The organism is Methylocaldum sp. (assembly GCF_035627495.1).
Classification (GTDB): domain Bacteria; phylum Pseudomonadota; class Gammaproteobacteria; order Methylococcales; family Methylococcaceae; genus Methylocaldum.
This window is the reverse complement of record NZ_DASPLO010000058.1, coordinates 1-54600: the sequence shown is the minus strand read 5'-3', so window position 1 is coordinate 54600 and position 54600 is coordinate 1. Positions and strand designations below refer to the sequence as shown.

Sequence of the window (54600 nt, the reverse complement as noted above, 5' to 3'; positions counted from 1 at the left end):
GATCGAATGCTTCTTTGGCAAAATCAAACACTTCCGAAGAATCTTTGCCCGCTTCGAAAAATTGCAGCGTAACTTCATGGGCTTTCTTCGCTTCGTCTCAGCACTCATCTGGTTGCGTTGAAATGTCAACAGAACCTAGTGTTATAATTAAATGCACTAATCTTGTGTGTCCCCATTGCTGGCGTAGCTCAGTCGGTAGAGCAGCTGATTTGTAATCAGCCGGTCGGGGGTTCGAATCCTCTCGCCAGCTCCACGCTTCCCGCCTTAAGCCCCTTTAACCGAGTGGGGCTCGTTTAACGACGTTGTCGTCGGATATCTAAGCGCCGTACGAATTCGGCGATGATAAGTTGATAGAGTCTGTCGCCTAGGACTTGATCTTCAATGCCTGCATCGATGTTCGGGTTGTCATTTATTTCGATAACGCATACGCCGTTCTCGGTTTGTTTCAGGTCGACCCCGTAAAGCCCGTCTCCAATCAACTTGGCAATAGCCAGGGCGGTATCGACGACAGCGTTTGGAGTCTCTTCAATAGCCAAAGTTCTAAAGTTTCCTTCCACCGCTTTTCCCGACGCCCGGTGTCTGACAACCTGCCAATGGGCGCGAGACATGTAGTACTGACAGGCGAACAATGGCTGTCGATTTAGGATGCCTATTCGCCAGTCAAATTCCGTATAAACGAACTCCTGGGCGAGGATCAGATCGGACTCCTTGAATAGTTTCTCCGTAAGCGTTTTGAATTCCTTCTCGTTGTCAGCTTTGAAAACACCACGAGAAAACGAGCCGTCCGGGATCTTTAGCACTACGGGGAAGCCGATGTTGCCATCTACGGATTCAACATGTCCCTTTTGCAGAATGCTGCTTTTCGGTGTTGGAATGCGGTTCGCGGCCATCAGTTCAGCTAAATATACCTTGTTGGCGCACTTCAGGATGGAGTCCGGATCGTCCATGACCACCATGCCTTCAATCTGTGCCTTTTTCGCGAATCGGTATGTGTAGTGATCGATGTTGGTAGTTTCGCGGATAAAAAGGGCATCGTATTCGGCTAGCCGCTCGTAATCCTTCCTCTCAATCAGTTCTACATCGACCCCGTGCTTTTTCCCGGCTTTGACGAATTTTTGTAGGGCGCCGGCATTGGATGGGGGCATGATTTCCGCTGCATTACGCAATACGGCCAAGTCGTAACGGGACGTGTTCCTGATGCGAGGCGCGCGCCATGGTTTGGCGAGATAGCCGTTCAAGGCGTCGATGAAGAGTTGCCGGTTCGGTTCGCTCAGCGATCCCGTGAGATGCATAGGCTTTACGGTATCGATATGCCACTTGCCCTGATAGCGGAACTCGACCTTGAGCAATGGACATTGAAATAAGTCGAAGATTTGCCGAGAAAGATCCTGCAGATTTGGATCTTCGCTGCGACCGAAGAAAATCGGCAACTCGAAAGTCTGGTCGATTTCGCGTTCGCGTTTCTTGAATCGTTTCTGGATAACGCCGCTAAGATCCTCGATATTAAGGCTATAAATAGCTTTGCTGCTGAGGCTGGTGAGGGTTCTTACGGTCGGAATGACCCGGTGGCTGCGGGGTTCCGCCAGCAGAGAGCAAAAATACCCGGTGCTAAGATAGCGATAGCTGCGACACAGGTTAATGACGCGGATGTCTTTGGTTTTCAGGTACTCCGCCTTTGACAAGTAGTCGCGTGCTGCGACGACCTGCACACGCGGATAATCCGCCTGCCAGTCCTTCAGGCTTTCTACAACGACAATGTGGACTGACATGTCAGTGACGCCGGCGCGATTTTGCCTTGCGAAGGATTAAAACCGATTTCTGGCCGGTTTTGCCGTAACGAGCCATCCGTTGAAAATCCTTTTTATGGATGGGCATATTGATGCAGTCGGTGGACGTTTTTCCTGCGGCGTAGTCGACATACGGATCGTGCACGTAGAAATAATGTTCATCGAAACCCGTTACCACGATCCAATGGGGAAACTTTTCCTGATAGAGCCGGTACGAGCTTATGAGTACCACCGGTATACCGCCTTGTTCCATTTTTTCTTGCAGTTCATTGTAATTGAGCGCGCCGTATACAATCTTTACCGGCAGCTTCTTTAACTCGTCCAGAAAATCTTCCTGTACGACTTGCATTACCTCCCGCTTTTCGGGGTCGCGTACCGAAGTAATGAAGAGTGCGCCCTCGTCGTTGACAAATACTTCGACATCGAAGCCTCGGTGATAGGCTGAAAGCGCCAATCCATAAGGGCCGCAGCCGCCGTGTCCAGACGTCATGAAAACGGTGGTTGATTCGCGCCAGATCCTCAATTCCAGCTTTCGGTGTAGTTCCAAATCGGTTTGCAAGGTCCTCATGGCCATCATCAGGGACGCCGGCCCGCAGGTGAAATCCAAGGTCTGCTGGTAGTAAGGCACCCGCGCCAGTTCCGGATTCAGGTGGGGCGCCAGCATTTTTTCGAAGCGCAAGGCCGAGGCGTGATCCTCGTAGTAGTCGGGTACGCTCTCCAAATAGCGGTAGCCGAGCCCCTCGAAAAGTTTGATCGAAGGCAGATTGTCGCGCCGCACTTCGAGCCGCAAGGTTACGCACTCCCGGTCCAACGCCAAGCCTTCCGATGCCTCCACCAGATTCCGCCCTATTCCCTGGCCGCGATAGGGCGTATCGACCGCGTAGGAATACAAGCGAGCCAACGACGTACCGGTATGGAACAGCACCATGGAATATCCGCGAATGATTCCCCTTTGAACATCCACGACGGTTGTCGCATTTGCCTTGGTGAGAAGATAGCGGAAGTTGCGTCGCGAAATGCGGTCGATATCGAAGCATCGGTCTTCGATCCGAACAAGGGCGTCCAGATCGTCCAAGTTGGCTGCGCGAATCATGAAGCGTTGTGGAGGCAAGACGTCGAAAAAGGTGTAAGGCGATTCAGCTCGGACATATTACCCGAAAAATAGTGACCGCTAAGACTGAAAGTAGTCCGGCGAACGAGCCGGCGGCCGTTCAACGATCAACGGAGCCGATTCTCTATGTCGATGCGTTCCCAAGGCAGGTCGGTGAACGAGGCGCCGACATGGCCGTGGGCGGGGAGCATCCGATAGAAGCCGGTTTTGTGGCGGGCCGGCAGATGGCGGAGGCCGAAATCCCGGATAATCGCCCCCAGGCGGAAATCGATGCACTCGCTCAGCCGGCTTTCGATGAGGCCTTCGGCGATAATGGCGGTGCCGTGGGTGCGCACCTGAAGGCTGACCGGCCGCGCCTGGCCAATGGTGTAGCTCAGCTGGACTTCGCATTCGTCCGCGAGCCCGGCGGCAACCACGTTCTTGGCGGCATAGCGGGCGACATAGGCGCCGACCCGGTCGATCCGACACGGGTCCTTGCCGGACAAGGCCGACCCCGAGTGCCGCGCATAGCCACCATAGGTGTCGCTCGCGCTCTTCCGCCCGGTCATGCCCGAGTGGGCCGCGGGACCGCTCTTCGGGAAAATGCCCCGCGGGTTGATGAAAATATCGGTCTCATCGTCCGGCCGGATGGCTTCGCTCTCGAAGACCGGGCCGACGACGTATTGGAGCAGGTCGGCGCGAAGCGCGGCGGCGTCGATCAGGTTTCCCCCTTGATAGCCGGCGATCAGGGTGATGCTTTGAATCCTTTTGGGTTTGCCGTTCTCGAATGCCACGCCAACTTGAGTGGTGCAGTCGGGAGACAAATAGGGAATGGTTTTGCCTTCACGTACCGCGGTCAGCTGCCGGGCCAGGCGATTGGCCATGGTAATGGGGAACGGCATCAGTTCGGCGGTCTGGTTGCAGGCGAACCCGAACTGGGTGATCTGGTTGCGGACGGTGATCCGATCCAGCTCCTTTTCGGTCAGCTCCCGCTCGTCCCATTCATAACGTTGATCGAGCGGCTGGGCCATCAGACTGGTGACCACCGTGCACTCGGCGGCGTTGAAGTCTTCCTTGCGATACCCGACCGCACCCACGACCTCTCGCGCCAGATCGGGAATGTCCACCGTCGCTTTCGACGCGAAACGGGCGGCGACGAACACGATCCCCTTCGACAAGGCGCACTCGGTCACGACATGCGAGTAAGGATCCTGCTGCAGGAAGCGATCGACGATAGCGTCGCTGATGGTGTCGCAGAGCCGGTCCGGGTGGCCTTCGGCCACCGACTCGGAGGTAAACAAAAAGCTCTTTTTCATGATCGTCCCTCTTCTCGGTGTGACCCGTGTTGCAACCGCTTGACCCCTTCATTGACCAGAAACGGCGTTGTTGCACCTGCGGCAATCGCCAGCCAGTCGAGGGGGGCGATCGGAGACAGTCGCAGCAGCTTGCGGAGGGGAGGTAAAAAGGCCGCCCCGACTTGCAGCGCGGCTGAACCGATCAACGCGGCATTCAAGAGCCGGTTAGGCGGCCGTTTGTGCTTGTCGAACACGCTGGTGTGCTCCGAGCGGCAGCTGATGGCGTGCAGCAACTGAGCGAGCGTGATGGTCATAAACGCATTGGTACTGGCAGCGGGGCCCAATCCATACCGGGTCAGGCTATAGCCGTAAACCGCCATAGAGCCGCCGGTGAGGACCAGTGATTCGCGCGCGAGCTTGAAGGCGTCGGTGCGGCGAATAATCGGCTCCGCCGGATCGCGGGGCGATTGTCGCAACACGTCCTGCTCGGGCGGTTCGAGCGCCAAGCCGAGACCGGGCAGGATATCCGTCAACAGGTTGATCCACAGCAGTTGCATGGGATTCAGCACTTCCCCCGCGCCGGCCGCGGTGCCCATCAACATGATTTCGATTTCGCTCAAATTGCTGGAGAGCAGGAAACGCAGGCTTTTTCGGATGTTCGCATAAATGGTTCGTCCCTGCTCCACGGCGGCGATCATGGTGTGCAGGTTGTCGTCTTCCAACACCACATCGGCGACCGACCGGGCCACCTCGGTGCCGCGCTCGCCGAGCGCCACGCCCACGTCGGCCGCTTTTAAGGCCGGACCGTCATTGATGCCGTCGCCGGTCATGGCCACCACGCGTCCGGCCTGTTGCAGCGCCTGGACGATCCGGAGCTTGTGCGCCGGGCTGACCCGCGCGAAGACCGTGGTATCGTTGACGATGCCCGCGAGCAGATCCGGGTCGAGCTTGTCCAGGCTGGTGGAATCAACGATTTCGAGCGGCCTATCGCCGTTCAGTCCCAAGCGTTTGCCGACGGAGAAGGCGGTGGTGCTCTGATCGCCCGTAATCATCACCGTGTTGATTCCGGCTTCATGGAATTTTGCCATCAATTTGTTCATCCCCTCCCGGAGGGTGTCTTCCATGCCGACCAGGCCCAGCCAGACCAGGTTTTGGGTGATGGCGGCGGTCGACGTTTCCGCCGAGTGGCCGAAGGCCACGCCCAGCACCCTAAGGGCTTGCCCTGCCATGGCTTCGTTTTGCGCCAGAATGGCGTTTCGCTGCGCCTCGTCCAGGTCAACCCGGACGCCGCGGTCCAAGCGATGCGTGCACAGGCCGAGCACGTCCGCGGGGCTGCCCTTGACGGCGATGAGATGTTCGCCGTCGCCATGGCCGTGGGCTGTGGCCATGTAAGGCCGGTCTTCGGCGCGGTGCACCGTTTTGAGGAGCGGATGGCGCTCGCGCACTGACTTAATGTCTTCGCCAGCCATGAGTGCGATGTCGACCAAAGCGGACTCGGTGGGCGAGCCGTCGAGTTGCAGGTTGCCCCCATGTTCAAGCAGCTTGACCTCGCTGCACAGGCAGACGATCTCAAGCAGGCGTTTGAGGTCTTCCTGCTCAGTCAAATCGAGGGGCTCATTGTTCAGGAGCAATGTGCCGTTGGCACGGGTCACGGAAGCGTCCGGCAGTTCGATGCTGACGGCGCGCATCCGGTTCTCGGTAAGCGTCCCGGTCTTGTCCAGGCACAGGGTTTGGATCGAGCCCAGCCCCTCCACCGCGGGCAATTGCCGCACCAGCACTTTGCGCCGCTGCATTTCCTGAATGCCGAGGGCCAAGGTGGTGGTCGCCACCGCCGGCAATCCTTCCGGCACCGCGGCTACCGCGAGGGAGATGGACGACTTCAACATTTGCAGCCCGCCGAAACCGCGCAGCAGACCAAGCCCGAACATGAAGGTGCAGACGCCGCCGGACAACAGGGCGAGCTGCGTCCCCATCCCGTTCAACTGGCGCTGGAGCGGTGTCTCCGGCGGTTTGATCTCGCCCACTAAGGACTGAATCACGCCGATTTCGGTGTGCGTGCCGGTGCAGACGGCAACGGCGAGGCCGCTGCCGCCGGTGACGACGGTGCCGCGGTGCACCATGTTCTTCCGGTCCGCCAGAGGCGTATCCGCAGCCGCCAAAAAGCTATGATGCTTGCTGATCGGCAGGCTTTCCCCGGTGAGCGCCGATTCGTCTACCGTGAGGCGGTTGCTCGAGACGAGCCGTCCATCCGCCGGGATGTAGAAGCCGGGTTCGAGCACCAGAATATCGCCGGGCACCACGGCTTCGAGCGCAATGTCCGTCCGATTGGCGTCCCGAACGACGAGTGCCCGGGCTGGTGTCAGCTGGCCCAGGCTGCCGATGATTCGCTCGGCCTTGCTCTCCGTGACATAGCCGATGGCGGCGTTGATCACCGTCACACTCAGGATCACCAGGGCGTCGGCGACGCCGCCCGTGGCGATCGAGACCGCCGCCGAGAGGCCGAGCAGCGCGACCGGCGGATTCATGAACTGGCCGGCAATCATAGCCAAGGCCGAGCGCGGCTTTTGTACGCTCAAGACGTTCGGCCCGTAGCGGAGCAGTCGGGATTCGGCATCGTCCGCACGAAGGCCCTGCTCGCGGCTGCTGAGTGCCTCTAGCACGGCACTGCTTTCGACAGAGTGGAAACTCTGACGGGGTGGACCTGCGGCGGCTTCAAAGATGGCCTTGGAGCGTCCGGTATCCTGTGTCTCTCGTTTGCTATGATCGCTCTTTAGCTTTTGACTCAGGTGGGCTAGAAGGCTTCGAGTCACGCCGCCCGGTTTTTCGAACCCAGCTGCCTTGGATTTTGCCTTAGACTGAGCGACGGCGATGGGCGTCCACTGCGAGCGGGCGCACCGTTCCAGTTCATTCACAATACGGTCGATAGGTCGATCGGGCTCGAACCGGATCAAGGCGCTGCCGGTAAGCGGATTGGCGCTTACGGAGTCGAACAATCGGCTCTTGCCCGGAAGTTCCTCGAGAGCCTGCTTCATGATTTCCGATCGATAAAGCCCGCGGACCTTAACCCGAATCCGGCCGGGGGCGCCATGATGGACGAGCGTAATCAGGATAAGCCCTGCGGGGCTTTGCTTGGAGAAATGAATTTGGCGGATGGCGCTTTGATCGAGCGTACCGTTCATCGGGAAACTCGTTCCGCAAGGGCGGACATCGGATAAGTGCCGGAATAAGGCGTCACTGTCCTTCTGCGGTTATCAGTTCTGGGCGGGCAACGAACAAGTCTATTTAGGGCAGGTTACCGAAATATGACATTTTCCAGGGGATCGGGTTTCCTGTACGGTGCCGCTATACGCCCATGAACATAGGTTGAATGTATGTGCCGCTCATCCGCCAATTGCAACAGGCAAAAGAGCTGTTCCATCAAGTTTTCGCATCGAGCCAACCGAGCGGAAAGGTATCGATCTTCCCCGTGCTTCAGCACAAAAAAATCGGCGCTCTTGCCCGGCTCGAAATTTCCGGCTTCATTCTCAAGTCTAAGTGCTTTTGCTCCGCCCAAGGTCGCGAGATAGAGTAGTCGCTCGGCGTTCAAGCAAAAGCCCTGTAATTGCTGAACTTTATAGGTTTCGGACAGTTCCCGCCACACGGAGAACTGCGTACCGGCGCCGATATCCGTACCCACGGCTACCCGAATGCCGTGTCGTAAGTGCTCTTGCAGCGGAAACAAACCGCTCCCGAGATAGGCGTTGCTGGTGGGGCAGTGACATACGGCACAGGATGCTTCAGCCATCCGGTCCATTTCCGTTTCTGTGGTGTAGAGGCTGTGTGCCAGCACTGTGCGTTCTGCGATGAGCCCGAAGCTATCGTAAACGTCCAGATAGTGGCGACTTCGGGGAAATGCGGCTCGTACCGCGGCAATTTCCGAACGGGTCTCGTTGATGTGGGTTTGGAGATAGCATTCGGGGTGACCTCTTAGCAGCGTGCTACACATTTCCAGCAACTCGGGCGAACAGGACAGTGCGAAGCGTGGTGTGATGGCGTAGTGGAGCAGGGGGGCACTCTGGCACACTCCGATGAGCTTTTCGATCTCATCGATAGACTGTTCGGCTGTTCGGAGCAGAGGGTGCGGTGCGTTCCGGTCCATCAACGTCATTCCGGCGATTAGTCGAATGCCGGATTGCCTGGCTGCATCGAACAGCGCGACGTTGGCTTCATAGAACTGCGAGCCGAATACCATGGCCGTGGTTGTTCCGCAGGCTAACAGACGCTCGACGAAGTGTTGTGCAGCCTCCCTGGCAAAAGATTCGCAGGCGAAGCTTGCCTCGGCCGGATAGATCGTGTTCTCAAGCCAATCCAGCAAGCCCTTCCCCAACCCAGCGGTCGCATAGAATTGCGGGAAATGCAGATGCGCATCGATGAGGCCGGGTATGATCCAAGCGCTGCCGTGGTCGATAATTTCGCTTTGCGGAAGTGCGGCGAGCACGGACTTGCGCTCCCCGAGCGAGGCAATCCGGCCCGAAAGGTTTATCGCCAGCGCACCGCGCTCGATGATTTCCAAGGCGCCTTCCCCTGCAAACGGATCACCGCGCAGATGGGCGATAGTGCCGGTGTGTATCGTTATGGGAGTCATGGCTGACGTCTCGATTGTTTCTGGCCTCTCCACCTCGTCACGTCAATTAGAGGTCCAACAGCGCCGGCAATTCGTTCACGGAATCAATGATTTTGTCGGGATGAATCGATGAGGCGTTCACATAGCTTGCTCGATATTTGCCGGTTTTGACCAGGATGCCCGTTAGCCCGGCCTTTTGGCCGCCGCCGATATCGGAATCGATATCGTCACCGACGACGGCAGCCTCCCGTGCCTTTAATCCCATATCCTGTAGCGCTATCCGGAAGAAATCCGGAGATGGCTTCCCCATTACCGTTGCCCGGACGCCGCTGCAATATTCCAGTGCCGCGACGAACCCGCCGATATCCATTTTTAAACCCGTTTCGGTTTGCCAGAATCGGTTTTTGTGGACGGCGATGAGCTTGGCACCCTGTATTAGCCGGTCAAACACTCGGTTGAGCAAATTGTAAGTCCAGGCTTCGCCGATATCGCCAACGACGATACATTCGGCTTCGTCAATATCCACCTCGTCGATATCGGCGAAGTCGCTCTTTACGTCCTCGGCCAACAGCAGGGTGCAGGGCGGGCTACCGCACCGTTTCAGATACCGCAAAACCGCCTGCGGAGCGCTGAGGATTTCAGCGCATTCGATGCCGAATCCGAGTTTCAGCAGTTTGCTATGCAGCGAAGCCAGCGACTGTGTGCTGGTGTTGGTTATGACACGAATCGGATAGCCCCTGGCACGAATGCGCCTGACAGTTTCCGGAGCACCTTCGATAGTGCGGGACCCAACGTAAAGTACACCGTCCAGGTCGAACAGGATGCCTTTGATGTTGCGCATCGGATTTGACGAGTGGAGTTCGGAGTTCATGCGATACCGGAAGGGTTGGCCATTCCGGTTTTATGGTCCGGTATTATGCGTTATTCCGCAATTGCGTTAATGGGACTGAGTCGACGAAGAAGCGCGCCGCAACAACGGACGCATTGGCAAACTATCAGTTCCGGGGGCTCGATCAGTGAATGACAGCGAAGCTCGGCTTGATGATCTCGAAAACTTCGAAGGCCTGAACCCAGGCATCCTGAATGATGCCGGGAATCGTTTCCAAGGACAGTCCGAGCAATTCCCAGGCGCCCTTATCGAATCCTGTCTTTTCGGTACTCATCACGTCGCTCGGATTGACGCTGGGTTCGATGCTGGCCGCCAAGGCACTCGCCACATGGATGAGCGCAGCGTTTTTTCGATGATTCGCCGGGGCTTCCTTGGGAGCCAAATAATGCGCCACAGCCATTTGAAGACGTTCCGACAGTTTCCAGTTCCTCAGCAGTTCGGCTCCGAGTTCCGCGTGAGCAAAGCCAAAAATCCGTTGCTCCGCTTGGTTGATGGCGTCTTCGCCGTGATTGCTGGCTTCCAGAACATGCCGGTATTGATCCGGGCGGCAGGAATAAAAAACCAGACGGCCTACCTTGTGCAACAGTCCGGCTAAGAATAGCAGTTCGTTTTCGAAAATCCGGCAGCGAAAGGCCAAGGAGCGCGTAATTACACCGCAGGAGATGCTGTTGAGCCAGAAACGCTCCATATCCACCAATTCCGGAGGAATCCCCCTAAACGTACTCGCTACGGACGTAGCCAGCACCAGATCTCTGATGGCCTCTCGGCCAAGTATTGGGATCGCTTGGGAAACGGTTTCCACCTTGTACGGCAAGCCGGTAAATGCACTATTCGCCAACTTCAGCAATCTCGCGGTTAAGGCCGGATCGTTGATGATGACTTCACCAATCGCACCATTGGTCGAGTTGGGAGACTCCAGCAGTTGCGTCAATCTTATAGTCACCTCGGGTAGAGAAACGAGCGTCTTCACTTCTTTAGCGAGCGATTGGGCTGTCATCGATTTAACCTGTCGGTGATGGTTTTGACGCTGGCGCATCATTATTTTTTTTCGCCGGGTAAGCCTAGCATTCGGCCCAAATTCCCGCGTACACAGGGCAATTCCTGAGGCATGGGACGTCTGATCTAGTCTGCGAGGCGGATGGGCGATGTAGAAAGTGTAGTCGCCTTGCGAAAAGCATCCGCGCTCTATTCCGAATATAGGGTGAACAGAGCGGTTACTTATTGGCTGGAGAGATTGATCGGCTTGCCACACGCTTCAGCCGCTGGTGAGATTAATTTATGGCCCGTACGGATCGGTACATCCGAACGGTTGCAAGACCGGCTGCCGGAGGCGCTCTCAACAATGCCTCAAATGCTTCGCTACCGAATCGCTTGGCGGCATAGCGTCTCGCTTGAGATGGTAACGGTTCTTGCCGGAGCGTTTGGCGTGATACATTGCTTCGTCGGCCGCTTTGACCAGGCTATGATTATCGCTGCCATGATCAGGGAAAATCGAGATGCCGATGCTCGAAGAGACGATGATTTCCGAGCCGTCCACATCTATCGGGTGAGTTACGGCGGTTAGGATTTTGTCCGCGACGATGCAGGCTTCCTCGGCTCCGGAAATTCCCGGAAGCAGTACCAGAAATTCATCTCCGCCAATACGGGCGACTGTATCGCTTTCGCGTAGGCTCTGGGAGATCCGAAGCGCGGCTTGCTGGAGGACGACGTCTCCCGTGTTGTGCCCCTGAGTGTCGTTAATTTCCTTAAAAGAGTCCAAATCGACGAATAGGACGGCGAACTGCTGTCCGTATCGGCTGGCGAAAGACAGCGTATGGCTGATCCGGTCGTTGAACAGAATTCTGTTCGGGAGATTCGTAAGTGCGTCGTAGTGCGCCAGGTAGTAAATCTGTTCCTCGGCTGTCTTACGTGAGGTGATGTCGAGGCCGACACCGAGGAGGCAGTCGTTCTGCCCCAGCTTGGCTTTTGTGCCGGTGAAGAAAAACGGGATTCGCTGCCGATCTTTGGTCAGGAAGTAGGATTCGGCAAGGGACCTGCCCGTCGTGAACATTTCGATGAGGTTACCCCCGACAAAAGCATGCTTATCGTCTTCGGGAATAAAATCCAGCGGGTGCGCACGTTCCAGCTCTCCCGCCGAATAGCCGGACATTGCCTCGAAATTGGCGTTCCAGCGCAGAAATCGGCCGTCTTTGTCCGCCAGATAGAAGATGCCGGGCAAGCTTTTTATCAAATCATCGGTGAATTTGACCTCATTTCGAAGTGCGTCTTCGGTGTTCTTCTGTTCCGTGATATCGGCGAGACACCACACAAACTTTCCACCATCGATCATTCGGACGCTTACATCGGCCGCTAGAAGGCTTCCGTCTTTACGTCTCACCGTCAGCGCGCTTCGCGCTATATCGCCGGATGTCAGAGCTTCTAAGCGTAACTGTTGGGCGGAACAGTCCTCCTCTGCGATCATGGATTCGATATCGACCTGACTGCAATCTCCGGGCGTATAGCCCAATAAGTCGCAAGCGGCGCGGTTGGCATACACGCAACGGCTATCGGTAAATTCGGTTACGCAGATGGCTGCGGGTGACTGCTCCAGAATCGCGTCGAGGTTTCCGTGAGAATCGGTGGAGGCACTTGTTGTTTGGATGAGGTGCTTGGCGAGAATTGCAACCAGCGCGATGATCGAGATTGGGCCAGCCATGTCCAAAACCCGATACCTGGAGAAATCTTCCGCGGTAACACGTAAAAAGCCGCCGTTCTCGATCATTAAAATCGAGAGAGCGACGAGCCCAAGAATGCCCAGAGTCCAAGAGATCCAGTTTAGTATGGGGAATTGTAGTCCTTTCATCCCGGCGATCCAGTATCCATAAGAGAACACGCGGAACGAACTGCATTTGTGACATCGATAAGTTCGCCGCGTGTAGTATGAAATGATGGGCGTGAAAAGCCATAAGTATTTCTACTGGCGCCCCGGTAGCTAAAAAAACGATTCCCGCCAAATGCAGGTCGGCGCAAGTTTTTGATAAAAGTTAAAAAGAGAGTCTTCTGTAGAGGAGAGTCTAATTTAACTGCCGGGGCAATAGTGGCCGGATATGATTCTGCGGCGTTGAGATGCCGGACGTTTCCGCCGGTGCGGCAAGGGCGCCTTGAGTCCTGTCAGGCGCCCGCTTTTGTGCCGCCGAAGATGAGGCGTGAACCAGCTTATTTTAGTTCGTGTTATGAGAATCGAGTTTTCGTCGTTTCCGGTCTCACGCCGGCGGCGTCCACTGGTACAGCCAGGTTTCGGTTAGCGCCCCCTGTTCGTCTCGGAGGTAGCAACGCAAATCAATCGGTTCGCTGCCTTCGCTTATTAAATCGAAATTGCAACGCCAGGCGTTAGTTCCCTTTAACGGACGCGCCGCCGGCTGTTTGATTTGCCCGCGGGAGGCGGTAATGACCGGCTCGACCTTGGCGGCTTCCGGCAGTCCGCTCAACCGGCCGCCTTCGAAGTCGATGACGAACTTGCGGGATGGAATCCGGTTCTTTTGTCCGGGTATGCCCCCCGCCCCAATGCGTGTTGCGACGACTTTGGCCGCGGTTGGGGCGGCTGGCGGCTCTCCCCAGTGCAGCCGGTACTTGAACACCCGCTCTTGGCCCGGCTGGAACGGCTCCTCGGGGCTCCAAAAAACGACGATATTGTCGAAAGTCTCGTCCGGAGTCGGGATTTCGATCAGCTGAACGGCGCCTCGGCCCCATCCGTCGATCGGTTCCACCCAGGCGGATGGGCGCAGATGATAATTGGCGCCATCGTCCAGGTAATGGTCGAAGTTGCGATCCCGCTGCAACAGGCCGAATCCTTTGGGGTTGACGTCCATGAACGAGTTGGCGCGCACCACCGGACTGTTGACCAGAGGGCGCCAAATCCATTCGTCGGTGCCGGTCCATAGGGCCAGCCCGTCGGTATCGTGGATTTCCGGGCGGAAGTCGTCGGACATCCGGCGGTCGTTCTCGCCATACTGGTACATGGACGTCAGCGGAGCCACGCCGATTCGCTCGATAGGCTTGCGCGGGAACAGGTGGGCCTCGATTTCCATGACCGTCGTATCGCCCGGATTCACCACGAAGGTATAGGCGCCGGCGACGCTCGGGCTGTCCAGCAACGCGTGGATGGTGACGAACTCGGACTTGGCTGACGGACGCTCCAGCCAGAAGCGCCGGAACTCGGGAAATTCTTCGGGGCGGGGCAGCCCCGTGTCGACCGCCAGCCCCCGCGCCGAAAGGCCATATTGCTTGGTGTCGCCCACGGCGCGGAAATAACTTGCCCCGAGGAAGGCGAACATGTCGCGCTCGAAATCCGGCTCGGCATTGACGCGGAAGCCGGCAAAGCCGATGTTGCCGACTCTTCGGGGTAGGTCGAGTTTCGGCCCGAACTGGAACAAATCGGGCGAATACGGAATGGGCTCCGCGAGGCCATGCACCACCTCGTAGATTTCGACCGGGTGCTTGAAGAACAAGCCAAGGTGGAAAAGCTTCACCTGGAACGGCAGGGTTTCTTTACCCCAAATTGAGTGCTCCTTTTTGAAGCGGATCGATTGGTAACCGTCCCAATCCAGATCGGCGATCCACGCCGGCAATTTTTCTTCTGGCGGATCAAAAGGTTTCAGAGAAAGCCGCTTGGCTTCCTCGATAAGCCATTTCTTGCTGAAGGGCTTGGCTCCCACCGTACCTTTAGCTTCCGAGAGAGGAGCGTAAAGCGCCGCCGGGCTCAGCGCCCCCCATGCCGCTAAAGTCAGCAAACGCGCCAATAAGTCTCTTCGAGTCATCATGCTGTTACTTCTGTGTTACATCATTGAGAAGGAAAAGAACCAATCTAACGATCTTCCGACTTTACGTCCAGAGCCACAAGAGTCCTTGGTCTGATGCTTCGTGGAAAAGGTTTGTCGCGGTTTGCATAGGGCGACTGAACGACGCGCCTCGCGCTTGGCGAATAGCGCGTTATCATGGCAAGCATGATCACTGCCGCAATCGACAACGACTTGCGGAACCGAGAATTCACGATGCCCAGTCAAAGATGGGGACACGATAATGATGATGCGAGATGATTTGGACGAATTCTTGAAAGAACTCCTGAATCCGCAGGACTTCGCGGATTATGGGCCCAATGGTCTGCAAATCGAGGGGCATGAACGGATCGAGCGTATCGCTTTTGCCGTTTCGGCTACCGTGCATTCGGCATCCGTGGCGGTGGAGCGACACGCTCAAGCGCTGATCGTGCACCATGGGCTGTTCTGGAAATTCCACGGCCCGAAGACCTTGACCGGCCCTTTCGCCCGGCGCGTGTTCCCGCTGGTGCGCAACCGCATCAGTCTGTTTGCTTATCATCTCCCGCTCGATGCCCATCCGGAAGTGGGCAATGCCGCCAGCCTCGGGCGAGCCATGGGCTTGGTCGAGCAGCAACCGTTCGGCGATTATCAGCGCTGTCCGACCGGCGTGAAGGGCGTCTTCACCGAACCGCTGAGCGCCGCCGCACTACGGGATAAGCTAAGTGCGATACTCGATCATCCGGTGTTGCTCGCAACCCCCGATGAAAGAGCGATCGTTCGGTCGGCCGGGATCATCACGGGCGGTGCGAACCGGGATTGGCCGCTGACCCTGCAAGAGGGTCTCGACGCCTACATCACCGGCGAAATGAGCGAGCACGACTGGCACGAGGCGCAAGAGGCCGGGGTGCATATGTACGCTGGCGGCCACAACGCCACGGAGTGCTTCGGAATTCAAGCCGTAATGGAAAGGGTGCGGGATACCTTCGACGTCGAGTGTTTCTTTATCCCGAGCGACAACCCCGCGTGATCGGCCATGACGCTTTCGACTTATCAGTTGCGGATTCGCGTTCCCGAGAGCCTCCGAATCCGGATCGGGCAGCTCGGTAGCTTCGATTTTCCGGCGGGGATTTACGTCTATACCGGAAGCGCCAAGCACAACCCGGAGGCGCGGATCGCCCGGCATTTGTCCAAGAACAAATCGTTGCGCTGGCATATCGACTATTTGTTGGCGGCTTCCGGAGTCGAGGTTAACGAAGTGCTAAGGTTTGGCGCGGCCGAATGCGAGATCAACCGTCTTACGGCAGGCCGCATTGTCGTCGCGCGTTTCGGTGCCAGCGATTGCCGGGCGGGTTGCGGCAGTCACCTCAAATATCAAATGGTCGGACCGGCTGTTGGCCAGCCGTGCTAAGCATCGTCTCCGCCGAACCCGCAGACGCCGAAGCCATCGCAGAAATGGCTCTGGATATCTGGCAGCGCCATTATTATCCGGAGGTGCTAACCCAGGACGCGATCGAGTATTTCTGGAATCGCATGTACCGGCCCGAAGTGGTGCGGAGCGAAATGGCGTGCGGAGTCGTTTACGAGAGGATCGAGCTGGATGGCAGGATGATAGGGTTCCTCGCTTATCATCACCAGCCGGAGCAGAGCCGTGTGCGGCTCAACAAGCTTTACCTATTGCCGGAATATCATGAACAGGGCTTCGGCGCCTTTGCGCTGGCGCACGTCAAAGCGGTCGCTGCGCGTTTAGGAGCGCGGGAAATCTTTCTTTACGTGTTCAGGAAAAACGATAGGGCGGTACGGGCCTATTTTCGCGCCGGCTTCGTCATCGCCCGCGCCGAAACGACCGAATGCGGCGACGGATACTATTACGATGACTACGTAATGTGCTGGACGCTTGATCGAACTGGTTGATTCACTCAGCCGAGCGACCGGTGTCGCGACGATGGAGGCGGGCCGCTTACCCCTTGCTTGATACGGCTTGGAGCAAGCGGTTTTCAATCGCAAACGGTTGCTTTAACCGCAACCCTTCCAATCGCAAACGGGCCTTTAGTCGGCCCCTTCCAATCGCAAACGGTCGCTCTAATCGCGACCCTTCCGCTATGAGCCAGTCGTCACGGCTTGGGGGTCTCGTGTTGCATCTGACCGCCATGCTGCATCTGTTGGCCGCCTTGCATTTGTCCGCCGTGCTGCCTCATCTGTTGCATGTGCTGCTGCATCATGTCTTGATGCTGCTTGTGTTGCTCGCGCATGATTTTCCGCTGTTCTTCCTTCAAGCGCTCCCGCTCCTTGTCATCCTTGGCATCCATGATCCGATGCATGAGTTCGTGCATTTTCAGCATTTGGTCTTGCCGTTGCCGAAAGTGCTGCTCTTTTTGCTCCTCGGTCATGTTTCCCATCATGCCGCCCATGCCTTCCATACCGCCCATCATTCCGCCCGCGCCCCCCATTTGGTGCTGGCCGGAGGACGGTTGCGCTTTTTGTTCCTCGGCAAAGCCGGTCGAACAAATCGGAGAAATTAACAATGCGGCAGCTATATATTTCAACGTTGTTTTCATACTGGCCTCCTCCTCAACGATGGATTGTTTGAATCGTTATTTCGGCTCGCCGTCTGTCGTGACGCACGCTCCGTCCGCATCAAAGTATCAGCTAACCGGGGGATGCACCATAGGCGAGCGCGGTTCGGCAGTTGTCGTGCGCCGTAGAATGGAGATCCGGGCCGGAGAAAAACATGACCGGTCGAGATCCAATCTGCGAACCTCTTTGGAAACCCAATGCGTTATATCGGCGTTATTTCGGATACTCACGGCTTGATGCGGCCGGAAGCGATAACGGCTCTAAAAGGCTGCGATCTGATTCTGCATGCTGGCGACATCGGCCGTCCCGAAGTACTCGATGCTCTACGATGCATCGCGCCGGTCATCGCCGTTCGGGGAAACGTCGATAAAGGTGCTTGGGCAGAGCCGCTTCCGGAGCGGGAAGTCGTTCAGATCGACGACCGCTGTATTTATCTCTTGCATAACCTGAAAGAGCTGGATCTGAATCCCGTGACTGCCGGATTTGACGCGGTTGTTTCAGGGCATTCCCATCAATCGAAGATCCAAAAAGAGCATGGGGTTCTCTATCTGAATCCGGGCAGTGCGGGACCCAAGCGGTTTAAATTGCCGGTTTCGATGGGGCGTCTGGTGCTCTCGGACGGCGCGCTGCGAGGTGAGATTGTTGAGCTCGAAGTTTAAGAGGTAAGGCGTCCCGAATCAGGCAAGGCTCATCGCCGTCAATGATTTCAGCCGGAACTCCCGTCTACTGCCGCCGGTCCCATTGATGTTCGGGCGTGTGCACGCCCAAGTTCAGCCAGTCACTCCGAAACTTGCTATGGATATCAGCACTGATTCACCGTGCCGGGAGCGTTCTCCCGATATGGCGAGCGTGGTAGAGCGTAACATCGAAGCTTTACTGGCCAAGCGTCGGCAGGAAGAGCAAAACAAGGGACTGCAAGATCGGATTGCCGATAAGGTCACGAGATTTACGGGAAGCCTGCTTTTCGTTTACATCCATTTGGTTGGATTCAGTCTTTGGATTCTGATCAATCTCGGATGGACCGGCCTTCCGGTGTTCGATCCCACATTCGTCGTTCTGGCAATGTTCGCCTCGGTAGAGGCGATCTTTCTCTCTACATTCGTTTTGATCACCCAGAATCGGATGCAGGCTCATGCGGACCGGCGAGCGGACTTGAACCTCCAGATCAGTTTGCTGGCCGAGCACGAGGTGACTCGGATCATTGCCCTGGTCAGCGCGATGGCCGAACGCATGGGGGTCGATACTGCGGATTATCCAGAGCTTTCCGAGCTCAAGCAGGATGTCGCTCCGGAGCAGGTCCTCGACAAGATTGAGGAAACCAAAGAACAGTTCAGCTCGGAGGTGGAGAAAGTATCCGGTTGATCCGACGAGTGGGCTAAGGGGCAGCCGGTCATCGGGGGAAACGGCTTCATTCGGTCTGGCTCAGGAGAAGGGTGCGATTTTTTTCGATCGGCTTTTTTCGCCGATCGCGATAGCCTCTGCTTTTATTCTTTAGAGTCACGTATCATGTCGCCGTTGCCCGACAATAACAATAAGCAATCAGGATGGCAGACTTTACTCATATTGCCCCACTACGACTCATAGAGCTTTACGTTTTCTATGGTTTCTCTTTCCTAGTTCTCGCGGTCACCGTTTTTTTGCAACCTCGCAGCGACCGAACGCTTCCCTTCGCGTCGGAGCTCTGGCTGCTGGGGATGTTCGGCTTTTTTCACGGCATCAAGGAATGGCTGGACGCCTGGATGTTGCTCAACCGAGCCGACACGGCCGGTCTACGTTGGCTGGATGCATCCTTGTTGGTAGCTTCCTTTCTGGCGTTGTTCGAATTCGGTCGCCGCTTGGCGATGATTTCCCCCGGTTTTCCCAGTGAGAAGCAACCGCCTCGGCGATCGTGGCTCGGCACCCGCATTTATTTTCCCCTTTTCGCCGGGCTGCTCGCGTTGATGGGGATTGCCGATGACAATGCCCGTGGATTGAGCGCGGGTGGGCGCTTTTGTCTGGGCCTCACGGGAGGTTTGATCAGCGGAGCGGCCCTGGTGGTGAACCGCGACCGGATGTGCGGGTGGCTCGTTCTTCCCGAGCTTAAGTTTTATTTTTGCGCCGCTGCGGGGGCGCTGATCGTTTATGGAATATTTGCCGGACTGGTGATTGAGGGAGATACCGCTTTTCCCACTTGGCTACCGACCGCCGATTCCTTTCTTGCTTTAACAGGCTTCCCGGTTTATGTGTTTCGAGCCTTTTGCGCATTCACGCTGGCCGTGGCTCTGGCGGTTATCACGCGGTCGGCAAATATAGCCGCCCGCAGGCGCGAAGAGGCCGCTAAGGCGGAAACGGCGGCGCTCAACGCCAATTTGGCGCAACGGGTTAGGGAAAGTACGGCCTCGCTTGAAGCGGTTAACCGTAAACTCCAGCAGGAAGTCGAAGAAAGAAAAGTGATAGAGCGGGGGCTGCGGGAAAGTGAAGCCGATTTGCGACGCGCCCAATCCGTTGCTCATGTCGGCAGTTGGTATTTAGACGTGCGGAATAATTCACTCCGTTGGTCTGCGGAAACTTACCGGATTTTTTGCATTCCCGAGACCACTCCCCTCGCGCTCGAGGATTTTTGGAGGCTGGTTTATCCCGACGACCGCAAATTCGTGGAAAGCGCTTGGCAAGCGGCCTTGCGCGGCGAGTCCTACGATATCGAGCATCGAATCGTAGTAGCGGATCAAGTGAGATGGGTGCGGGAAAGGGCGGAATTGGAATTCGACATCAGTGGTCACCCCGTCGCCGGCATCGGTATCGTTCAGGACATCACACAGCGCAAGCAAGCCGAAGAAGAACTGAGGCATGCCAAAGAGCTGGTCCAACTGGTGGTGGATTCGATACCGGCCTATGTATCGTTAATCGATCGCGATCAGCGTTACGTGTTGGTGAATCGAAGTTATGAGGATTGGTTCCACCGAGCGCGCGGGGAGATCGTCGGCAAGAAAATTTGCGGACTCATGGGGCCGGAGACCTACGAGGAGATAAGATCTCACGTTGCGGCTGCGTTGTCCGGCGAGTCGGCCCGTTACGAATTGCAGGCCAAAAATCAGCGCGGAGCCCAGCGATGGCTAGATATTCAGTACCTACCCCGCATCGACGAGAACGGGGTTGCATCGGGGTTTTTTGAGCTATGGTTCGACATCACGCACCGGAAACACGCGGAGCATCGGTTGCGGCGGGTGTTGGAGCGATTGCGAATCTCCGAGCAACGACAGCGCGAACTGGCGGGGCTGGCGCAGCAGGAGCAAAGACGAATGGGTGCGCTGCTGTCGGCGATGAGTATCGGTATCCTGTTCGAAGATAAGGAGGGCCATATCGAGTACGTCAATCCGGCCTTCCTCAGAATGTGGGCGATAAACGAGAGTTTCCATCTGGTGGGGCGGAATACCCAAGATGTCCTGGAGCATTCGACACACCGTTTCGCCCGGCCGGATCACGCTTCGAAATACGTATTGCATGTACTCGACACCCATGAAATCAGCGAGCGGTTCGAACTTGATCTGTACGACGGCCGCGTTCTGACGCAAATATCCTATCCGGTGACCGATAACGACGGACGAACGATTGGCCGTTTGTGGATTTACGAGGATATCACCTATGAGCGTCAAACCGCTCAGCAACTCCTCTACCTGGCGGAGCGCGATCCTTTGACCGGGCTCTTCAATCGTCACCGCTTCCAGGATCAGCTGGAACGCCTGATTGCCACTTCGGTACGCAGCGGCAGCAAATTCTGCCTCCTCTATTTCGACCTGGACGAATTCAAGTACATCAACGACACCTTCGGTCACAAGGCCGGCGACACGGTGCTCGTGCGCATCGCCGGTGAAATATCCACTTTGGTGCGCTACGAGGAAACCTTCGCCAGGCTTGGCGGCGACGAGTTCGCGATTTTAAGTACGATCACACCGGGCAGCGACTTTACGGCTTTGCCCGGACGTATCGCCAACGCGATTTCGACAATCCCGTTCCGCTTTCGCGGCACCAATATGCGCGTTACGGCCAGTGTGGGCGTGGCGATATTTCCCGACCATGGGGAAACCGCGGAGGATTTGGTGGCGCATGCCGACGCCGCCATGTATCAGGCCAAGGGACAGGGCAAGAATACCTGGGCGATTTACGATTCGGCGCGCGACGGCTCGGAGGCCATGATGCAGCGCTTGTCCTGGAACAGGCGCATCGCGGAAGCGCTCCAGAGAGATTCATTCGAACTTCATTTTCAAGGCGTTTACTCGGTCGCCGACGGAGGGCTGAGCCATTTGGAGGTGTTGCTCCGCATGCGGGATCTGGTTGACCCGGAGTGCCTCATTATGCCCGGGCAATTCATCTCCATCGCCGAGAAGAGCGGGCAAATCACCGAGATTGATCATTGGGTCTTGAAGCACAGTATCGAACTTCTGGCGCGGAACCCGTCGATCCCGCCGCTTGCCATAAATATCTCGGGGCGCACCTTCGACGATCCTTCCCTGCCGCACTTTATCCGCGGTCAACTGCAGCAGAACGGCGTCGATCCGGCGCGCCTCATCATCGAGTTGACGGAAACGGCGGCGGTGTCGGATATTCAGGACGCGCAACGGTTCATCGAGGCCATTCATCAAGCGGGTTGCCGGGTGTGCCTGGATGATTTCGGCAGCGGTTTTTCGACCTTCGGCTATCTGAAGTATTTGGGCGTCGAAGTGCTCAAGATCGACGGATTGTTTATCCGCGACTTGCCGAACAATCGCGACAACCAGGTTTTCGTCAAGGCGATGGTCGATGTGGCGAGGGGGCTGCAAAAAACCACGGTGGCCGAGTATGTCGAGGATGCCGCGACGCTGGAAATGATCCGTAGTCTTGGCGTTACCCTGGCTCAAGGGTACTACCTCGATCGACCGGCGGCCGATCATCCGGCCCTGAAAGAACCGTAATGCCAAGCTTACATAGACTGAACGGCAGGTTCAGCAAAGAACTTTTTCAATACGTTCAACAAGGACGCTTGATCGAGAACGCCCGCACTTTCCCGGATACTGTGCATCGCCCATAAGGGGCAGCCCACGTCGGCGGTAGGGATGCCGAGCCGGGCGGCGGTCATCGGGCCTATCGTGGAGCCGCAGGCCAGATCGGTCCGGTGCGCGTATTTCTGGTAAGGCACGTTCGCCTGCCGGCAAAGCTCGATGAACCGGGCTTCGCTCATGCTGTCCGTGGCATAACGCTGGTTCGCGTTGACCTTGATCACCGGGCCGCCGTTAATCGCGATACGGTGGAGTGGCTCGTAGGCGTTCGGGAAATTAGGGTGATAGGCGTGGGCAGCGTCGGCGCTGATCATAAAGCTGCGGGCCAAGGCTTGCTTGTAGCCGGGCGTATCCGTGTCGATCGCATAGGCCACGCGTTCCAAAACATCCGAAATAAAGCTGCCCATTGCGCCCCTGTTGCTTTCGCTGCCGATTTCCTCGTGGTCGAAAAAAGCGCCCACGCAGGTATTTTCAGACGTTTCAGTCTCCAGAAGCGCGACGAGCCCGGCATAGCAAGACGTGAGGTTGTCGAGTTGGCTATCGGCGATGAACTCAAGCTCCGGCCCCCAGAAAGAACCTTTCTGTGTATCGTAGACATTCAAATCCCAGCTCAAGATGTCGCTTGGACGGCATCCAGCCTTATCCGCCACGAGACGGAGAAATTTCTGTTCCGGCGATTCGGCATCACAAAGGCCGCTGAGCAATAGGGGCAACTCGTTCTGTCTGTTGAACTTTAGCCCGTCTTCATTCACGGAGCGGTTCATATGGATGGCCAGGTTGGCCAGGCGGACTAAGGGTTGTTCGAAACGAATCAGGCAGCTTTCCACGGCCGCATCGCTTCGGACACAGACTCGGCCCGCGAGGCTCAGATCCCGGTCGCTGAAGGTCGCGAGGATTGGTCCGCCGTATACCTCGACGGCAAGTCGCATCATGGTGTCCGCCTGATGCGGGGCCCTTGGTTTGAGGCGCAAACCGGGCGAGTCGGTATGGGCGCCGACGATACGGAAGCCACTCTCTGCCAAGGGTTTGCGGCCGAGAACAAAGGCAATCAGCGAAGACCCGCCGCGGATCACATAATGCCTGCCTAGCGGCTGCACATGCCACGCTTGGCTCTCCTCCAGGCGTGTGAAGCCCTTCTCTTGCAATTGTTTTTCCATCATGGCGACAGCATGCCATGGGCTGGGGCTGGTATCGATAAAGTCGAGCAGTCCTTGGGCGTGTTTTGCGATTTCGGGGGTGATCATGCTGGAGAGCCTCGATAACGTGTAACGTGTTTATTGGGCGGTACTTAAATTCAAAGCAGTTCGATAAGCGCTCAATACATCGGGATCAAGGCAGACTAAATAAATCTTCTCGATACCTGGATTGCCGGCGAGGCACTCAAAAATCGTGGAAACCGCGATCTTGGCTGCGGACTCCGGCGGGAAGCGGTAGACTCCGCACGAGATGGCGGGAAAGGCGATAGTCCGCACTTGATGCCCTTGCGCCAGACGCATGGATTCCCGATAACAGGAGGCGAGTAGTTCCGGCTCGCCGTGTCCGCCGCCGCGCCACACCGGGCCTACCGTATGAATTACGTATTTCGCGCTTAGATTATAAGCGCCGGTGATTTTCGCCTTACCGGTATCGCAGCCTCCCAATCTTCGGCACTCCTCCAGAAGTCCCGGCCCGGCCGCGCGATGGATGGCTCCGTCTACGCCCCCGCCGCCCAAAAGACTATTGTTGGCGGCGTTGACGATGGCGTCGGCTTTTACCTGGGTGATATCTGCTTGAATGACCTCAACCGTGACCATTTAGATTCCCTTTGGACGATCATGTGTGGATCAGGCAACACGGAAAAGGTCGACTTACCAGCGGGCCTCTGCGTCCGCTTTCAGGATCACACATGAAATAAATCGTTTGACGAGATTTGGTTCTGAATCGATACTATATGATGGGTGACCGTTACGGACGGAGCCCTAACGGAGGAGTGACGATGCTAACAAAGATTATAAAAAGCGTGCTGTTCTTGCTTATCGCGCAAGCGCTTGCGACAGTGGCCTACGCGAAGCAGGACGACATCAGCTTCCAACAACTCAAAGAAAAATACTATCAGGATCATCCCGGCAAGGGGAAATTCGGGGACCTTTGGGAGCCTATCCCCATCCAGAAGTATTGGAACCCCAAGGATTTTTATAAGCCGCCCACGACCGTGACCGGCGAGGTGACGCGTGAGCAATGCGTTACCTGCCATCAGGCCGTGACGCCAGGTGCGTTTCATGCTTGGCAGAATAGTGGCCATGCGAACCTGGATAGGATTCGCAATATGCCCAATGCTCAGGATCCGCGCTTCTATAAAAAGGAAAAGCTTGCGGAGGTCGAGCGGCAACTCGTCAAGCAGGGGTTGCTGAAAGAGGGCGAGGAACTCAAGGATGTGGGTTGTATCGATTGTCATGGAAATGTCGGAGCCAAATCCATTCAGCATGACAAAGATTTGGTGATGCCGGACCGGGCCAAGTGCGGAACGTGCCACACGCCGGAGTTTGCCGAGGCAGAGGCCGAAAAGAATCAGGAGTGGCCGCAAGGACAGTGGTCTAAGGGCCATCCGTCCCATGCAATGGATTGGAAGGCGAACGTGGAAACCGCAATTTGGGCGGGAATGGCGGAGCGTGAAATCGCTCAGGGCTGTGATATGTGCCATTATCAGCAGAACAAATGCGACGGCTGTCATACGCGCCATACCTTTTCCGCAGCCGAGGCACGCCAGCCGGAAGCCTGTTCGACCTGCCACAATGGCGTGGATCACAACGAATGGGAAAACTATCTGCTCTCAAAACATGGCACGGTCTATCTGACCCAGGGCAAACAGAAATGGAATTTCGAGGTTCCGCTAAAAGATGCTGTGACCAAGGGCGGCTACACGGCGCCGACCTGTCAGACTTGTCACTTCGAGTTCGAGGGTGAGTATTCCCACAATCTGGTACGCAAGGTGCGTTGGGCATTCAATCCGACGCCGGCGATCGCCGATAATCTAAATCACCCGTGGTTCGAGCAGCGGAAGGGAGCTTGGCAGCAAACTTGCGCGAATTGCCATTCGCCGAGCTTTGCCGAGAGTTATCTCACCGTGGCGGACAAAGGCACGATCGCAGGTCTTAAAGTCGAGCAGGAAGCCAAGAAAGTTGTCGAGGCTTTGCATAAAGACGGCCTGTTGCCCGGACAGAAAACCAATCGCCCTGAGCCGCCGAAACCGGAGAAGGACGCGGCCGGAGGGTTCTTCCAGTTGTTCTGGGCCAAGGGAAACAACCCGTCTCACGTGGAGCGCGTTTACGCAGACATGTGGGAACACGACGTGATCAAGCTCTACAAGGGCCTGTTCCACGCCAATCCGGGCGGTTTCACCTACACCGAAGGCTGGTCGGAGTTGATGCGTGATTACGCCATCATCATGGACGAGAATACCAAGCTTCGGGAAAATGCCGGGAAAACCGCGCAAAACGGCGAGTCTCCGACCCGGACCGCGTTGCGGGAATTCAAGGACGCCGCCAGTAGCCGATACGTTCTCGGTTCGCTGCTGGTCGCGGCCGGCATCGTGGTGATCCGTTCCCGCAAGCGTTAGGAGCGGCATGTCGCTACTTAAAGAAGGAATCCGGCAGGGCAGCAAACCGAGGGCGTTTTTGGGCATCGGGTTGTTGCTTGCCGGGATAGGTATCCTCTTTTTCGGATTGCCCCACTTTTTTTCCGAGGATTGGCGGTTCGAAAAGATTAAGGAGATGAAGCCTGGCGACGCAGGTTTCCCCACACTGGAAGGCCAATTTCAACCCGAGAATCTGGCGGAATACGAGATCGGTCGGGAGGATAAGGCAATCGTCTCTTTGCACGTCGTAAGCTATCGCGATAAGAGTGGTGCATTGCGGCGTGCCATTGTTTATCCACCCTCCGGCGGCGCCTCATCGCCGCTACCGAGTATCGCCGACGGAAATCAGATTCGGCATGACCTTTGGAAGAGCGCGGCGCAAGCGATTCGCCAGCACACGGACGAGAATGCCGTATTTGTGTCTTGGTGGGATGACGCTCAGCGTATTCACTTTCTCGCAGGGCGCGACACTTGGGCGGCACTGCCGGTAGCCGAGGCGTTTCCTGAGCCCCGGTCAAGAAGTTTTTGGGGCGAGATTGCCGGTGGTTTTGCCAAAGACGAGCAGCCGTTGCGCCAGTTGGCGCATTGGCTGGCGATGGACGCCGACCGTGCTCTTGCTGAGCTTTCAGAGCGCCTACCGAAAGACAAGCCGGTTTTTTTAGCCGTTTGTTTGGACGATCTGGCAAGGCTTTTAGAAATGGAGGCATTAAGCGGCGTTAGCCTTCCGTTCGAGGCGAGGTTCTTCCCGGCCGAGGCGAATATCCACGCCCAAATTTCAGCGGTAAAACGTTGGGCTGAAGAAAAAGGCCGCGGCAGTTATCTGGTTCATCCGCTTCCTGGGGGCGGCATTCGTGCCTGGCGCATCACGTCGGAAGAGGGTGAAAAAACTCTCTTGGCTCGGCTGCTGCCTTTCGTTGGTTCCGTAGCCAATCTTCCCGAGCAACTGCAGTTGGTTTATCAATCCGAACAAGGCGGTTATTTGAGCGTCTTCAAGTGGATCGTACGATAACCAAGTCAGATCCTAGAAGACGAAGACGTTATCGCTATCCCAACACTTGAAGCGTTTTAGTTTTCGTCGGCGCGCATAAAAATTATTGCTCCGATTAGCATGCCTCTATTATCGGATTCTGCAATAATTCTGGTTCGACTTTGTAGCAGAATGGGGGAGGCATGGTCGAGCAAAGAAAATACTTGCGGACGCCGCTTAACGCGAAAATATCGATTAGGCATAGTTCACTCGGCACAACCGAGTTGACTACGGCCGATATTTCAGACGGGGGCTTGTTTGTCCGAACGATCGGATGTCCGCAATTTGTTATCGGAGATGAAGTAGAAGTCCAAGTTTGCGGGGTAGAGGACGCGCCCACCATTAGCGCGGTTGTCGTAAGGCTGACGACTAATGGCGTAGGGCTTCATTTTCTTGACGATACCGAAACAATTTAGTGCAATTAGATTCCTTCCTCGCAGTGGTCAGCGGGAGCATCGTACTGTTCTAGTGGCGGTTCGTCCGACCTCTCTTTAAAGTTTTAAACGTCCACGACAATTTCGCCCACAGATAAATGAACGATCCAGGACCCGCGCTTCAAGCGCGGGGGTTGGAGTGCGTGCGCTCCGATAGTCTCCTATTTAGTGGCTTGAATCTCAGCGTTAGGACCGGGCAAGTTCTTCAAATCGAAGGACCGAATGGTAGCGGTAAGACCAGTTTGCTGAGGATATTGGCCGGCCTTACCCCGCCCAGTGACGGCGAAGTTCTCTGGCGCGGCGAGAATATACTCCGGCGGCGGTCGGCATTTCTTTCCGAAGTCTCTTATCTGGGACATCAGTTGGGGTTGAAGGCGGAACTTTCTGTGGAAGAGAATTTACGTCTTTCGCTCGCCCTTAACGGTTTGTCTTTTTCACCTGTACGCTTGGCGGAGGCCCTTCAAGCAGTAGGCTTGGCGGGTCGAGAGGATTCTCCCGCCCGCGCTCTTTCGGCGGGCCAGCGGCAACGCATTACTTTGGCTCGATTGATCTTGTCGACCGCAACTCTCTGGATTCTCGATGAGCCTTTTACGGCTCTTGATGCAAGCGGCGTCACCTTGGTGGAGACGCTGCTGGCGGCGCATTTAAATCGCGGCGGATTGGCTGTCCTCACCTCTCACCAAGCCGTTCAGATCAATGGTGGGCTAATTAAGCTGGCTTTGGCATGAAGCAGGTAACCGGCCCATTTCTGGCACTCCTTAAGCGCGATCTATTATTGGCCTTTCGGCACCGGGGAGAGCTTGCCAATCCCTTGCTGTTTTTCTTGATCGTAGTGACACTCTATCCGCTTGGCGTTAGTCCAGAAGAGGCTCTACTTCGGAAGATCGCTCCCGGCGTGATCTGGATTGCGGCCTTGTTGGCCGCATTGTATTCGCTGGAAAATATGTTTCGGTCCGACTTCGACGACGGTTCGCTGGAGCAGATGGCGTTAAGCCCCTATCCACTTTCACTGTTGGTGCTCGCCAAAGTGATGGCGCACTGGCTGGTGAGCGGACTGCCGATGCTATTATTGGCTCCGCTGCTGGCTTTGTTCCTCTCCATGCCCACTCCGGCTCTAACCATACTCGAATTGACTCTGTTGATCGGTACGCCGCTCTTGAGCCTGATCGGCGCCATTGGGGTGGCATTAACCGTGGGGCTTCGGCGTGGAGGCATCCTGCTGACTTTATTAGTCCTGCCTCTGTACATTCCTGTTCTGATTTTCGCCACCAACGCGGTTTCGGCCGCTGCCGCTGGAATGCCCGTTACCGGCCAATTATATTTTTTGGCCGCTATGTTGGTGTTGGCGCTAACTTTGGCCCCACTGGCAACGGCTGCCGCTTTGCGAATTAGCTTGAGTTAATCATTATGTGGACGTTCTTCCATAAACTTGCTTCACCCAAACATTTTTATCGTATTTCCGGCCATTTGATTTCATGGCTGGGGGCGGCGACTACGATACTATTATTAGCTGGCCTATATCTCGGCTTATTCGTCGCCCCACCTGATTATCAACAGGGAGAGAGCTATCGAATTATCTTCGTGCACGTACCCAGCGCGTGGATGTCTCTTTTTATTTACGTCTTCATGGCCATTCTTAGCGCGATTTACTTAATTTGGAATATCAAGTTGGCCGATGTGATGGCGAGCAGCTCAGCGGCTTTGGGGGCTTCCTTTACGTTTCTCGCATTGGCTACCGGATCTCTTTGGGGTAAACCGATGTGGGGCGCTTGGTGGGTATGGGATGCGAGACTTACGTCCGAGCTAATTTTGCTCTTCCTTTACCTGGGCTATATTGCCCTGGTCTCTGCAATCGAGGATAAGCGCTCAGCGGCTCGAGCGGGCGGCGTCTTAATTCTGGTCGGGGTGGTTAATATCCCAATCATCCATTACTCGGTGGAGTGGTGGAATACCCTTCACCAGGGGCCTACCGTTACTAAGTTCGACAAACCCTCCATTCATATTAGTATGTTGCTGCCGTTGCTTCTCATGGCTTCGGCCTTCCAGCTCTACTATTTCACGGTGCTTCTGATCCGTGCCCGTGCCGAAGTTCTCGATCGCGAAAGGCGCAGCGCTTGGGTGCAGGAATCATTTTCAAACCTAGTATCCCGTTAAGCGGCAGCCTCATCTCTCCTACCCAACGGGTAAGATTGATCCAGCTTACTGCTGGCTACTCCTCAAGCCAGCTTGTTTCTCCCCTCGCCAATAAAAAACCCCGGTTGAGTGAATCAACCGGGGTTTCGTAAACTGTTCGCGACTTTGAAAGCTGCGAAGTTATTTCATCATCGATTTTCTGAACATGCGATCCAATTTGCTGTTCACTTCTTCTGAAGCGGCAGCGGCTCTGCGAGCAGCGGATTCAGCGCTGGCGGCTTTCGATTCAGCAGCCTGAGCAGCGGACAAAGCTTCGTCCGAGGTGCTCTTAACGGAGGAAACTTCCGCTTTCAAACCGTCAACCTGAGTTTGCAGGTTGTTGAGATCGGATTTGCTGGCGCAGCCCACCGTCAAACCAGCAGACAAGAGTAGTATGCCCAATTTGGTTGCTTTCATCATTGTTTCTTTCCTTTTTTATTGACTGAGATAGTTGGCAAAATCATCCATCCCGAGGAACGAATGCATGACATTTTTAGTGTGCCGTGGAATGGACGATCTTTCCAGTATTATTTTGGCACAAATTACCGAATTATCACTAGGGTGCCTTTTTTCACCCAAGATCTGAGCCTATCGATTTGCTCGTTGGTCATCGCAATGCATCCTTGAGTCCAGTCAAAATTTTGATGAACGGCGGGATTGGCGCGTCCCAAGCCATGAATTCCGATTTGTCCGCCGAGCGCTGTATTTTGAGGGGGTACGGCTGCGCCGATAGTGGTGCGTAAAATGGTGCGATAGGTATCCTGTCCAATTAAGCCCGTTTCATAGGCGCGCTCCGCGTTCTCACGATTGGGGTAAGTAAAGCCGAAAAACCTGTGGTAACGGCTGTTCTCATTGATCCAGCCGATGCGATATTCACCTAGCGGGGTTTTGTCATCTCCCCGTTCTTTAAATAGGCCAACGCCTCGGCGTCCTATTGCAATTCCTTCGAATACCTCCAAATCGTGATCGCCTTCCATTACCTTCAAGACGTGCGGTATGGTTTCGACCAACAGCCAAATACTTTCGTCCTTCTCGCTTGCTCCCGTATTTAGCGAGAGGAGCACTGGGAGTAAGCTGAGAACAGAGCGAAATTTCACGTGTTGTCTCCTAGATTTTTGTATCGTTAAAGCCGAGCACCAAAAATTTTTCTCGGTAGGTAAAGGGACTTAGTAAAATAAATAAACGATTTCAGCCATCTTGAAAATACTAGCCATGCAAATCGAAAATCGAAAGACGACGCCGTATACCGATCAAAAGCCGGGAACCTCAGGACTACGCAAGAAAGTGAAGGTCTTTTTGCAGGAGAACTATTTAGAAAATTTTGTTCAGTCGGTTTTCGATACCTTGGGTGATGCGGCTGGAAAAACGCTCGTTTTGGGTGGCGACGGCCGCTATTTCAATCGCCAGGCTATCCAGACCATTGTCAAAATGTCTGCAGCTAACGGCGTGGGACGGCTGTTGATAGGGCAGAGCGGGTTGTTGTCGACGCCGGCGGCATCTTGCGTGATCCGCAAGTACAAAGCGCACGGTGGATTCGTTCTTTCCGCCAGCCACAATCCCGGCGGACCGGATGAGGATTTCGGCATTAAATACAATGTAACCAATGGTGGGCCGGCGCCCGAAAGTTTTACCAATGCGGTTTATGCCCGCAGCCGAGTCATTGATCAGTACAAGATTGTCCGAGCAGGCGATGTTGACATCGATACGATCGGCGAGTCTCGGCTTGGGGATATGACCGTTCAAATCATAGATCCGGTGAGCGATTATGCCCAGTTGATGGAGCATTTGTTCGATTTTAATCTAATCGAATCGGCGCTGAAGTCCGGGGCGATCACGCTGAGCTACGATGCGATGCATGCTATTACGGGACCGTATGCGAAGCAGATTTTGGAGGAAAGGCTGGGCGCCGCGACCGGTTCCGTGATCAACGGGGTTCCCTTGGAGGATTTTGGCGGTGGCCATCCCGATCCCAATCTCACTCACGCCCGAGGGTTGGCCGATCTCATGTTCGGGGCTCGGCCTCCTACGCTGGGCGCGGCATCCGATGGCGACGGCGATCGCAACATGATCATGGGCAGCCAGTTCTTCGTCACGCCGAGCGACAGTCTCGCCGTATTAGCGGCCAATGCCCACCTTCTGCCGGGTTATAAGGACGGGTTGCGGGGTGTAGCGCGTTCGATGCCGACCAGCCAAGCGGTCGATCGCGTGGCGCGTGCGATGGGCATCGATTGTTTTGAAACGCCAACCGGCTGGAAGTTTTTCGGCAATTTACTCGATGCCCGCAAGATCACGCTGTGCGGAGAGGAAAGTTTCGGCACCGGCTCTGACCACGTCCGCGAAAAAGATGGCTTGTGGGCGGTTTTGTTCTGGCTCAACCTGATCTCCGTTCGCAAACAGTCGGTGGCCGAAATCGTACGCGAGCACTGGCGGCGGTTCGGTCGCGATTACTATTCGCGGCACGACTACGAAGGCATGCCCGTGGAAGTGGGCGACGGCATCATGTCTCAGCTCCGCGCGCAGTTGCCGGGACTCGTCGGCAAGACTTTCGGGCCTTATCAGGTCGTCTTGGCAGACGATTTCAGCTATCAGGACCCGGTGGACGGAAGCATCAGCGAAAAACAGGGGATTCGGATTATCTTTGAAAATGGATCGCGGATTGTATTTAGACTTTCGGGTACGGGCACGGACGGGGCAACGTTGAGAATTTATCTCGAACGTTATGAGCGCGATCCGGTGGAGCATAACCAAGATCCGCAAGCGGCACTGAAGGACTTGATCGAGTTGGCCGAGAGTCTCTCCGAGGTGAAGGCGCGAACCGGTATGTCCGAGCCTACGGTGATCACGTGAGCCGCGAGTTCTGGTGTCTTCAAGGCCGCCGAGTTACTGGCGGCCGTTTTAATTGATTGCGTTATCTTGCTTTTCCTGAAAAGCGCGAGCCAGGCGAGCATACGCCTCTAGCCCGAGCGTTTCTGCCCGTGCCTGAGGATCTATCCCAAGACTCTGAATTTCTCCATCGTCAAACAAGTGTTTGAGAGCGTTTCGAAGCGTCTTGCGGCGTTGCGAAAAGGCCGCGGCAACAACGTGTCCCAAAAGCTCGGGACCGACATCCACCGGTTTGGCTTCGTGCGGTATCAGGCGGACGACCGCGGACATGACTTGGGGTTGTGGATAGAAGCTTTCGGGAGGAACCTCGAAGAGGCTATCCGCGCGACAATAGTATTGCGCCATGACGCCGAGCCGCCCATAGCTCTTATCCCCGGGAGCGGCACACAGCCGATCGACCACCTCTTTCTGCAGCATGAAATGCATATCCGCGATGCATCCCGCCTGCGCGAAAAGATGGAACAGCAGAGGAGTAGAGATGTTGTAAGGGAGATTGCCGACGACCCGGAGTTTCTCCCCCGCACTTAGCGCGCAGAACTGGAATTTGAGGGCATCCGCGCGATGTAGGCGAAGCTTGGTATCGCCCGAAAATTTCCTTTCCAGCGAAGCGGCCAAATCCCGGTCGATTTCGATGGCCTCCAATTTTCCGCAGAGGGGTAATAACGCTTCGGTCAAGACACCTTGGCCGGGGCCAATTTCCACAAGGTGATCGTCGGGCCTGGGAGCTATTCCGAGAACGATTTGCCGCACGACCGTGCCGTCGCGCAGAAAATTCTGGCCGAACCGCTTGCGGGGCTGGTGGTTCATGAAATCTCGGTTGTTCCGTTATTGCGAGGCATCCTGCCTGCCATGGCAAGAGCCTCATCGATGGCGGCTTCCAGGCTTCCCGCGTCGGCTTTTCCGGTGCCGGCCAAATCCAAGGCCGTACCGTGATCGACCGATGTACGGATGACGGGCAATCCCAGAGTGATGTTTACCGCGCGGCCGAAGCCCGCAAATTTCAGCACTGGCAGCCCCTGGTCGTGGTACATGGCAAGTACGGCGTCGGCGTGCTGTAGGTATTTCGGAAGAAAGAGGGTATCCGCCGGCAATGGACCTACTAAGTTCATTCCTTTTTTTCTAAGGGTTTCAAGGGTGGGTTCGATGATCTCGATTTCCTCGCGTCCCAAGTGACCGCCTTCACCGGCATGGGGATTAAGACCGCAGACGAGAATGCGCGGCTCAGTAATGCCGAACCGGGCGATCAAGTCCCGGTTAAGTATCGTAAGTACTGTCGATAGCCGTTCGCGCGTGATGCTGCGGCTTACGTCGGCCAGAGGCAGATGTGTCGTAGCTAAGGCGACGCGAAGACCCGGCGCGGCGAGCATCATCACAGGATGGCCTCCGGTAATGGCCGCGATGAACTCGGTATGTCCGGTGAAGGCTACACCGGCCTCATTGATGATTCCCTTATGCACGGGCGCGGTGATCAAGGCGTCGAAATGCCCCTCCATGCAAGCCGCGACCCCGCTCGATATCGTTTCGAGAACATAAGGCGCATTGGCAACGTTCAATTGTCCGCAAGCGGGGGCGGCGGCGTTGACTGTAGGCCAGACTTTAAGCGACCCCGGTTGATGCGCTTGGGTGTCATCGGTTCCGGAGGTTTGGATTTTAAGACTAAGGCCCAGTTGCTCCGCCCGTTGTGTCAGCAACAAGGGATCACCGATAACGGTGAGATCGCAGGCAAGCTCCCGCTGAGCGATCTGCACGCACAAATCCGGGCCAATGCCGGCGGGTTCCCCCGTGGTTAATAGTAACCGCGGACAAATCCGCCGGAAGTGGGTTTGAACGGCCGGAGGCCGACCCGTAGTTACAATCATTGGAATGAAGGCATAAAAGAGGTGCTTTCCGTTTCGTTCAAGCGAATTTCAACATAGGCTTCGTCGCGGATCCGGCGCAGCCATAGTTCCGTTTCCTCTTCCGCTTTACGCTTGAAAATTTCCTCTCGGGCTTTGTTCTTCAATAACTCGTCGGTATCGCTGGACTCTTGCCGTTCCAGCACCTGGATGAGATGCCAGCCGAATTGGGTCTGCACCGGATTGCTGAGCTGGTTAACTTCCAGCCGGCTCATGGCTTCCTCGAAGGGTGGAACCAAGGCTCCCGGTTGTACGAAACCGAGATCGCCGCCTTTGATCGCCGAGCCTTTGTCGTCGGAGTGACCTCGCGCCAGCGCGGCAAAATCTTCGCCGCCTTCGATGCGTTGTCTCAGGTTCAACAGCTTTTGCTTGGCTTCGTCGTCGGACAGAACCTCGTTGGGCTTGATCAGGATGTGGCGCACATGGGTCTTGGTCATGCGTTCCTCGCCGCCGCCTTTGACGCCGAGCAGCTTGATGATATGGAATCCGCTCGGACTGCGGATCGGCCCTTCAATGCTGCCTTCCTGCATCGAGGGCACCAAATCGGCGAAAAGGGACGGAACCTGGCTCAATTTGCGCCAGCCGAGATCGCCGCCGCTCAGGGCTTGCGCCGAATCGGAAGAGCTCAGGGCTGCCTGCTTGAAATCCAGTCCCTTTCTGAGCTCATCGATCAACCGTTCAGCCCTTTCCTTGGCCTTTTGTACCTCGGACGGCGAGGCGGCTTGAGGTGTTGCAATCAGAATGTGGCCCAGCAGATATTCGCTGTCGCGGTTTACATCCGATTTTCCATGAGTCTCCAGATAGTTTTGCACTTCGTGATCGCTGACTTTGATCTGGCTGTTAATCTGGCCGCTTCTCAGGCGTCCGACGGTGATCTCGTTCCGGATCTGCTCGACGAATGCGGCATAATCGATCCCCTCCTGCCGCAGAGAGCGGCGAAACTCCTCCAGGCTCATATTGTTGCGCTGAGCGATCTGCTGAACCGCCTGCCTGAGAGTTTCGTCATCGATTCGGATGCCTGCTTTCTCGGCCAGTTGCACTTGGATTTTGTCGACGATCAGGCGTTCCAGAACTTGGCGCGCCAAAATTTCGTCCGGCGGAAGCTGTGTGTTGTTCTGTCGTAGGCTGCTTTTGATGGATTCGACTTTCTGTCGCAGTTCGCTTTCGAGGATCACACCGTCTTCGACAACGGCTACGATGCGATCAAGGGGATCGTCCGCGAGTGCCAGCCATGGTAGCAGGAATAACGACAGCAAAATGAATCTGCCGAATGGGGCCCTTCTCAAAAGGAAAAACGAGATCTTTGACATGGTCGGTTGCATTCGATTAATCGTCTTCAAGCCGGAAGCCGCTGATGCTGCGCTCCAGAAACCGGTCCACCTGTTGACCAAAACGGGTCAAGCCTTTCAATTCGAGCTGAAAGAATACTTCGTTATTGGCGGTATTGCCGGCATCGGTTCCAGTCCGTACGTCGTTGATGTAATGCCGCCCTATGAGACTGAAACGCCAGCAACAGGTTTCGCGCTCGATTCCTAAGAAGCTTTCTAGCGTCACCTGATCCAGCAGCGAATATTGCCAGCGGCCGATGGCATTCCACCCTTTCGCAAACGGTATCCGGAGGGATACATCGGTCAGATCCAGGCGGACGAAGTCAAAGTTTTGATCACGGCGAAACCGATAGGCGACGTTGAACAGATGATTGTCTCGGTCGTCGTACTGCAGGGCTACTTGGCCGCGATCGATCGTGCCTCCCTCCGGGCTCCACTGTCCACCAGTGCGAAGCGACCAGGTATCGGTCAATCTGGAATAGACTTCGGCTACTAGATTGGATTTGTCTCCAGTCCTTTCGGGGATATTGGGCAACGTCACATCGCGATCGTCGAAGTAGAAAATTTCTCCGATACTTGCTCGGAGACGCTCCATTCCCGAAGCCTGGTCGATCAGTCTGGAGGTGAGCGCCAGTGTGACCTGATTGGCATCCCCTAAGCGATCGGCTCCGGTAAACCGGTTCTCGCGAAATAATTGATAAAAGCTGAAGTCGTATTCGCCGGTATCGAACACGGGAAGATCTTCTTGGTTCTTGTCCGGAATGTAGAGGTAGAAGAGCCTCGGTTCCAAAGTCTGGAGCAGCGGCGTTTCGGCCAGCTCAAACTCGCGCTCGAAAAACAGTCCGCTGTCCAGGGAGAAGATTGGCGCGGTTCGACTCGGGCTGTCACTGATGCCGGGAGCTTGATCCTGCAGCCAATACTGAGTGTGCTGCAAACTCAAGCTCGGAACGATGAAACCGGCGGCTTTTTGCCACGGGTATGAAATCCGCGGTATTACATTGAGCCGTTGGCCGGCGACTAGGCCGCCAGTGTGATTGAAATTGGCAATCTCGCTAAGGCCGGTGAAGACTAAGCCGGTATTCCACAGACCATGCCCGTAGTTGAAAGTGACTTGTGGTAGGCGGTAATAAGGTCTCGCCTCCGGAGGAATCGTCGGGTCGATCGTCTGATAATAATCGGCCAGTGTCGAAACGCTATAGTTCGAACCGCTGTAATTCAGCTGACCGTAGCTGCGGATATGCCGCCGGTCAACGATACGCAGCTGGTTGCCCAGGTCGTTCAGATAACGGTCGTCGGACACATAATTGGCGTCCACATGGGCGAACAAGTTTTCGGTGAACCGGGTATCGTTCAATAAACCGACCTGGCCTCGACTATCGCCGCGCACATCGTCGTGGGGCATGTACTCGGCCAGTACGCGGCCCCGGGTCATTTCGGTCAGATAGCGGAATTCGCCACGCAGGAGCAGACCGCGCTTGGTGAGGAGTCGTGGTGTGAAGGTCGCATCATAATTGGGCGCCAAATTGAAGTAATACGGCACCGTGAAATCGAAGCCTCCCACCTTGCTGCTGCCGAAGGAGGGCGTCAGGAATCCGGTTAGCCGACGGTCGTCGACCGGGAAAGTCATGTAAGGCGAGTAAAGGAAGGGTACGCCTTTGAATTCGAGCCAAGTGTGTTTCGCCGATCCACGCCCGGTTTCTTTATTGATCTTCACATTGCGGGCGTGGAGCATCCAATCCTGATCGCCGGGCGGACAGGTGGTGTAGGTGAATTTCTCGTAGCGCGACAAGGTGCTGCTGTCGAAATGGGTCAAACGTGAGGTGCCCCGCGCCGGGACCGTTTCCAAGATGAATTGCGAGTTGCGAAGGATGCCGCGACTCGTATCAAGCTCCAGAAAGCCGGTATCGCTGGAGAAGGTCAGCCCCTTCTCCTGGTAGACCACGTTGCCCCGTGCGTTCAGGGTTTCCGAAACGGTATTGTGGGTGACGAAATCCCCCCACAATTTTTGATCCGCCCGTGTCAGTTCGGCGGAACCGGTGAAGGTTGCGATTTCATCATCCACCATCTCGGCATAGTCGGACCGAATTTCCAGCGGTTGCTGTTCACGCGCGAGCTTATCCTGCGGGGCCAGCAGAAACTCGGTCATGGGGGCCGATTCAGATTTGCCTGCGCAGGCCTGCGCCCAGGGATCGGCTGGAAGCAAGGCGGTCAAGTTACGGAAGCGCTGTTCGTCTTCCTCGGTAATCGTGGTCGTTTCCGCCCAATTTTCGACTTTTTGACTTTCGTCGGCGACCACATGCGGCAGACCTTTAGGGTCCGGTCCGACCAAGGAGCAGTCCCAATCCTTGCCGGTTTCTTCGGGACGGCAGTTCCAGCCGGATGGTTTGGCCGCTGCGACAGATTTGGGCGGCAATGGCTGTACGGGTTGGTCCATCCGTTTCAGCTCGGGTTTGGCAACCAGCGCGGGTTCTCGCGTAGCTGGCGGACGGATCGGTTCTTCTTTCGGTTCGGTTTCCGGCTCGGGCTTGGCTATGGAAGGCGTCGAAACAGGTCCCATCTCCTTTGTTGGTCCGGCCGTTTCAGGCTCAGGCTCGGCTGGCGTTGCGGTAGCGGTTTCAGGCTTAGGTTTTTGGGTAACGCAGACCCATTCCTTGTCGTCCTTGCTGCGTTGGCAATTCCAGTCGGACGCGGCCGCCAGCAGATAAGAAGGGCCCAGCCCAAGGCACAGGATTAATGCCCATCGGCCATGATTGAGTTGAATCAGAAACGCCATGCTGCGGCAGAGGTATTTAAATCCGAGAAGAAAGTCGCGAATGGGCTGCCACGCGGTTAAGCTTGCAAACTAGGTAGCAAAAGGCGCGATATGCTCGGAATCGCGGAAGGCATTATCTTGAGGCTGTTCTTTATGGTGAAATATCCGATCGAACCGCCGCATTCTACCGTAAGATCCCCATTATTTGAGTATTTTTCGACACAGGGACCGTCAATATGACGATACAGCAAGATGATCGCCTCGAGGCGCTTTCCGGGTGGCTGCGAGAAACCCTCAGGCTTGCGGTAGAGGCTGTCGAGCCCGCCTCAAGCGATGCCAGTTTCCGGCGTTATTTTCGCGTCTATCTTGATGGAATTTCGTGCATCGTAATGGATGCGCCGCCAGCCAAGGAAAACGTGCGCCCCTTCATCGGGGTAGCCGCGCTCCTGCGGGATGCTGGAGTTCAAGCGCCTGAGATTCTCGCGGCCGACGAGGAGCAAGGTTTTTTGTTGCTCAGCGATTTTGGAACCAGATCGTATCTCGACTGTTTGAATGCCATATCCGTCGACCGTCTTTATGGGGACGCTCTGGACGCTCTGACGCGCTTGCAGTGCGGCGTGGATATCGAGACCGCCGGGTTGCCCGTCTATGACGAACGCCTGCTCGGTGTTGAGCTGGATTTGTTCCGCGATTGGTTTCTCGACCAGTTTTTGGGATTAGTCCCGGAGGCCGCGGAATCCGTCGTCTTTGACGACGTAAAGCGGCTTCTGATTGCATCCGCGCTGGAGCAGCCCAAAGTCTGCGTTCACCGGGACTATCACTCCCGCAATCTCATGGTCACCGAGCGCCTCAATCCGGGGGTTCTGGATTTTCAGGATGCGGTCATCGGACCCGTAACCTACGATCTGGCTTCGCTGCTGCGCGACTGTTATGTTTCCTGGCCACTCCCCATGGTGGAAGTCTGGATGGCTGGCTATTACACGCGCCTTTGCGAAGCCGGTCTCGTCGGTTCGGTTAGCCCCGACACATTCCGGCGATGGTTCGATCTCATGGGGATGCAGCGCCATCTTAAAGCCATTGGCATTTTTTCCAGGCTGAAGCTGCGGGACGGCAAGTTCGGTTATCTCAAGGATATACCGCGTACCATGAGCTATGTGACCGAGGTGTGCGGGCGCTATCCGGAACTGGCCGGCTTCCTACGCTTTTTGGAAAAACGGGTTCTGCCACAAATAATTTCGGATAGGCTGGTATGAAAGCAATGATTTTGGCGGCTGGGCGCGGCGAGCGCATGCGGCCCCTAACCGACGGTACTCCGAAGCCGCTGTTGGCGGCAGGTGGTCGCCCGCTGATCGAGCACACGATCGAATCCTTGGTCAATGGCGGGTTTGTCGATATCGTCGTCAATATCGCCCATCTCGGAGAGCGGATCGAAGCCTATTTGGGAGACGGTGCTCGATTCGGAGCGAAGATTGCGTTTTCCAGCGAAGGCGAAGCGCTCGAAACCGGCGGCGGTATTCACCGGGCATTGCCGCTATTGGGCCAGCAAGCTTTCTTGGTGGTTAATGGCGATATCGCTACCGATTATCCCTTCGGGCGATTGCGGGATCAGCCCTCCGGTTTGGCGCATCTGGTGCTGGTGCCCAATCCGTCCCATCATCCGCGGGGGGATTTCGCTCTACGTGATGGGGCTGTCTTGGATTCCGGTGACAGTCGCTTTACCTTCAGCGGCATCGGTGTCTATCGTCCGGAATTGTTCGCGGGCTGCTCGCCCGGCAAGTTTCCCTTGGCTCCTTTGTTGAGGAGGGCAATGGCGGATGGGCTCGTAAGCGGAGAAGTCTATCCGGGGTTTTGGATGGACATCGGTACCATTGATCGGCTCCGAGCATTCGATGAACGCTTGAGGTCTAACCTGGGAAAATCGGCCGGCTCTTGAGAATGCATCAACTGATCTAGACGTGGAGGTTTGACATGCAGGGCAAAATGTTCCCTGAATCGAATGCAAGAGATCTCAGTAAAGAGAAAAGGCTCACCCAGATTATTTATGCCTTGCAGGCCGCTTCCTTTCTGGTGGGAGTCACCTACATCATCGGGGTGGTTATCAATTACGTGAAGTGGCCGGATGTGGCGGGTACCTGGCTGGAACCCCATTTCCGTTGGCAAATCAGCACTTTTTGGTACAGCATCCTGTGGGGAATCGTGGGCGGGCTGACTTTGTTTCTATTCGTGGGCTATGTGATCCTTACCGCCAACACGATCTGGATTGTTTACCGTATCGCCGTTGGGTGGATAGCACTCAGCGAAAATCGGCCGGTAAGTTGAGTAAAGGCTAAAGCGTCTGAAGCGAGCCGCTGTGAAAGACCAGTTGCCCCAGGAACTCTTCCCCTTGCTCCAGGCACTCGATCCGGGTGATTCCGGCGGTGGCAACCTTGATTCGGAACAGGTTCGATAAGGGAATGTCCAGGATCTGGGCGAGTACCATGCGAATGGTGCCGGCGTGACAGATGATGAGAATATGCTTTCCGGCGTGGCGGTTTAGGGTGTCGTTCCAAGCGGCGACGATGCGGCTCCTGAACTCTGCGAGCCCCTCGGCATCGTCCGGGCGATTATTCATGGGGTCGCGATAAAAGCGCTGAATCACGCCGGGATCGTACTGAGTGATTTCCTCCCGCGTCTTCCCTTGCCATACACCGAAACCGATTTCCTTCAGTCGCGGTTCGATCTCGAACGGAATTCCGCTTTGCTCGCTCATTTCCTCGGCGAAGGCTTGGCAGCGGGTGAGGGGAGAGGTGACGATAACCTCCCATGGGCGATGTTGGCCCACGGCGGTCCGCATCTGTGACCAGCCTTTGTCGCTTAAGGGATCGTCCATCTGTCCGCGGTAGCGGCTTCCACCCACGGGTTCGCCGTGGCGCATCAGGTCGATGAGAGTTGTGACGCGCTCGTCGGTAATCAAGTTTTAGCTACCTCCTCAAGGCGTTGCCGAGCCTGCCTTACGGCCTTCCTGACCTGCTCCGGAGCGGTTCCGCCGAAGTGGTTGCGCGCCCTGACGGAGCCCTCCAAAGTCAGGATTTCGAAAACATCGGACTCGATAGTAACAGACAATTGCTGCAATTCCGTCAGTGATAACTCGGAAAGATCGCGCCCGGTTTCAATGCCCAGGCGTACGGCCTTGCCGACGATCTCGTGAGCGTCTCGGAATGGAACCCCTTTGCGAACCAGGTAATCCGCCAAATCCGTGGCCGTTGCGTAGCCTTTCTGCGCCGATTTATACATGCCATCCCGATTCGGTTGAACGTGGGGCATCATATCGGCAAAGGCCCGCAGGCAGTTTTTCAAGGTATCCACCGTATCGAACAACGGCTCCTTGTCCTCTTGATTGTCCTTGTTGTAAGCCAAGGGTTGGCTTTTCATTAATGTCAGCAGACCCATGAGGTGGCCGAAGACGCGTCCCGATTTGCCGCGCACGAGTTCCGGAACGTCCGGATTTTTCTTTTGCGGCATGATGGACGAGCCGGTGCAAAAAGCGTCCGGCAGATTTATGAAGCCGAACTGGGCCGATGTCCATAGAATCAGTTCTTCGGAGAATCGCGACAAATGCATCATGATGAGGCTGGCGCAGGCGGCGAATTCGATGGCGAAATCGCGATCGCTAACCGCATCCAAGGAATTGGGCGCCGGCCTGTCGAAACCGAGCAGTTCGGCGGTATAAAACCGATCCAGCGGAAAGGTGGTGCCGGCCAAAGCCGCCGCTCCCAAGGGCATGACGTTGACGCGCTTCCGACAGTCGCACAGGCGCTCGTAGTCCCTTGCCAGCATTTCGTGCCACGCCAGCAAGTGATGACCGAAAGTTACCGGTTGAGCCACTTGGAGATGAGTAAAGCCCGGCATGATGGTGTCCGCCTCGCGCTCCGCCAGATCGAGCAGGGCGTTCTGAAGTCGCAGGACTTCTCCGGTGATCCGGTCGATTTCGTGCCGCAGATATAGTCTGACGTCCGTGGCCACTTGGTCGTTTCGGGAGCGGCCGGTGTGCAGCTTTTTCCCTGCTTCGCCGATGCGGTCGGTGAGACGGGCTTCGATGTTCATGTGCACGTCTTCGAGTTTCACGGACCAGAGAAAGTCGCCACGCTCGATTTCTGCCTGGATATGTTGCAATCCCAGCGTGATGGTGTCGCAGTCCTTCTCGGTTAAAACGCCGATGCGTTTCAGCATTGAGGCATGGGCGATGGAGCCCTGAATATCGTGAAGGGCCAGACGTTTGTCGAATTCAACGGACGCGGTAAATGTCTCGACGAAGGCATCGGTAGCCTCGGTGAAACGGCCTGCCCAGGGTTTTGGTTCGCTGCTCATCGGAATTTTCTCGGAAGGGCTTTTGTTTCAGCCATTATAACCCGAGCGTCCCCGCTTCGATGATTTTCAGGCGATGACGGCGCAAGTCGCGAGGATTCCGGTGGCGGAAAATAAGTCGCCTGAACTTGACATAAATCAAAAACCAGTCTACGCGGCCGTTATAAAGTTCGGCGGCCTGTTCGGCATACAGAACAACTATCCAATCTTCAGGAGAAATCTGATGGCCCTTTTAGTGTGGACTAAAGAAGCATTTGGCACCAATGTCAGCGAAGCCGACCACCAACATCAGGAGATTTTTTCCATGTTGAACGGTCTGCACGACACGCTCGCGTCCGGCAACCGGCAAGCGGTCGGGCGTCAGCTGGATGCATTGATCGATTACGTAGCCATGCATTTCAAGACCGAAGAGGATCTGATGCAGGCTCATGGATATCCGGATTTCGCGGCGCACAAGGCCAAGCACGACGAGTTGGTGCAGACCTGCCTTGATGTTCAGAAGAAATTTCATGCCGGAGCGCTTGAAATTACCCCGGAAACCACCGGGTTTGTCAAAGACTGGCTCGTTAACCACATCCCCAATATCGACAAATATTACGGTCCGTTTTTCAACGACAAGGGCGTTGCCTGACACCTCCGGGCGAAAGGCGGCGTGTTTCCGCCTTTCGCAACGGGCGATCTCAATTATTTAAGATCGTCGGAGCCGATGCCGGCGATCTTCGTCTTTAGTGATTTATTCGCTTCTGAGCCTGTAGTAGCATTTTGGGGGGAAAATAACGAACTCGGACCTTGTAGATGACCCAACCCTCCGGCCTTCCGGCGTGGCAGTTGCTCAACCGACATCACCGTGAAATCAGCGATCTCCACATGCGGGATTTGTTCGCTGAGGATTCACGGCGTTTCGAGCGGTTCTCGCTGCGCCTTGACGATCTTTTGCTTGATTACTCAAAAAATCGAATCACGGACGAAACCGTGACACTGTTGCTCGATCTGGCCCGGCAAGCCGGATTGAAAGAGAAAATCGCCGCCATGTTCCGGGGTGACAAGATTAATGTCACCGAAAACCGCGCCGTATTGCATGTTGCTTTGCGCAACCGCTCCAACCGGCCCATTCTCGTCGATGGCAAGGATGTCATGCCTGACGTCTACCGAGTTTTGGAGCAAATGCGGCGGTTCAGCGAGTTGGTGCGTTCCGGCGAGTGGAAGGGCTGCACCGGCAAAACCATCACCGATGTGGTCAACATCGGTATCGGCGGCTCCGACTTGGGGCCAAAAATGGTGGTAAAGGCGCTTTCGCCCTACATGCAACCTCGGCTGCGCGTTCGCTTCGTATCCAATGTGGACGAGGCGGATCTTTTGGAAAACCTGAGCGGCCTGAATCCCGAAACTACCTTGTTTTGCGTTTCTTCGAAGACCTTCACCACTCAGGAAACCATGACCAATGCCCGATCAGCGCGGGAATGGTTTTTGGCAAAGATCAATGACGAAGCAGCCATTGCGAAACATTTCGTGGCGGTTTCCACAAATGCCGAAAAAGTGGCTGAGTTCGGTATCGATACGGCAAATATGTTCGAATTCTGGGATTGGGTAGGCGGTCGGTACTCGCTATGGTCGGCCATCGGTTTGCCCATCGCATTGGCGGTCGGCATGGATGCGTTCGAGGCGCTATTGGCCGGCGCCCACAAAGTGGACGAACACTTCCGAACCCAACCCTTCGAGCGGAACATCCCGGTAATCTTGGGGTTGCTCGGCATCTGGTACGCCAATTTTTTCGGTGCCGAATCCTACGCAATATTGCCCTATGATCAGTACTTGGAGCATCTGCCCGCCCACCTGCAGCAGTGTGATATGGAAAGCAACGGCAAGGCGGTGGATATCGGAGGCAATCCGATCGACTACAGCACCGGACCGATTATCTTCGGCCAGCCGGGCACCAATGGACAGCATGCCTTTTACCAATTGATCCATCAAAGTGGAAAGCTGGTCCCCTGTGACTTCCTCGCAGCTGCCCAAAGTCATCATCGTCTCGGTCGTCACCACGAGATACTGATTTCGAATTTTCTCGCCCAGCCGGAGGCGCTGATGCGCGGCAAGACCTTCGATGAAGCGAAGGCCGAGCTCGAAGCCGGGGGCGTGACCGGTAGGCGGCTGACAGAACTGGCTGCTGCGAAGACTTTTCCCGGAAACAAACCATCCAATTCGATTCTTTATCGAAAATTGACCCCGGAAACTCTGGGTTCCCTGATCGCCTTGTACGAACACAAGATTTTCACCCAGGGCGCGATCTGGAATATCAATTCCTTCGATCAAATGGGCGTCGAATTGGGCAAGCGGCTGGCGAGAACCATCCTTGCGGAGCTGGCCGACGATAGCATGGTTTCCTCCCATGACGCTTCCACCAATGGCCTGATCAACTATTACAAACAGTTGCGCTAAGGTATAGCCGCCCGGTGGGCCGGGATAAAGCCGAGCCTCACCCCAAGTCCTTCTCTCCAAAAGAAAAAAAGATTCATTCGTTCTCTTTCTCTCTTTGGGAGAGAGGGGTAGGCGAGGGAGGAACGACCGTTTTCGGCGCATCCGAATCGGCTGTCCGGCCACAATCTTCCGGTGAGAGGGAAGGGCGTAACCGCGCTGGTTCCGATAAATTGACGTTTACTTTCAGGAACTATGCGCCAGTCGAATCTTATCGAATAGGAAAGGGAAAGAGACTGGGACGACCGACTGCGCAACCTGCAGAATAGGGAGCCTTTTTGCATCTTAAGGAGCGAGCGCTATGACCGACCTCAAAGACCCCGCCGCACGCAACCCTACGGTATTAGCGCCGGTCCACCCGGACATCGAAAGCTACATGACTGGTCTTGCGGGTTCGACGGACAAGCCGGTTCTTCTGGAAATGGAAGATTTGGCCCGCCAGCAAAATTTCCCTATCGTCGGTCGTTTAGTCGGATTGTTTCTGAAGATCCTCGCCAAAAGCATTGAGGCAAGGCGTGTATTCGAATTCGGCAGCGGCTATGGTTATTCGGCCTACTGGTTCGCGGAGGCGGTCGGATCGGAGGGGCAAGTGATCTGTAGCGACGGCGATCCCAACAACCTCACCAAAGCCGAACATTTTCTCCGCCAAGCCGGGCTCTGGGAGCGCATCGATTTTCGAACCGGTTTTGCTCAGACCGTCTTCCAGGCCACCGAAGGGGAATTCGATATTTGCTACAACGACGTGGACAAGGGCGATTATCCGGAAGTTTGGCGCCTGGCCCGGGAGCGCATACGGCCGGGTGGACTCTATATCGCGGACAACGTCTTATGGCACGGCCGCGTTACGGTCGAGAACCCGGTCGATATCGTTCCCGGCTGGACCGATGCCATCCGCAAACATAACCGCCTCATCTTCAATGACCCGGATTTTGACGCGTTCATCAATCCGACGCGGGATGGGGTTATTGTTGCACGTAGGAAAGCAATCTCTTGAATGGCTCCAAAAGCCTAGGGGCGTAGCACCGAGTCGGGCGTCAAGCGGATGAACACATCGCACCGTAGTTGGTGGTTGCGATAAAACCTTAGCTATCTCTGCTCAGTGAAGTATCAATGAATTTCGCCATGGAATTATGAGCGAAAATATGGCGGGCGGTGGCTTGCCGAAGTTACGGAGTTACCGAGCGTGCTTGTTTATGGCGCAAATGCCGAAGAGGCCATGGTTAAGATAGAGGCTGTCGCTTTGCACGCTAGATCGCCCAGAGCATGGAGAAAGTCGTCCCATGCCGATTCATTTGTCCCTGGTCGCTAGGGTGTGAACCAGTGGTCATCAGTTAAGGCCAAGCGCGTTTTTGGCGGCGCTTTTTCCCATTGGCTGGCAGATCAAGCGATAAGTCGGCTCACATAAGATTCTCGCTCGTTCAGGATGGCCGGGCTTCATTTTCGCTTTCCACTACGACGATGAAATCAGGCCGAAAATGCAGGTCCGTATTGCCAAGCGGAAGGGAATGGAGTCAGGGTTTTGACTTTGTCTTTTTGATGAAACAAACACGGATCCTGCGTTCCAGCTGGCACCCGGCGGGACTTTCAATAAGTAATTTACAAAAGTTTGACTCCATTGCGCACAAGCCGCTCTGCCCAGCGTGAAGTTTATCCGTTACATGGCTTTATCGTTACTGGGTGCGTACCTGTCAGGAATTTTTACACTCACGCGCAATCTGCGTCGCGAATTTCGATAAATGTGTATATATGTCTGATATAGCATGTCTTTTTTTTAGTGGCACAAAGTTCGCATATACAACGATGCGATTAGGCCAGGTCTTAATCAAAATCAGGTTTTTGGCGGAACAACACTTAATTTCTAATACTTCAGGAGCAAAATCATGAAGACTTATTTAAAGCATATTTTGGGTGCGGCTGCGCCCCTGCTGCTTGCGCTGAGTACGACGGCTTACGGTGGCACGGTTGATCTATTTACCGAGGGTGATCAGGCCGCAATTGACGGAACGAACGGAACTGCAGGTGTTTTAGCAGACGGTGCCTCGTCCAGTACGGGTACCGGCCTTTCCACCGTGCTGGGCGGGCAGCGTGATATTTGGGCTAACTGTCTCTCGGGTTGCGACGGCGTCACGGCGCTTTCTGCTGTCGCGGTGACCGGCGGGCAGTTTAAGTTCAGCAACGGTGCGGGGGTGACTGGCGAAGGTCTCGTCCAGTGGGATGGTTCGGATCTGTCTACCGCACTTGATGTCACTGGTTTGGGCGGGTTCGATTTAACTTTGGGCGGTTCCGTTAATTCATTCCTGTTAACTACGATCGAATCGGATCTCGGATGGTTCTTCCGCATCGAGGCTTACACGGATGCAGACCATTGGACCAAAATTACGCTGGCTGCTACCTGTGTGGATGCTTCCGGTCCGCTTGATCCGGGCTGCGTGCCTTCTCCGCATGTGTCTACCATTCCTTTTGCGGCCTTTATTAATAGCGGTCTTTGCGGGTTTACGGGAACGTCACCATATGTTGACGGTGTGGTAGCCATCGAATGCGCTGCCGGTAACCAAACAGCAGATCTTACAAACCTTGGTGCACTCCAGGTGGCGCTGAATACCAGTGATGCGGTTGCCGGCGGCTCAACGCCTAGAACTACAAACCTGGATCTGCGTTTGGATAGCGTCGAAACGATTCCTGAGCCCATGACGCTGGGGCTGCTCGGTATCGGCCTGTTTGCTGCGGGTCTCTCTCGCCGGACCGGCAAGGTTGTCGCAGCATAAATCCTGACCGATTTCCGCCTGGCGTTATCGGCCAGGCTGTGATGATAAGCGGTTCCGTCATTGTGGCGGAGCCGCTTTTTTTTGCCTTTACGATCTACGGCCGTACGGGTTTTTTCGCTTTCGGCGTGGCTAGGCATTCGAAAAAAGACGGCATTCTCAACAACGGAAATTCTTTTCTCATTTGCCGCATACTAAAGGCCACACTCGGAATGTGCTTCAGCGGGATGAAGCATCATCCGAATACGAAAAAACCTTATGCTGAACTCGGGGAACGCGTCATGGATGCCTGGCCGCGAATCTCTGCTCGATGATGGCTGTTTGAGCCCGAATTGCTCCGATCGCGCAAAAAATGCCCTACAATCATGTGGCGAATCGGATTGGGATTGAACTAATTTCGGTCATTTTTCCCAATAGGTCTTTAGCCTCTAGGTCATTTGTAAACCGAACATTGGAGATGCTTCATGACTCTTATTTCTCTCGGACGAAGATTGAAAATCCCGACCCTCTCGATTTTGCTGCTGTTGTCCGCCTGCGGCGATACCACTCCGGCGCAGCACCTGAAGCAGGCTGAAGAGGCGCTTGCAAAAGGAGATGTACGGTTGGCGGTTATTGAGCTTAAGACCGTCCTTCAGTCCGAACCGAACAACATGCAAGCCCGGCTGTTGCTGGGGCATGCCTATGTAGAGGCTGGAGATTGGGCAAGCGGCGAAAAAGAATTGCTGCGTGCCGGAGAAATGGGTGCCGGTGAAGTTGACTTGCAGCCTTGGCTGGCGAAGACCTTGCTCGAACAGGGGCGGCTTGGCGAGGTCCAAGTGCGAGAAATTCCCGAAGGCGCGTCGAATCAGCTCCGAGGCAATCTGCTCGCGATCAAAGCCGAGGCATGGCTGCGCAGCGGAGAAAATTCCGAGTCTGAAAAGCTTGCGCGTGAAGCCTTGGATGCGGTACCTAATCTCGCCCCTGCGCTGCTGACGATGGCTCGTTTGCACGGGAGGCAGGGACAAATTCCCGAGATGCGGGAATGGATTGCCAAAGCGCTCGCCGCCGACCCGAAGTTTGGAGCGGCCTGGGAGCTTCTCGGCTATATCGAAACGAGGGAGAGCCACTTTGAAGCCGCCGAGGAGGCCTATTCGAAAGCGGCACAGGACCCGATCCTGCGTGCCTCGGCTCTCGTAGCCCGCGCCATGGCGCGTATTCAATTAAAAAAATACGATGAGGCTGCGGCGGATATCGACCAAGCCGGCAAACGGCTTAAGGATTCTGCGGGCCTTCATTTCGCCAGGGGATTGCTGAATTTCGAACAGAAACGCCTCGCCGAGGCACAGGAAGCGTTCGATGCGGCTCTGGCCGTGGATTCTTCCCATTTCCCGTCTTTGCTTTACGGCGGCGCGACCCACGGCCTACTGGGGCATAAAGCCCAGGCGGAAGATTATCTAAGAAAATATTTGAGCCATGATCCGAGCAATGTAAAGGCTCAATCGCTATTGGTGCACTTGGAGGTACAGAATAGTGATCCGGCCAACGCGGAAAAGCTTGCCCGCGAGGCGCTTAAACAAGCGCCAAACGATGTTCAGGTGATGAACTTGCTGTCGGACGCTCTGAAGGCACAAGGCAAGAAAGGCGAAAGTATCGAGTACCTGAAACAGGTTGTCACCGCGCAGCCGGAATCGGTCGAGGCACATACGCGTCTGGCCGGGGGGCTCATTCAGGAGGACAACCTTCAGGGTGCAATGGGCGAGTTGAAAAAGGCGTTGGAGATTGATCCGGAGTTCGAGGGCGCCGTACGTGGCGTCGTGACCGTGCACCTACACAAAGGTGAGCTCAAGCAGGCGCTGGACGTCGCGATCGACTATCTCAAGCGGCATCCTGATTCAGCGGGAGCGAACGCGCTAGTGGGCTTGGTGCATCTGGTCGGACGGGAGACCGATAAGGCGTCTGCCGCTCTGAGGCGTGCGATCGAATTGGACCCGGCTAATGTGCCGGCTACCAATGCGCTGGCGGCAATCGCCGTTCAGGAGAAGGACTTCGAAAAGGCGAGGCGATATTTTCAGCAAGCGCTGAAACACCATCCGAATGATATCGGCGTGCTAACGAATTTGGCTAAACTGGAAGCGACCCAAGGGAACACCGAAGCCATGGCTTCGACTCTGGAGGACGCGGTCAAACGCGATCCGAAGGCGCTACTGCCGCGACTTTATCTCGGACGCCACTACCTCAAAGCTAAGAATGCCAAGAAAACAATCGAACTCTTATCGGAGGTTCGGTCGACGTATCCAGAAAGCAAAGAGCTTTTGGGTATGTTGGCCGAGGCCGAGCTAGCGGCCGGCCGTTGGTCCGATGCGTTGTCGAGCCTGAAGAGCCTTGAGAGTCTGGGGCATAAAAAACCCGAGGTGCATTTTCTTATGGCGCAGGCCTATGATCGCCTTGGTGACCGAAAAATGGCGCGTGACGCTTTGGAAAAGACCGAAGCAGAGGATCCTTCATTCATCCCCGCGCGTATCGCTTTGGTTCGTATGGCTGTTCAAGAGAAGCGCACCAAAGACGCCGAGACACGCGTAAAGGAACTAAAAAAACGTTTTGGCGAAGGTGTTCCGGAGATCATTCTGGTGGAAGCGGAATTGGCCGAATTAGCGGGGAACTATTCTCAAGCGGCTTCGGCGTACCGGCGGTTGTTTGAGCTTGCACCGCCCAACAAGACCAGCATAAATCTTCTGCGGCTGACACGCGCGCTCTGGCAGGCTGGGGAAAAGGAGGGGGCACTTCAGGAACTGGAGCAGTGGGTTGAACTGCATCCCGATGACACATTGCCTCAAGCCGAGTTAGCGCAGCTTTACATGAAGTTGCAACGCCCTCAGGATGCGGTGGCCAAATTGAAGGTGCTGGCGGAAAAATCACCCCATAATGCGCTGGTGTTCAACAATATTGCTTATCTTCTGCGAGAGATCGATCCCGTGGAAGCGTTGAGGCACGCGGAGAAAGCCCAGTCCTTGGCACCCGAGTCCGCGGAGGTGTTAGACACTCTCGCCATGACCTTGTTAAGTAACAAGGAAGGCAAACGAGCTATGGCGAATATCGATCGAGCTTTGGCTCAGCAGCCAGAGAATATCTCCTTTCTCTTTCATCGCGCTCAAATACTAAATGCTGATGGACAGCCTCAAGAGGCAGCGAAAATCCTGGATAAGATTCTGCAAAAGGGAGGCAAATTTGCCGAACGTTCTGATGCCGAGGCTATGCGCAAACGCCTGGCGTCGAGTCTTTAGCTGAATCGGTATTTACAGGTTGGAGTATCTGTCAAACCCTATGGTTGTATCGGGAAGGATGGCGGAACTCTAAGTTTTTGGGTATCCGTGCGTGCTTCTCTTATGGCAACGTTTAGTTTTAGATTGGAAAAACGGCGTTGCTTTTATCACCGTAACGGCAACTAAGATTACTTTATAGCAGGGACGCTTGGGTAGGATGCTCTTAGGAGAGCGTCGCGCATCACCGAGTGTGTGCCGGTGCGTAAACCGGAATTTTAGTAAGGTATTGCCTCGGCAGCTAAGTCAGAATCACGTCATGGCCGCCGCATAAGTGATCTTTGGATGTCTGAAATAGCCCTTGTACGGTGGAATAGCGTACTCGCGTATTTCGCCGCATCGGGGTGCAACCACCGGTCCACCACCGCCTTCGGGTCTTGCTCATACACTTTCCGCAGCGGCTTTTGCGACGTAACGTGAATCCCCACCGCTGCAAATACAGCCCCATCGTCCGGATCGGCAGCGATCGCCCCGTGGTCCTGCTCGATCAAGACTTGAACGGCTTGCCAGGTCCATGGTGCAAACAGCAAGCCCAATGCCTTCGGCATTTCCGTCTGAATCCGCCGCTGCAGCCCGATTTCCTGCGCAAAGCTCAAATGCCGTTTCTCACCCACTTTGCGCCTGCGCCTCCCATCGGTACACCGTGTTTGGATGCACTTCCAAAATCGCGGCAATGGCTTTGGCGATGTAGCCTTGAACGCGTATCCGTATCTCTCGCGTTCCAAACCGCCGTCAGGGCTTTATCACTCCGTAACTTGGCTTTACGTCGCTTCATTCCAAAACAGACCTGTAAATCCTACTTTTAGTTATCGGATAAATAATGAGGGGGGCATTACATTTGCCGATCAATGTTTTTGAGCTTTTTAGCGGGAATCCCTCCCCACAGCTCGTACTCCGGAATTTTTGTGTTCAGCGTTACTACCGAGCCGGCTGCGATCGTCGAACCCTCGCCTAATTCAACGCCGGACATTATTACTGCGTTGACTCCTACGGTGGCTCCATCTCCTATCTTGACCTCACCCAGGATCAGCTTGCCGCTGGTTATCGTGTGTGCGGTGATTACGGAATCCTGCCCGATAATAGCTTCGTTGCCGATCGAAATGAGCTGGGGATCAACCAATCGGCCACCCAGCGCGATATCCTTGCCGACCTTTGCTCCGAACCACATCGCAATCAGAGGCTTCGCAAAAACCACGGAAAAAGGCAGCCAGGTTCCCCGGCCGAATTCGCACACCACGGTGAATAGTTTCCAGTAAGTGAAGATCGGGTCATCCATTGAATAGCAACCGGGCTGGAATGGTTTGATTCGCAGCATTAATCGAGCCGTCAAGCCGGAGAAAAAGCCGTAGGCCAGAAGAAACAGGAAGAAATCCGCAAGAACGTTATAGGGTGCCAGCCCCTGAGTCAGAGGAGCGAAAAGCTTAGCAACGGAGAAAAGGCTAACGCCAAAGATTACGGTGAGGATGAGTCCAGATAAGAAGAAATCGATCGGTCGTGTTTTCACGCTAATTACCCCTGTTGACATGACACGCTACGCGGCAAACTTTCGGGGCTTACGCATTTAGCTCTTACTCTCTCGCGATAAGGTTGGGACGAGGGAATTTAGAAGGGCGGCTGCTTATTTAACTCCCCTAACCTTAGTCCTCTCCCAGTGGGAGAGGACACAATAAGCGTGTTTGCGTAAGTCCTGACTTAGAACGCCGCCATAAAAATCTCGGAAAATTATCTCAGCAGCTTATCCGCCAAAGCGGTAAATCTTGCAGATGCGTTGTATTCCCGGTGTGCCTGACCGAGTTTCTCCGCGGCTTTTCTGCACGATGGATTTGTCAGCATTCCGTTGACCGCTCCTAAAATCGTAGTACGGGATGCCATTCCCGCACGCAGTAAACGTCCCGCTCCGCTTTGTTGAACCGCTTGCATGTTGAGGTATTGGTCGAGATTCGTGCATATGCCCAGTACCGGGACGCCTGCGTTCAATGCCTGGTTCGTCGTCGGGCTTCCGCCGTTACAGATCACCAAGTCGGCAAGTGCGGCCGCTTCGTCGCCGGGCAAGTAATCGCTGCAAAAGACATTGGGCGGTGGATTTTCGAGCTGGAACCGGCCCGCCGTGGCTACAAGCAGCGTTACGGGTAGACTTGAAATCGCATTAACGATTTCAGAAAGCCGACCGGTCTTTCCGGAGCTTCCAAGCGTCAAGTAAATGATCGGTTTGCTTTTATCCAGCCGCTCCCACCAATCCGGTTTCGAAGCTTGAGGTGACCACAGGATGGGGCCAAGGTAATGGTGGTTGGACGGTAGCTCTGTTGTTTCGATTAACCCCGGCATATCTGCGTAGAGAATGTGATCCGCTTCCGTGTACGTCCTTCGGAGATCCAATCCGAGGGATGCTAAGCCAAACTCCTTTCGGACCCGATTAAGCGGCAACGTATGCGAGGCGAATATCAGCGGTCGCACAAGATCGAAAAGTTGTTGAGCAAGCGATAAACCGACCAGACGCACCATGACGTGCTCTGGTATAGGGTATGTCTGGACTGCGTACGGGCTCCAGTAAATATTGGTTATGTTGGCATAAGGGATGTTTGCCAGGCGGACGCTTACAGCCAGTGAAAGACGAAAATCGCCGACGATAAGATCGGGATTGACGCGCTCGATGATTTTCAGATCCTCTTTGACGTATTGCCGTAGTGTAGGTGTATCGTAAACCGGCTCACCTTTAGCCAAGGCATCGAGAAAGCGGGAAGGAGGAATCGACCGTATGGGTACTTTGGCGAGCTTGGAATCTGAAAAAAGTGCATCGAAATGGCTGTCGCAGGCGAAACGAACATCATAATTCCCGGCATCCAAAGCGCTGGCGAGAGTATAGGGGCGGGCGACATGGGCAAGTGTGACAGCCTCGGCAATAAAGAGGATGCGTTTTTTGGACTTGAGTTTATGCTGAGCACTTATCAGAGCACTCGAATTGTCAAAATGTTTTACAGCTTTTTCCATTGATGCGATCGAGTCACTGGATTTATGGCGTATTGAGGGTCTTCACCCGATATCGAAATCCATTTTTTACTCCTTGCAACAAAAAGTCGGCTAGTCATTGCTTTCGGCTTCCGATTGCTATCGGGCGTGTTGCTTGAGAGCTTGAGTCGCGGCTGCGAAAATCTAAATCGATAACCAGAATTTAACCTTTAGTCGAGAACAGTATTGCAGATAATCCATGGATCGCAGTGCTGTTTACGTACCGGTAGATCGCTTCATGAATCGGCACTAATCCAGAAGCGCAACTAAACTTCAAATACATTTTTCATTCTGATTGGCCATGGCTTTGATCTCGCGTGCCGAATCGTACTATCGTGACAGAATGGTTTACGGGGGAAGCCGGTTTGGAAGGGATACAAGGTGGGGTTAATGCCGTTACGTTGGTCAGTGGGGCGGGACGATAGCCGGGAGTTATGCTCGAAAGTTGTGGATGAGGGGCTGAGGTAGGCGGCGTATTCTGGATGGTCTTCGAGGTCATCCATTCCTGTTGAGAGGAGCGAATACGCCATGAGTGAAGATAAGGTCATTCGGTTGAAGAGTCCAGGGACA

General features: G+C 55.4%; 45 protein-coding genes and 1 tRNA gene. 22 read left to right on the top strand and 24 right to left on the bottom strand.

Going from position 1 to position 54600, the window contains the following annotated elements:
- Positions 1-177 precede the first annotated feature (177 nt).
- Positions 178-253, top strand: a tRNA-Thr gene (locus tag VEB01_RS04855).
- 40 nt (positions 254-293) lie between these two features.
- Here the strand turns inward: VEB01_RS04855 and VEB01_RS04850 are convergent.
- From VEB01_RS04850 to VEB01_RS04810, 9 genes are all read right to left on the bottom strand, one after another.
- On the bottom strand, positions 294-1769 hold the full coding sequence (locus VEB01_RS04850; protein ID WP_324873309.1) for a RimK family protein: 1476 nt from the start codon (positions 1767-1769) through the stop codon (positions 294-296).
- Position 1770: 1 nt separating this feature from the next.
- Positions 1771-2880: a GNAT family N-acetyltransferase/peptidase C39 family protein gene (locus VEB01_RS04845; protein ID WP_324873307.1), complete on the bottom strand. Its 1110-nt coding sequence runs from the start codon at positions 2878-2880 to the stop codon at positions 1771-1773.
- Between the two features lie 125 nt (positions 2881-3005).
- On the bottom strand, positions 3006-4193 hold the full coding sequence (gene metK / locus VEB01_RS04840; RefSeq protein WP_324873305.1) for a methionine adenosyltransferase: 1188 nt from the start codon (positions 4191-4193) through the stop codon (positions 3006-3008).
- Positions 4190-7351 (bottom strand): cation-translocating P-type ATPase, encoded by a 3162-nt coding sequence (locus VEB01_RS04835; RefSeq protein WP_324873304.1) that lies wholly within the window; start codon positions 7349-7351, stop codon positions 4190-4192. Before VEB01_RS04835 ends, metK begins: the two co-directional genes overlap by 4 nt.
- 113 nt (positions 7352-7464) lie before the next feature.
- The gene (guaD, locus tag VEB01_RS04830) at positions 7465-8796 is read right to left on the bottom strand and encodes a guanine deaminase (protein WP_324873303.1); all 1332 of its coding nucleotides are present in this window, start codon (positions 8794-8796) and stop codon (positions 7465-7467) included.
- A gap of 46 nt (positions 8797-8842) precedes the next feature.
- Positions 8843-9646: a TIGR01458 family HAD-type hydrolase gene (locus tag VEB01_RS04825; protein ID WP_324873301.1), complete on the bottom strand. Its 804-nt coding sequence runs from the start codon at positions 9644-9646 to the stop codon at positions 8843-8845.
- Positions 9647-9788: 142 nt separating this feature from the next.
- Positions 9789-10661: an HDOD domain-containing protein gene (locus tag VEB01_RS04820; RefSeq protein ID WP_324873300.1), complete on the bottom strand. Its 873-nt coding sequence runs from the start codon at positions 10659-10661 to the stop codon at positions 9789-9791.
- Between the two features lie 339 nt (positions 10662-11000).
- Positions 11001-12359 carry a sensor domain-containing diguanylate cyclase gene (locus VEB01_RS04815; protein ID WP_324873298.1) on the bottom strand — a complete coding sequence of 453 codons (1359 nt, stop codon included), beginning with the start codon at positions 12357-12359 and terminating at the stop codon, positions 11001-11003.
- 547 nt (positions 12360-12906) lie between these two features.
- Positions 12907-14463, bottom strand: a complete 1557-nt coding sequence (locus VEB01_RS04810; RefSeq protein WP_324873296.1) for an OpgD/OpgG family glucan biosynthesis protein — start codon at positions 14461-14463, stop codon at positions 12907-12909.
- A gap of 259 nt (positions 14464-14722) precedes the next feature.
- On the opposite strand from VEB01_RS04810, the gene VEB01_RS04805 reads away from it, so the two are divergent.
- From VEB01_RS04805 to VEB01_RS04795, 3 genes are read left to right on the top strand one after another with little or no spacing between them, the layout of a single operon-like run.
- Positions 14723-15487 carry a Nif3-like dinuclear metal center hexameric protein gene (locus tag VEB01_RS04805; RefSeq protein ID WP_324873294.1) on the top strand — a complete coding sequence of 255 codons (765 nt, stop codon included), beginning with the start codon at positions 14723-14725 and terminating at the stop codon, positions 15485-15487.
- 6 nt (positions 15488-15493) lie between these two features.
- Positions 15494-15868 (top strand): GIY-YIG nuclease family protein, encoded by a 375-nt coding sequence (locus tag VEB01_RS04800; RefSeq protein WP_324873292.1) that lies wholly within the window; start codon positions 15494-15496, stop codon positions 15866-15868.
- Positions 15862-16371: a GNAT family N-acetyltransferase gene (locus VEB01_RS04795; RefSeq protein ID WP_324873290.1), complete on the top strand. Its 510-nt coding sequence runs from the start codon at positions 15862-15864 to the stop codon at positions 16369-16371. Before VEB01_RS04800 ends, VEB01_RS04795 begins: the two co-directional genes overlap by 7 nt.
- A gap of 200 nt (positions 16372-16571) precedes the next feature.
- Here the strand turns inward: VEB01_RS04795 and VEB01_RS04790 are convergent, their stop codons facing one another.
- The gene (locus tag VEB01_RS04790; RefSeq protein ID WP_324873288.1) at positions 16572-17015 is read right to left on the bottom strand and encodes a hypothetical protein; all 444 of its coding nucleotides are present in this window, start codon (positions 17013-17015) and stop codon (positions 16572-16574) included.
- 216 nt (positions 17016-17231) lie between these two features.
- Between VEB01_RS04790 and VEB01_RS04785 the strand changes: the two genes are divergently transcribed.
- From VEB01_RS04785 to VEB01_RS04775, 3 genes are all read left to right on the top strand, one after another.
- On the top strand, positions 17232-17693 hold the full coding sequence (locus VEB01_RS04785; protein ID WP_324873286.1) for a metallophosphoesterase family protein: 462 nt from the start codon (positions 17232-17234) through the stop codon (positions 17691-17693).
- Between the two features lie 136 nt (positions 17694-17829).
- Positions 17830-18396, top strand: coding sequence for a DUF1003 domain-containing protein (locus VEB01_RS04780; protein WP_324873284.1), 567 nt, complete (start codon positions 17830-17832; stop codon positions 18394-18396).
- Between the two features lie 182 nt (positions 18397-18578).
- A complete protein-coding gene (locus tag VEB01_RS04775; protein WP_324873282.1) occupies positions 18579-21962 on the top strand; it encodes an EAL domain-containing protein in 3384 nt (1127 codons plus the stop codon).
- Positions 21963-21970: 8 nt separating this feature from the next.
- Here the strand turns inward: VEB01_RS04775 and VEB01_RS04770 are convergent, their stop codons facing one another.
- Positions 21971-23290, bottom strand: coding sequence for a M18 family aminopeptidase (locus tag VEB01_RS04770; protein ID WP_324873280.1), 1320 nt, complete (start codon positions 23288-23290; stop codon positions 21971-21973).
- Positions 23291-23320: 30 nt separating this feature from the next.
- Positions 23321-23839: an O-acetyl-ADP-ribose deacetylase gene (locus tag VEB01_RS04765; RefSeq protein ID WP_324873278.1), complete on the bottom strand. Its 519-nt coding sequence runs from the start codon at positions 23837-23839 to the stop codon at positions 23321-23323.
- A gap of 182 nt (positions 23840-24021) precedes the next feature.
- Between VEB01_RS04765 and VEB01_RS04760 the strand changes: the two genes are divergently transcribed.
- The 6 genes from VEB01_RS04760 to VEB01_RS04740 all read left to right on the top strand — a co-directional run bounded on the left by VEB01_RS04760 (position 24022) and on the right by VEB01_RS04740 (position 29274).
- Positions 24022-25641 carry a multiheme c-type cytochrome gene (locus VEB01_RS04760; RefSeq protein WP_324873277.1) on the top strand — a complete coding sequence of 540 codons (1620 nt, stop codon included), beginning with the start codon at positions 24022-24024 and terminating at the stop codon, positions 25639-25641.
- A 7-nt stretch (positions 25642-25648) separates the two neighbouring features.
- The gene (haoB, locus tag VEB01_RS04755; protein ID WP_324873275.1) at positions 25649-26668 is read left to right on the top strand and encodes a hydroxylamine oxidation protein HaoB; all 1020 of its coding nucleotides are present in this window, start codon (positions 25649-25651) and stop codon (positions 26666-26668) included.
- Between the two features lie 161 nt (positions 26669-26829).
- On the top strand, positions 26830-27102 hold the full coding sequence (locus VEB01_RS23040) for a PilZ domain-containing protein (protein ID WP_414675409.1): 273 nt from the start codon (positions 26830-26832) through the stop codon (positions 27100-27102).
- Between the two features lie 116 nt (positions 27103-27218).
- The gene (gene ccmA / locus VEB01_RS04750; protein WP_324873273.1) at positions 27219-27848 is read left to right on the top strand and encodes a cytochrome c biogenesis heme-transporting ATPase CcmA; all 630 of its coding nucleotides are present in this window, start codon (positions 27219-27221) and stop codon (positions 27846-27848) included.
- Positions 27845-28522, top strand: a complete 678-nt coding sequence (gene ccmB, locus VEB01_RS04745) for a heme exporter protein CcmB (RefSeq protein WP_324873271.1) — start codon at positions 27845-27847, stop codon at positions 28520-28522. The genes ccmA and ccmB overlap by 4 nt, the downstream gene beginning before the upstream one ends.
- 5 nt (positions 28523-28527) lie before the next feature.
- Positions 28528-29274 carry a heme ABC transporter permease gene (locus tag VEB01_RS04740; protein ID WP_324873269.1) on the top strand — a complete coding sequence of 249 codons (747 nt, stop codon included), beginning with the start codon at positions 28528-28530 and terminating at the stop codon, positions 29272-29274.
- 159 nt (positions 29275-29433) lie between these two features.
- On the opposite strand, the gene VEB01_RS04735 is transcribed toward VEB01_RS04740, so the two are convergent.
- Entirely contained in the window at positions 29434-29712 is a 279-nt protein-coding gene (locus VEB01_RS04735; protein WP_324873267.1) for an Lpp/OprI family alanine-zipper lipoprotein, read from the bottom strand.
- A 122-nt stretch (positions 29713-29834) separates the two neighbouring features.
- Entirely contained in the window at positions 29835-30389 is a 555-nt protein-coding gene (locus VEB01_RS04730; RefSeq protein ID WP_324873265.1) for a L,D-transpeptidase family protein, read from the bottom strand.
- 115 nt (positions 30390-30504) lie between these two features.
- Between VEB01_RS04730 and VEB01_RS04725 the strand changes: the two genes are divergently transcribed.
- Positions 30505-32139 carry an alpha-D-glucose phosphate-specific phosphoglucomutase gene (locus tag VEB01_RS04725; RefSeq protein WP_324873263.1) on the top strand — a complete coding sequence of 545 codons (1635 nt, stop codon included), beginning with the start codon at positions 30505-30507 and terminating at the stop codon, positions 32137-32139.
- A gap of 48 nt (positions 32140-32187) precedes the next feature.
- Here VEB01_RS04725 and rsmA read toward each other — a convergent pair whose 3' ends face one another.
- Genes rsmA through VEB01_RS04705 form a run of 4 tightly spaced genes read right to left on the bottom strand, consistent with a single transcriptional unit; the run spans position 32188 to position 38171 of the window.
- Positions 32188-32982: a 16S rRNA (adenine(1518)-N(6)/adenine(1519)-N(6))-dimethyltransferase RsmA gene (gene rsmA, locus VEB01_RS04720; RefSeq protein ID WP_324873261.1), complete on the bottom strand. Its 795-nt coding sequence runs from the start codon at positions 32980-32982 to the stop codon at positions 32188-32190.
- On the bottom strand, positions 32979-34034 hold the full coding sequence (gene pdxA, locus VEB01_RS04715; RefSeq protein WP_324873259.1) for a 4-hydroxythreonine-4-phosphate dehydrogenase PdxA: 1056 nt from the start codon (positions 34032-34034) through the stop codon (positions 32979-32981). Before pdxA ends, rsmA begins: the two co-directional genes overlap by 4 nt.
- Positions 34031-35380, bottom strand: a complete 1350-nt coding sequence (locus VEB01_RS04710) for a peptidylprolyl isomerase (protein WP_324873257.1) — start codon at positions 35378-35380, stop codon at positions 34031-34033. The genes pdxA and VEB01_RS04710 overlap by 4 nt, the downstream gene beginning before the upstream one ends.
- A 16-nt stretch (positions 35381-35396) precedes the next feature.
- Positions 35397-38171, bottom strand: a complete 2775-nt coding sequence (locus VEB01_RS04705) for an LPS-assembly protein LptD (RefSeq protein WP_324873255.1) — start codon at positions 38169-38171, stop codon at positions 35397-35399.
- Positions 38172-38386: 215 nt separating this feature from the next.
- Between VEB01_RS04705 and VEB01_RS04700 the strand changes: the two genes are divergently transcribed.
- The 3 genes from VEB01_RS04700 to VEB01_RS04690 are packed head-to-tail and all read left to right on the top strand — an operon-like array spanning position 38387 to position 40469.
- On the top strand, positions 38387-39403 hold the full coding sequence (locus VEB01_RS04700; protein WP_324873253.1) for an aminoglycoside phosphotransferase family protein: 1017 nt from the start codon (positions 38387-38389) through the stop codon (positions 39401-39403).
- Positions 39400-40083 carry an N-acetylmuramate alpha-1-phosphate uridylyltransferase MurU gene (murU, locus tag VEB01_RS04695; RefSeq protein ID WP_324873251.1) on the top strand — a complete coding sequence of 228 codons (684 nt, stop codon included), beginning with the start codon at positions 39400-39402 and terminating at the stop codon, positions 40081-40083. The genes VEB01_RS04700 and murU overlap by 4 nt, the downstream gene beginning before the upstream one ends.
- A gap of 35 nt (positions 40084-40118) precedes the next feature.
- Entirely contained in the window at positions 40119-40469 is a 351-nt protein-coding gene (locus tag VEB01_RS04690) for a DUF4870 family protein (protein WP_324873249.1), read from the top strand.
- A 7-nt stretch (positions 40470-40476) separates the two neighbouring features.
- Here the strand turns inward: VEB01_RS04690 and VEB01_RS04685 are convergent, their stop codons facing one another.
- Both VEB01_RS04685 and argH read right to left on the bottom strand, forming a co-directional pair.
- A complete protein-coding gene (locus tag VEB01_RS04685; RefSeq protein ID WP_324873248.1) occupies positions 40477-41103 on the bottom strand; it encodes a histidine phosphatase family protein in 627 nt (208 codons plus the stop codon).
- Positions 41100-42497 (bottom strand): argininosuccinate lyase, encoded by a 1398-nt coding sequence (argH, locus tag VEB01_RS04680; protein WP_324873247.1) that lies wholly within the window; start codon positions 42495-42497, stop codon positions 41100-41102. The genes VEB01_RS04685 and argH overlap by 4 nt, the downstream gene beginning before the upstream one ends.
- 220 nt (positions 42498-42717) lie before the next feature.
- On the opposite strand from argH, the gene VEB01_RS04675 reads away from it, so the two are divergent.
- From VEB01_RS04675 to prsT, 5 genes are all read left to right on the top strand, one after another.
- The gene (locus VEB01_RS04675; protein ID WP_324873311.1) at positions 42718-43125 is read left to right on the top strand and encodes a bacteriohemerythrin; all 408 of its coding nucleotides are present in this window, start codon (positions 42718-42720) and stop codon (positions 43123-43125) included.
- A gap of 164 nt (positions 43126-43289) precedes the next feature.
- Complete coding sequence (gene pgi / locus VEB01_RS04670; RefSeq protein ID WP_324873245.1) at positions 43290-44930, top strand: glucose-6-phosphate isomerase; 1641 nt, start codon at positions 43290-43292, stop codon at positions 44928-44930.
- A 337-nt stretch (positions 44931-45267) separates the two neighbouring features.
- The gene (locus tag VEB01_RS04665) at positions 45268-45960 is read left to right on the top strand and encodes an O-methyltransferase (protein ID WP_324873243.1); all 693 of its coding nucleotides are present in this window, start codon (positions 45268-45270) and stop codon (positions 45958-45960) included.
- A gap of 886 nt (positions 45961-46846) precedes the next feature.
- On the top strand, positions 46847-47731 hold the full coding sequence (locus tag VEB01_RS04660; RefSeq protein ID WP_324873242.1) for a PEP-CTERM sorting domain-containing protein: 885 nt from the start codon (positions 46847-46849) through the stop codon (positions 47729-47731).
- 461 nt (positions 47732-48192) lie between these two features.
- Positions 48193-50988, top strand: a complete 2796-nt coding sequence (prsT, locus tag VEB01_RS04655; RefSeq protein WP_324873240.1) for an XrtA/PEP-CTERM system TPR-repeat protein PrsT — start codon at positions 48193-48195, stop codon at positions 50986-50988.
- 293 nt (positions 50989-51281) lie between these two features.
- Here prsT and VEB01_RS04650 read toward each other — a convergent pair whose 3' ends face one another.
- From VEB01_RS04650 to VEB01_RS04640, 4 genes are all read right to left on the bottom strand, one after another.
- A complete protein-coding gene (locus tag VEB01_RS04650) occupies positions 51282-51638 on the bottom strand; it encodes a hypothetical protein (RefSeq protein WP_324873239.1) in 357 nt (118 codons plus the stop codon).
- Positions 51631-51729, bottom strand: coding sequence for a terminase gpP N-terminus-related DNA-binding protein (locus VEB01_RS23035; protein WP_414675411.1), 99 nt, complete (start codon positions 51727-51729; stop codon positions 51631-51633). Before VEB01_RS23035 ends, VEB01_RS04650 begins: the two co-directional genes overlap by 8 nt.
- A 127-nt stretch (positions 51730-51856) precedes the next feature.
- A complete protein-coding gene (locus VEB01_RS04645) occupies positions 51857-52528 on the bottom strand; it encodes an acyltransferase (RefSeq protein WP_324873237.1) in 672 nt (223 codons plus the stop codon).
- A 218-nt stretch (positions 52529-52746) separates the two neighbouring features.
- A complete protein-coding gene (locus VEB01_RS04640; protein ID WP_324873235.1) occupies positions 52747-54012 on the bottom strand; it encodes a glycosyltransferase in 1266 nt (421 codons plus the stop codon).
- Positions 54013-54600: the final 588 nt, after the last annotated feature.

Coding starts and splice junctions, on each gene's coding strand:
- VEB01_RS04820 (WP_324873300.1), bottom strand. CDS start 10,661: ATGACAGCCCAATCGCTCGCTAAAGAAGTGAAGACGCTCGTTTCTCTA.
- guaD (WP_324873303.1), bottom strand. CDS start 8,796: ATGACTCCCATAACGATACACACCGGCACTATCGCCCATCTGCGCGGT.
- VEB01_RS04740 (WP_324873269.1), top strand. CDS start 28,528: ATGTGGACGTTCTTCCATAAACTTGCTTCACCCAAACATTTTTATCGT.
- VEB01_RS04805 (WP_324873294.1), top strand. CDS start 14,723: ATGATGATGCGAGATGATTTGGACGAATTCTTGAAAGAACTCCTGAAT.
- murU (WP_324873251.1), top strand. CDS start 39,400: ATGAAAGCAATGATTTTGGCGGCTGGGCGCGGCGAGCGCATGCGGCCC.
- VEB01_RS04690 (WP_324873249.1), top strand. CDS start 40,119: ATGCAGGGCAAAATGTTCCCTGAATCGAATGCAAGAGATCTCAGTAAA.
- VEB01_RS04710 (WP_324873257.1), bottom strand. CDS start 35,380: ATGTCAAAGATCTCGTTTTTCCTTTTGAGAAGGGCCCCATTCGGCAGA.
- rsmA (WP_324873261.1), bottom strand. CDS start 32,982: ATGAACCACCAGCCCCGCAAGCGGTTCGGCCAGAATTTTCTGCGCGAC.
- VEB01_RS04770 (WP_324873280.1), bottom strand. CDS start 23,290: ATGATCACCCCCGAAATCGCAAAACACGCCCAAGGACTGCTCGACTTT.
- VEB01_RS04705 (WP_324873255.1), bottom strand. CDS start 38,171: ATGGCGTTTCTGATTCAACTCAATCATGGCCGATGGGCATTAATCCTG.
- pdxA (WP_324873259.1), bottom strand. CDS start 34,034: ATGATTGTAACTACGGGTCGGCCTCCGGCCGTTCAAACCCACTTCCGG.
- VEB01_RS04800 (WP_324873292.1), top strand. CDS start 15,494: ATGACGCTTTCGACTTATCAGTTGCGGATTCGCGTTCCCGAGAGCCTC.
- VEB01_RS04810 (WP_324873296.1), bottom strand. CDS start 14,463: ATGATGACTCGAAGAGACTTATTGGCGCGTTTGCTGACTTTAGCGGCA.
- VEB01_RS04760 (WP_324873277.1), top strand. CDS start 24,022: ATGCTAACAAAGATTATAAAAAGCGTGCTGTTCTTGCTTATCGCGCAA.
- haoB (WP_324873275.1), top strand. CDS start 25,649: ATGTCGCTACTTAAAGAAGGAATCCGGCAGGGCAGCAAACCGAGGGCG.
- VEB01_RS04815 (WP_324873298.1), bottom strand. CDS start 12,359: ATGGCTGGCCCAATCTCGATCATCGCGCTGGTTGCAATTCTCGCCAAG.
- VEB01_RS04640 (WP_324873235.1), bottom strand. CDS start 54,012: ATGGAAAAAGCTGTAAAACATTTTGACAATTCGAGTGCTCTGATAAGT.
- metK (WP_324873305.1), bottom strand. CDS start 4,193: ATGAAAAAGAGCTTTTTGTTTACCTCCGAGTCGGTGGCCGAAGGCCAC.
- VEB01_RS04665 (WP_324873243.1), top strand. CDS start 45,268: ATGACCGACCTCAAAGACCCCGCCGCACGCAACCCTACGGTATTAGCG.
- VEB01_RS04765 (WP_324873278.1), bottom strand. CDS start 23,839: ATGGTCACGGTTGAGGTCATTCAAGCAGATATCACCCAGGTAAAAGCC.
- VEB01_RS04845 (WP_324873307.1), bottom strand. CDS start 2,880: ATGATTCGCGCAGCCAACTTGGACGATCTGGACGCCCTTGTTCGGATC.
- ccmA (WP_324873273.1), top strand. CDS start 27,219: ATGAACGATCCAGGACCCGCGCTTCAAGCGCGGGGGTTGGAGTGCGTG.
- prsT (WP_324873240.1), top strand. CDS start 48,193: ATGACTCTTATTTCTCTCGGACGAAGATTGAAAATCCCGACCCTCTCG.
- VEB01_RS04850 (WP_324873309.1), bottom strand. CDS start 1,769: ATGTCAGTCCACATTGTCGTTGTAGAAAGCCTGAAGGACTGGCAGGCG.
- VEB01_RS04735 (WP_324873267.1), bottom strand. CDS start 29,712: ATGATGAAAGCAACCAAATTGGGCATACTACTCTTGTCTGCTGGTTTG.
- VEB01_RS04700 (WP_324873253.1), top strand. CDS start 38,387: ATGACGATACAGCAAGATGATCGCCTCGAGGCGCTTTCCGGGTGGCTG.
- argH (WP_324873247.1), bottom strand. CDS start 42,497: ATGAGCAGCGAACCAAAACCCTGGGCAGGCCGTTTCACCGAGGCTACC.
- VEB01_RS23040 (WP_414675409.1), top strand. CDS start 26,830: ATGGTCGAGCAAAGAAAATACTTGCGGACGCCGCTTAACGCGAAAATA.
- VEB01_RS04775 (WP_324873282.1), top strand. CDS start 18,579: ATGGCAGACTTTACTCATATTGCCCCACTACGACTCATAGAGCTTTAC.
- VEB01_RS04660 (WP_324873242.1), top strand. CDS start 46,847: ATGAAGACTTATTTAAAGCATATTTTGGGTGCGGCTGCGCCCCTGCTG.
- pgi (WP_324873245.1), top strand. CDS start 43,290: ATGACCCAACCCTCCGGCCTTCCGGCGTGGCAGTTGCTCAACCGACAT.
- VEB01_RS04825 (WP_324873301.1), bottom strand. CDS start 9,646: ATGAACTCCGAACTCCACTCGTCAAATCCGATGCGCAACATCAAAGGC.
- VEB01_RS04675 (WP_324873311.1), top strand. CDS start 42,718: ATGGCCCTTTTAGTGTGGACTAAAGAAGCATTTGGCACCAATGTCAGC.
- VEB01_RS04725 (WP_324873263.1), top strand. CDS start 30,505: ATGCAAATCGAAAATCGAAAGACGACGCCGTATACCGATCAAAAGCCG.
- VEB01_RS04780 (WP_324873284.1), top strand. CDS start 17,830: ATGGATATCAGCACTGATTCACCGTGCCGGGAGCGTTCTCCCGATATG.
- VEB01_RS04790 (WP_324873288.1), bottom strand. CDS start 17,015: ATGAAAACAACGTTGAAATATATAGCTGCCGCATTGTTAATTTCTCCG.
- VEB01_RS04785 (WP_324873286.1), top strand. CDS start 17,232: ATGCGTTATATCGGCGTTATTTCGGATACTCACGGCTTGATGCGGCCG.
- VEB01_RS04835 (WP_324873304.1), bottom strand. CDS start 7,351: ATGAACGGTACGCTCGATCAAAGCGCCATCCGCCAAATTCATTTCTCC.
- ccmB (WP_324873271.1), top strand. CDS start 27,845: ATGAAGCAGGTAACCGGCCCATTTCTGGCACTCCTTAAGCGCGATCTA.